The sequence below is a fragment of the Caulobacter sp. GW821-FHT10C03 genome (assembly GCF_059415485.1).
The window spans coordinates 310824-367444 of record NZ_JBWKNI010000002.1 but is presented as its reverse complement, the minus strand read 5'-3'; the positions used below and the strand labels follow the sequence as shown (position 1 = coordinate 367444).

At 69.9% G+C, this 56621-nt stretch carries 50 protein-coding genes and 1 tRNA gene (2 of these 51 cut by a window edge); 22 read left to right on the top strand and 29 right to left on the bottom strand.

What is annotated here, in order from left to right:
* From AC07NG_RS03765 to AC07NG_RS03755, 3 genes are all read right to left on the bottom strand, one after another.
* Positions 1-814, bottom strand: partial view of an ATP phosphoribosyltransferase regulatory subunit gene (locus AC07NG_RS03765; RefSeq protein WP_494592340.1) — the 5' portion only. Its footprint begins 359 nt before the window's first position; the window shows 814 of its 1173 coding nt (coding positions 1-814); its start codon is at positions 812-814; its stop codon lies beyond the left edge, outside the window.
* Positions 780-2267 carry a histidine--tRNA ligase gene (gene hisS, locus AC07NG_RS03760; protein WP_494592279.1) on the bottom strand — a complete coding sequence of 496 codons (1488 nt, stop codon included), beginning with the start codon at positions 2265-2267 and terminating at the stop codon, positions 780-782. The genes AC07NG_RS03765 and hisS overlap by 35 nt, the downstream gene beginning before the upstream one ends.
* A gap of 86 nt (positions 2268-2353) precedes the next feature.
* On the bottom strand, positions 2354-2491 hold the full coding sequence (locus AC07NG_RS03755; protein ID WP_494592277.1) for a hypothetical protein: 138 nt from the start codon (positions 2489-2491) through the stop codon (positions 2354-2356).
* A gap of 151 nt (positions 2492-2642) precedes the next feature.
* On the opposite strand from AC07NG_RS03755, the gene AC07NG_RS03750 reads away from it, so the two are divergent.
* Positions 2643-5678, top strand: coding sequence for a DUF4982 domain-containing protein (locus AC07NG_RS03750; protein WP_494592276.1), 3036 nt, complete (start codon positions 2643-2645; stop codon positions 5676-5678).
* A gap of 3 nt (positions 5679-5681) precedes the next feature.
* On the opposite strand, the gene AC07NG_RS03745 is transcribed toward AC07NG_RS03750, so the two are convergent.
* Together AC07NG_RS03745 and AC07NG_RS03740 are read right to left on the bottom strand one after the other, a co-directional pair.
* Positions 5682-6221 carry a hypothetical protein gene (locus tag AC07NG_RS03745; RefSeq protein WP_494592274.1) on the bottom strand — a complete coding sequence of 180 codons (540 nt, stop codon included), beginning with the start codon at positions 6219-6221 and terminating at the stop codon, positions 5682-5684.
* A 7-nt stretch (positions 6222-6228) separates the two neighbouring features.
* Positions 6229-6546, bottom strand: a complete 318-nt coding sequence (locus tag AC07NG_RS03740) for a hypothetical protein (protein WP_494592272.1) — start codon at positions 6544-6546, stop codon at positions 6229-6231.
* 183 nt (positions 6547-6729) lie between these two features.
* Between AC07NG_RS03740 and AC07NG_RS03735 the strand changes: the two genes are divergently transcribed.
* Entirely contained in the window at positions 6730-8805 is a 2076-nt protein-coding gene (locus tag AC07NG_RS03735) for a TonB-dependent receptor plug domain-containing protein (RefSeq protein ID WP_494592270.1), read from the top strand.
* Positions 8806-8873: 68 nt separating this feature from the next.
* Positions 8874-10988 carry a discoidin domain-containing protein gene (locus tag AC07NG_RS03730; RefSeq protein ID WP_494592268.1) on the top strand — a complete coding sequence of 705 codons (2115 nt, stop codon included), beginning with the start codon at positions 8874-8876 and terminating at the stop codon, positions 10986-10988.
* Positions 10989-10992: 4 nt separating this feature from the next.
* On the opposite strand, the gene pgi is transcribed toward AC07NG_RS03730, so the two are convergent.
* Positions 10993-12612 carry a glucose-6-phosphate isomerase gene (gene pgi / locus AC07NG_RS03725; RefSeq protein WP_494592266.1) on the bottom strand — a complete coding sequence of 540 codons (1620 nt, stop codon included), beginning with the start codon at positions 12610-12612 and terminating at the stop codon, positions 10993-10995.
* Positions 12613-12715: 103 nt separating this feature from the next.
* Between pgi and AC07NG_RS03720 the strand changes: the two genes are divergently transcribed.
* Positions 12716-13207: a hypothetical protein gene (locus AC07NG_RS03720; RefSeq protein WP_494592264.1), complete on the top strand. Its 492-nt coding sequence runs from the start codon at positions 12716-12718 to the stop codon at positions 13205-13207.
* Positions 13208-13333: 126 nt separating this feature from the next.
* On the opposite strand, the gene AC07NG_RS03715 is transcribed toward AC07NG_RS03720, so the two are convergent.
* Positions 13334-13936 carry a thioredoxin family protein gene (locus tag AC07NG_RS03715; protein WP_494592262.1) on the bottom strand — a complete coding sequence of 201 codons (603 nt, stop codon included), beginning with the start codon at positions 13934-13936 and terminating at the stop codon, positions 13334-13336.
* A gap of 192 nt (positions 13937-14128) precedes the next feature.
* Between AC07NG_RS03715 and AC07NG_RS03710 the strand changes: the two genes are divergently transcribed.
* Positions 14129-14866, top strand: coding sequence for a DUF1353 domain-containing protein (locus AC07NG_RS03710; RefSeq protein ID WP_492854248.1), 738 nt, complete (start codon positions 14129-14131; stop codon positions 14864-14866).
* A gap of 6 nt (positions 14867-14872) precedes the next feature.
* On the opposite strand, the gene AC07NG_RS03705 is transcribed toward AC07NG_RS03710, so the two are convergent.
* On the bottom strand, positions 14873-15055 hold the full coding sequence (locus tag AC07NG_RS03705) for a hypothetical protein (RefSeq protein ID WP_494592260.1): 183 nt from the start codon (positions 15053-15055) through the stop codon (positions 14873-14875).
* Positions 15056-15144: 89 nt separating this feature from the next.
* On the opposite strand from AC07NG_RS03705, the gene AC07NG_RS03700 reads away from it, so the two are divergent.
* Positions 15145-15594, top strand: coding sequence for a hypothetical protein (locus tag AC07NG_RS03700; protein ID WP_494592258.1), 450 nt, complete (start codon positions 15145-15147; stop codon positions 15592-15594).
* Here AC07NG_RS03700 and AC07NG_RS03695 read toward each other — a convergent pair.
* A complete protein-coding gene (locus AC07NG_RS03695) occupies positions 15591-15962 on the bottom strand; it encodes an acetamidase/formamidase family protein (protein WP_494592256.1) in 372 nt (123 codons plus the stop codon). The two genes, AC07NG_RS03700 and AC07NG_RS03695, sit on opposite strands and share 4 nt — an antisense overlap.
* A gap of 413 nt (positions 15963-16375) precedes the next feature.
* On the opposite strand from AC07NG_RS03695, the gene AC07NG_RS03690 reads away from it, so the two are divergent.
* Positions 16376-16498, top strand: coding sequence for a hypothetical protein (locus tag AC07NG_RS03690; protein ID WP_494592254.1), 123 nt, complete (start codon positions 16376-16378; stop codon positions 16496-16498).
* Between the two features lie 484 nt (positions 16499-16982).
* On the opposite strand, the gene AC07NG_RS03685 is transcribed toward AC07NG_RS03690, so the two are convergent.
* Positions 16983-17618 (bottom strand): LysE family translocator, encoded by a 636-nt coding sequence (locus AC07NG_RS03685; RefSeq protein WP_494592252.1) that lies wholly within the window; start codon positions 17616-17618, stop codon positions 16983-16985.
* Between the two features lie 75 nt (positions 17619-17693).
* Complete coding sequence (locus AC07NG_RS03680) at positions 17694-19892, bottom strand: protein-disulfide reductase DsbD family protein (protein ID WP_494592250.1); 2199 nt, start codon at positions 19890-19892, stop codon at positions 17694-17696.
* Between the two features lie 110 nt (positions 19893-20002).
* Here AC07NG_RS03680 and AC07NG_RS03675 point away from each other — a divergent pair, with 110 nt between their 5' ends.
* The gene (locus AC07NG_RS03675) at positions 20003-20395 is read left to right on the top strand and encodes a hotdog family protein (RefSeq protein ID WP_110120470.1); all 393 of its coding nucleotides are present in this window, start codon (positions 20003-20005) and stop codon (positions 20393-20395) included.
* A 120-nt stretch (positions 20396-20515) separates the two neighbouring features.
* On the opposite strand, the gene ptsN is transcribed toward AC07NG_RS03675, so the two are convergent.
* From ptsN to AC07NG_RS03630, 9 genes are all read right to left on the bottom strand, one after another.
* The gene (gene ptsN, locus AC07NG_RS03670) at positions 20516-20983 is read right to left on the bottom strand and encodes a PTS IIA-like nitrogen regulatory protein PtsN (RefSeq protein ID WP_487289020.1); all 468 of its coding nucleotides are present in this window, start codon (positions 20981-20983) and stop codon (positions 20516-20518) included.
* A gap of 85 nt (positions 20984-21068) precedes the next feature.
* Positions 21069-21704, bottom strand: coding sequence for a ribosome hibernation-promoting factor, HPF/YfiA family (gene hpf / locus AC07NG_RS03665; RefSeq protein WP_110120468.1), 636 nt, complete (start codon positions 21702-21704; stop codon positions 21069-21071).
* Positions 21705-21756: 52 nt separating this feature from the next.
* Positions 21757-22368, bottom strand: a complete 612-nt coding sequence (locus AC07NG_RS03660) for an exopolysaccharide biosynthesis protein (RefSeq protein WP_492854242.1) — start codon at positions 22366-22368, stop codon at positions 21757-21759.
* 120 nt (positions 22369-22488) lie between these two features.
* Positions 22489-23988, bottom strand: a complete 1500-nt coding sequence (gene rpoN, locus AC07NG_RS03655) for an RNA polymerase factor sigma-54 (RefSeq protein ID WP_492854241.1) — start codon at positions 23986-23988, stop codon at positions 22489-22491.
* A gap of 194 nt (positions 23989-24182) precedes the next feature.
* Positions 24183-24944, bottom strand: coding sequence for an LPS export ABC transporter ATP-binding protein (gene lptB / locus AC07NG_RS03650; RefSeq protein WP_487288957.1), 762 nt, complete (start codon positions 24942-24944; stop codon positions 24183-24185).
* A gap of 10 nt (positions 24945-24954) precedes the next feature.
* The gene (locus AC07NG_RS03645) at positions 24955-25497 is read right to left on the bottom strand and encodes an LptA/OstA family protein (protein ID WP_492854240.1); all 543 of its coding nucleotides are present in this window, start codon (positions 25495-25497) and stop codon (positions 24955-24957) included.
* A 42-nt stretch (positions 25498-25539) separates the two neighbouring features.
* On the bottom strand, positions 25540-26166 hold the full coding sequence (lptC, locus tag AC07NG_RS03640; RefSeq protein ID WP_492854239.1) for an LPS export ABC transporter periplasmic protein LptC: 627 nt from the start codon (positions 26164-26166) through the stop codon (positions 25540-25542).
* Between the two features lie 14 nt (positions 26167-26180).
* Positions 26181-26798: a ribonuclease D gene (locus AC07NG_RS03635; protein WP_110120462.1), complete on the bottom strand. Its 618-nt coding sequence runs from the start codon at positions 26796-26798 to the stop codon at positions 26181-26183.
* A 157-nt stretch (positions 26799-26955) separates the two neighbouring features.
* Positions 26956-27042, bottom strand: a tRNA-Leu gene (locus tag AC07NG_RS03630).
* A gap of 142 nt (positions 27043-27184) precedes the next feature.
* Here AC07NG_RS03630 and AC07NG_RS03625 point away from each other — a divergent pair.
* Both AC07NG_RS03625 and AC07NG_RS03620 read left to right on the top strand, forming a co-directional pair.
* Entirely contained in the window at positions 27185-28156 is a 972-nt protein-coding gene (locus AC07NG_RS03625) for a complex I NDUFA9 subunit family protein (protein WP_492854237.1), read from the top strand.
* Between the two features lie 52 nt (positions 28157-28208).
* Positions 28209-28463 carry a hypothetical protein gene (locus AC07NG_RS03620; protein ID WP_492854236.1) on the top strand — a complete coding sequence of 85 codons (255 nt, stop codon included), beginning with the start codon at positions 28209-28211 and terminating at the stop codon, positions 28461-28463.
* 79 nt (positions 28464-28542) lie between these two features.
* On the opposite strand, the gene AC07NG_RS03615 is transcribed toward AC07NG_RS03620, so the two are convergent.
* Positions 28543-29352 carry an undecaprenyl-diphosphate phosphatase gene (locus tag AC07NG_RS03615; RefSeq protein WP_487288953.1) on the bottom strand — a complete coding sequence of 270 codons (810 nt, stop codon included), beginning with the start codon at positions 29350-29352 and terminating at the stop codon, positions 28543-28545.
* Between the two features lie 244 nt (positions 29353-29596).
* Between AC07NG_RS03615 and AC07NG_RS03610 the strand changes: the two genes are divergently transcribed.
* Positions 29597-31042 (top strand): NAD(P)-dependent oxidoreductase, encoded by a 1446-nt coding sequence (locus AC07NG_RS03610; RefSeq protein WP_494592244.1) that lies wholly within the window; start codon positions 29597-29599, stop codon positions 31040-31042.
* Positions 31043-31060: 18 nt separating this feature from the next.
* On the top strand, positions 31061-35584 hold the full coding sequence (gene gltB, locus AC07NG_RS03605) for a glutamate synthase large subunit (protein WP_494592242.1): 4524 nt from the start codon (positions 31061-31063) through the stop codon (positions 35582-35584).
* A gap of 261 nt (positions 35585-35845) precedes the next feature.
* On the opposite strand, the gene AC07NG_RS03600 is transcribed toward gltB, so the two are convergent.
* Positions 35846-36985 (bottom strand): citrate synthase family protein, encoded by a 1140-nt coding sequence (locus tag AC07NG_RS03600; RefSeq protein WP_494592240.1) that lies wholly within the window; start codon positions 36983-36985, stop codon positions 35846-35848.
* 77 nt (positions 36986-37062) lie between these two features.
* On the opposite strand from AC07NG_RS03600, the gene AC07NG_RS03595 reads away from it, so the two are divergent.
* The 6 genes from AC07NG_RS03595 to queG all read left to right on the top strand — a co-directional run bounded on the left by AC07NG_RS03595 (position 37063) and on the right by queG (position 45639).
* The gene (locus AC07NG_RS03595; protein WP_494592238.1) at positions 37063-38157 is read left to right on the top strand and encodes a citrate synthase/methylcitrate synthase; all 1095 of its coding nucleotides are present in this window, start codon (positions 37063-37065) and stop codon (positions 38155-38157) included.
* Between the two features lie 139 nt (positions 38158-38296).
* Entirely contained in the window at positions 38297-41185 is a 2889-nt protein-coding gene (locus tag AC07NG_RS03590; protein WP_494592337.1) for a TonB-dependent receptor domain-containing protein, read from the top strand.
* 48 nt (positions 41186-41233) lie between these two features.
* Positions 41234-42157 (top strand): cation diffusion facilitator family transporter, encoded by a 924-nt coding sequence (locus AC07NG_RS03585; protein ID WP_492854230.1) that lies wholly within the window; start codon positions 41234-41236, stop codon positions 42155-42157.
* Between the two features lie 52 nt (positions 42158-42209).
* Positions 42210-43661, top strand: coding sequence for a D-glycero-beta-D-manno-heptose-7-phosphate kinase (rfaE1, locus tag AC07NG_RS03580; RefSeq protein WP_494592236.1), 1452 nt, complete (start codon positions 42210-42212; stop codon positions 43659-43661).
* 246 nt (positions 43662-43907) lie between these two features.
* Entirely contained in the window at positions 43908-44594 is a 687-nt protein-coding gene (gene fzlA, locus AC07NG_RS03575) for an FtsZ-binding protein FzlA (protein ID WP_110120455.1), read from the top strand.
* Positions 44575-45639 carry a tRNA epoxyqueuosine(34) reductase QueG gene (gene queG, locus AC07NG_RS03570; protein ID WP_494592234.1) on the top strand — a complete coding sequence of 355 codons (1065 nt, stop codon included), beginning with the start codon at positions 44575-44577 and terminating at the stop codon, positions 45637-45639. Before fzlA ends, queG begins: the two co-directional genes overlap by 20 nt.
* Here the strand turns inward: queG and rfbC are convergent.
* Entirely contained in the window at positions 45627-46193 is a 567-nt protein-coding gene (gene rfbC, locus AC07NG_RS03565; RefSeq protein WP_494592232.1) for a dTDP-4-dehydrorhamnose 3,5-epimerase, read from the bottom strand. The two genes, queG and rfbC, sit on opposite strands and share 13 nt — an antisense overlap.
* 34 nt (positions 46194-46227) lie before the next feature.
* On the opposite strand from rfbC, the gene AC07NG_RS03560 reads away from it, so the two are divergent.
* Positions 46228-47265 carry a glycosyltransferase family 2 protein gene (locus AC07NG_RS03560; protein WP_494592230.1) on the top strand — a complete coding sequence of 346 codons (1038 nt, stop codon included), beginning with the start codon at positions 46228-46230 and terminating at the stop codon, positions 47263-47265.
* On the opposite strand, the gene argE is transcribed toward AC07NG_RS03560, so the two are convergent.
* Positions 47228-48406 carry an acetylornithine deacetylase gene (argE, locus tag AC07NG_RS03555; protein WP_492854224.1) on the bottom strand — a complete coding sequence of 393 codons (1179 nt, stop codon included), beginning with the start codon at positions 48404-48406 and terminating at the stop codon, positions 47228-47230. The two genes, AC07NG_RS03560 and argE, sit on opposite strands and share 38 nt — an antisense overlap.
* 156 nt (positions 48407-48562) lie before the next feature.
* On the opposite strand from argE, the gene purU reads away from it, so the two are divergent.
* Together purU and AC07NG_RS03545 are read left to right on the top strand one after the other, a co-directional pair.
* Positions 48563-49405 (top strand): formyltetrahydrofolate deformylase, encoded by an 843-nt coding sequence (purU, locus tag AC07NG_RS03550; RefSeq protein WP_492854223.1) that lies wholly within the window; start codon positions 48563-48565, stop codon positions 49403-49405.
* Between the two features lie 13 nt (positions 49406-49418).
* Positions 49419-50417 carry a glycosyltransferase family 9 protein gene (locus AC07NG_RS03545; protein WP_494592227.1) on the top strand — a complete coding sequence of 333 codons (999 nt, stop codon included), beginning with the start codon at positions 49419-49421 and terminating at the stop codon, positions 50415-50417.
* On the opposite strand, the gene AC07NG_RS03540 is transcribed toward AC07NG_RS03545, so the two are convergent.
* Entirely contained in the window at positions 50406-51497 is a 1092-nt protein-coding gene (locus tag AC07NG_RS03540; RefSeq protein ID WP_494592225.1) for a glycosyltransferase family 4 protein, read from the bottom strand. The two genes, AC07NG_RS03545 and AC07NG_RS03540, sit on opposite strands and share 12 nt — an antisense overlap.
* Positions 51498-51570: 73 nt before the next feature.
* Positions 51571-52092 (bottom strand): FKBP-type peptidyl-prolyl cis-trans isomerase, encoded by a 522-nt coding sequence (locus AC07NG_RS03535; RefSeq protein WP_110120564.1) that lies wholly within the window; start codon positions 52090-52092, stop codon positions 51571-51573.
* A gap of 169 nt (positions 52093-52261) precedes the next feature.
* On the opposite strand from AC07NG_RS03535, the gene galU reads away from it, so the two are divergent.
* Positions 52262-53131 carry a UTP--glucose-1-phosphate uridylyltransferase GalU gene (gene galU, locus AC07NG_RS03530; protein ID WP_494592223.1) on the top strand — a complete coding sequence of 290 codons (870 nt, stop codon included), beginning with the start codon at positions 52262-52264 and terminating at the stop codon, positions 53129-53131.
* An 80-nt stretch (positions 53132-53211) separates the two neighbouring features.
* Here galU and AC07NG_RS03525 read toward each other — a convergent pair whose 3' ends face one another.
* From AC07NG_RS03525 to AC07NG_RS03515, 3 genes are all read right to left on the bottom strand, one after another.
* Positions 53212-54414 carry a threonine ammonia-lyase gene (locus AC07NG_RS03525; RefSeq protein ID WP_492854218.1) on the bottom strand — a complete coding sequence of 401 codons (1203 nt, stop codon included), beginning with the start codon at positions 54412-54414 and terminating at the stop codon, positions 53212-53214.
* A gap of 78 nt (positions 54415-54492) precedes the next feature.
* Positions 54493-55761, bottom strand: coding sequence for a glycosyltransferase (locus tag AC07NG_RS03520; RefSeq protein ID WP_494592221.1), 1269 nt, complete (start codon positions 55759-55761; stop codon positions 54493-54495).
* Positions 55762-55779: 18 nt separating this feature from the next.
* A protein-coding gene (locus AC07NG_RS03515) for a GDP-L-fucose synthase family protein (RefSeq protein ID WP_494592219.1) crosses the window boundary here: on the bottom strand, positions 55780-56621 show its 3' portion. The gene runs 109 nt beyond the window's last position; 842 of the gene's 951 nt are visible here — the last part of the coding sequence; the start codon falls outside the window, past its right edge; the stop codon is at positions 55780-55782.

Here is a 56621-nt window from a genome sequence, read left to right as displayed (position 1 = left end):
CGCGGACCTTGTCGGCTTCCGCCGGCGACAGGCGGCCGGCCTTCACCACCTCGGCCTTCTCGACCAGGCGATGGGCGATCTCGGCGGGGCGACGGCCGCCGACCGGCTCGATGCCGGCCAGGGACCACAGCTCCTGCAGAACGGCGGCGGCCTCGGCTTCGGGCAGACCGGCCAGCAGGGCCGCGATGCGGCTGCGTTCGCTGCTCCCCCCGGGGGCGGCCTCGCCCTCGAGTTCGGCCTTCAGCTGGCGCGGACGCGAGAAGGTGCGCTTCAGCCGCGCGCCCAGCGGCGGGGTCAAATCGAGGCTGTCGACGAAAGCGGCGAAGAGGCCGACGTCGCCCAGCAGCAGGGTCAGGTCGTCGCGACCGCCGGCCGAGGCGCCGGCCCAGGCCAGGGCGGCAATCTCGGCGTCGGCGGCCACGGGATCGGCGGCCTCGAAGGCCTCGACGCCGATCTGGAGGAACTCCTCGGCCCGGTCGCTGCCGCGCGGGGCGACGCGGAAGGCCTTGCCTTCATAGAGGTAGCGGCCGGCCTCGACGCCCGAAGCCAGGTGCTGGCGGGCGACGGCGACGGTGAAGTCCGGACGCAGGCAGGCCTCGTCGCCGCCGTCGCCGGAGACGACGAACAGCCGCGAGCGCATGGCCTCGCCGGCCAAGTCCAGCAGCAGGCCCAGGGGCTGCAACACCGGGGCGTCGGTCGGGACGGCCCCGGCCGACAGGAACGGAGCGCGGATGGCGTCGAGCGCCTCCGCCGGGATGGAACGCTCTAGCCTCAACGGATCAGCCCCCGATGATCTTCTTGACGGCGGCGACAAGGTCGCCACGCGGAATGGTCTGCTGGCCGGGCCGCTCGGCCTTCCAGGCGGCGTTGTCGGCGACGCCCGAGGCCAGCTCGCGGCCCAGGTCCAGGTCCTTGATCGTCACCGTGCCGGCGGCGATCTCGTCGCCGCCCAGCATGATGGCGGCCGGCGACAGGCGACGGTCGGCGTACTTCATCTGCGGACGCATGCCCGAGGTGCCGAGATAGACCTCGGCCGGGATCCCCGCCGCGCGCAGCTGGCCGGCGACGGCGAAATATTCGCCCATGTGCGCCTGGTCGAAATTGATGATCACGACCGGACCGCGCGCCGCGCTGGCCGGCTCGCGACCGGCCGCTCGCAGGGCCGCCGCCAGGCGCGAGACGCCGAACGAAAAGCCCGTGGCCGGCACCGGCTGGCCGGTGAAGCGGGCCACCAGATCGTCGTAGCGGCCACCGCCGCCGATCGAGCCGAACGAAATCTTGTTACCCTTCTCGTCGGTGGTGCTGAGCAGCAGCTCGGCCTCGAACACCGCGCCGGTGTAGTATTCCAGGCCGCGCACGATCGACGGGTCGATGATCGCCTGGTCGTCGGCGACGCCCAGGCTGGTCAGGGCCGCGTCGATCTTGGCCAGCTCTTCCAGGCCCTCGTCGCCCTCGGCCGAACCGGCGACGACCTTGGCGATGTTGTTGAGCGTCGCGCTGCGACCACCCACCCCCGCCTGGACGAAATCCAGCACCGAGTCGATCGCCTTGCCGGCCAGGCCCGCGCCCTTGGTGAAGTCGCCGCTGTCGTCCAGGCGGCCTTCGCCCAGCAGCAGGCGCACGCCCTCGACGCCCAGGCGGTCCAGCTTGTCGACCGCGCGCAGCACGGCCAGCTTCTGGCCTTCGCTAGTCGCGCCGGCGCCGGTCAGCAGGCCGTTGAGGAGCTTGCGGTTGTTGATCTTCAGCACCGCCGCGCCGCGCGGCAGGCCGGCGGCCTCCAGGCCCTCGACGGCCATGGCGATGATCTCGGCGTCGGCTTCCGGGCGGGCCGAACCGACGGTGTCGGCGTCGCACTGGATGAACTGGCGGAAGCGGCCGGGGCCGGGCTTTTCATTGCGCCACACCGGACCGAAGGCGTAGCGGCGGAACGGCTTGGGCAGGGTTTCCCAGTTCTGGGCGGCGAAGCGGGCCAGCGGCGCGGTCAGGTCGTAGCGCAGCGCCATCCACTGGTCGTCGTCGTCCTGCAGGGCGAAGACGCCTTCGTTCGGGCGGTCGCTGTCGGGCAGGAACTTGCCAAGCGCGTCGGCATATTCGAAGGCCCCGGTGTCGAGCGCCTCGAAGCCGTAGCGCTCATAGACGGCCGAAACGGCCTCGAGGATCGACTTCTCGGCGCGCAGGTCGCGGGCGCGCTTGTCGGTGAAGCCGCGGGGAGCGCGGGCCTCGGGGCGGAAGTCTTGGGTCTTGGCGTCGTCGGCGGCGTCGGTCATCGTCGGTCCTTAGAAATCTCTAGGCTTCGACGGATGGCGCTTAGCAAGCCCCATCCGCTAGGCGGGGCTCTGGCTGGGTGCGCTGGTTAGAGCGTGCGGACCCGGCCGATCCCGCGAGGCGAGGTCGGATGGTGGTGGTGGCCGTGGTGGTGCGGCGTGCGGGTCATCGCGGCGGCGTATAGCGCAGGCTCGCGGCGGTGACCAGCCGGCATCGACTCGGTCACCGCATCTCACAATACGGGATGTCATCCACAATTGTGAGATCGACTTGACACATGGATGGCGGTCAAGCCACATCTGCGCCCAACGATAAATTGGCCTGACCAATAACGAGTAGCTTGGGAGAGGTTGATGCGGCGCCCCCAGAACCGTTCGATGCCCCGTTCGCTGGCCCATCTGGGCCTGGCCGGCCTGCTCAGCCTGACAGCCACGCAAGCCCTCGCCCAACGCCTGGACACCCCGTTCAACGACGGCTGGCGGATGACGACCGGCGACGTCCAGGGCGCCGCGGCGGTCGAGTTCGACGACGCCGCCTGGAAGCCGGTCACCCTGCCCCGCGCCTTCAACGAGGACGAGGCCTTCGCCCGCGACATCCACGACCACTCGACCGGGATCACCTGGTACCGCAAGCGCTTCGTGCTGCCGGCCGACAAGGGCCCGGCGGTCGGCGGTCGGGCGATCCTCGACTTCGAGGGCGTGCGCCAGGCCGGCGACGTTTACGTCAACGGCGTGCTGGCCGGCGGCCACGAGAACGGGGTCACCGCCTTTGGCGTGGATGCGACCAAGTTGCTGAAGCCCGCCCCGTTCGTGAACGTCATCGCCGTGCGGGTCGACAACGACTGGAAGTACAAGGAGCGCGCCACCGGCAGCGGCTTCCAGTGGAACAACAACAACTTCAATGTGAACTACGGCGGCATCCACCGGGCGGTGCGGCTGCACCTGACCGGCGACCTGCACCAGACCCTGCCGCTCTATTCCAGCCTGGGCACCACCGGCGTCTACGTCTGGGCCGACGGCTTCGACATCAAGGGCCGCGCCGCCACCGTCCATGCCGAGAGCCAGGTGAGGAACGACGGCGCGGGGCCGCGCACCTTCAGCTACCGGGTCACCCTGAAGGACGTCGACGGCAAGCCGGCCGGCCAGTTCACCGCCCCGGCCGTGACGATCGCGCCGGGCGAGACCAAGACCGTCTCGGCCAGCAAGCGGCTTTCGGACCTGCACTTCTGGAGCTGGGGCTACGGCTATCTCTATGCGGTGACCACCGAACTGGTGGAGGACGGCAAGGTGGTGGACAGCGCCCTGACCCGCACCGGCTTCCGCAAGACGGAGTTCCGCAACGGGACCGTCTTCCTCAATGACCGCGCAATCCAGGTGCACGGCTACGCCCAGCGCACCAGCAACGAGTGGCCAGCGCTGGGGACCGATATCCCGCCGTGGATCAGCGACCTCTCCAACGGCCTGATGGTCGAGAGCGGCGGCAATCTGGTGCGCTGGATGCACATCGCCCCCGCCCGCCAGGACGTGGAGTCGTCGGACCGCGTCGGCCTGCTGCAGGCCATGCCGGCGGGCGACGCCGAGAGCGACGTCAGCGGCCGCCGCTGGGAGCAGCGGGTCGAGGCCATGCGCGACGCCATCATCGCCTTCCGCAACAACCCATCGATCGTCTTCTACGAGGGCGGCAACGAGAACATCAGCGAAGACCACATGGCTCAGCTGAAGGCCGTGCGCGACCAGTTCGACCCGCACGGCGGCCGCGCCATCGGCTCGCGCGAGATGCTCGACAGCAAGGTCGCCGAGTACGGCGGCGAGATGCTCTACATCAACAAGAGCGCCAGAAAGCCGGTGTGGGCGATGGAGTATTCCCGCGACGAGTCGGCGCGGAAGTTCCAGGACGCCTTCACCGCGCCGTTCCACGCCGACAGCCCCGACTACAACCGCAACCAGGACAGCATGGTCGCCGAGACCGTGCGCCGCTGGTTCGACTACTGGCGCGAGCGGCCCGGCGGCGGCGAGCGGGTCAGCTCGGGCGGGGTCAACATCATCTTCTCCGACAGCAACACCCACTTCCGCGGCGACAACAACTACCGCCGCAGCGGCGAGGTGGACGCCATGCGCATCCCCAAGGAGGGCTTCTACGCCCACCAGGTGATGTGGGACGGCTGGGTCGACGTCGAAAAGCCCCGCGCCCGCATCGTCGGCCACTGGAACTATGCGGCGGGCGTGGTGAAGGACGTCACCGTGGTGTCCAGCGCCGACAGCGTCGAGCTCGTGCTGAACGGCAAGTCGCTGGGCCGGGGCGCGAAGTCGGACGGCTTCCTCTTCACCTTCAAGGGCGTGGCCTATGCGCCGGGAACGCTTGTCGCGATCGCCCGCGACGCCAAGGGCAAGGAGACCGCGCGCGACGAGCGGGTCACGACGGGTCCGGCGGTGGCCCTGCGCCTGACGCCGCGCACCGGTCCCGGCGGCTGGAAGGCCGACGCCGCCGACGTGGCGCTGGTCGATGTCGAGGCGGTGGACAGCGAAGGCCGCCGCGTGCCGACGGCGCTCAACATGGTTGCCTTCGATGTGGCCGGTCCGGCCGAGTGGCGGGGCGGCATCGCCCAGGGCGACTCCAAGAGCGCGGCCAAGCCGACCGACACGCCGGTCTCGGCCTCGGGCGAGCCGGTGACCAAGGGCCCGGCGGGCGTGGACGCCGTCACTCAATATGCCGGCGCCAACCGCAAGGACGACAACTACATCCTGTCGAAGGCCCTGCCGGTCGAGGGCGGCGTCAACCGCGTGGCCCTGCGCTCGACCCTGGCGGCCGGCAAGGTGACGGTGACCGCCACGGCCGAAGGCCTCAAGCCGGCGACCATCACGCTGGACGCCGTCGCCGCGTCGAACGAGGCGCCGCTGCTCCCCGTCAGCCTGGCGCGCGGCCCGACGCCCGCAACGCCCGCGTTCAAGGTCCGCCGCGACACGCTCAAGCCGGCGAAGATCCTGGCCGGTTCGAACGCGGAGACCGCCGGCGCGACCACCGACGATGACGAGACCACCCACTGGGCCAGCGACGGCCAGCTGGCCAACGCCTGGATCGAATACGACCTCGGCAAGCCCCAGGTCGCCGACGAGGTGGTGCTGAAGCTGATCGGCTGGCGCCTGCGCTCCTATCCGCTGCGCATCACCATGGATGGCCAGGTCGTCTATGAGGGCGAAGCGCCCAAGAGCCTGGGCTACGTCACCCTGCCCCTGAAGCCGGTGAAGGGTTCGCGCCTGCGCATCGCCCTGACCGGCGCCACGGCCGACCGCGACGGCTTTGGCAAGATCGTCGAGATCACCGGCGCCAAGGCCGGCTTCGACACCGGCGCCGAGAAGGTCAAGGCTGGCGGGGCGCTGGGGATCATCGAGGCGGAGATCTACAAGACGCGGTAAGGCTCAGGCCGCCCCCGGTTCATGCGGCAGGACATGGAGGCCGTGGCGCCTGACGGCGGCCAACACCTCGTCCCGGGCGACGATCGTCTCGGGCAACAACACGTCGGTGCGGTCATGACCGCCGATCACCCGCACAGGGGCGGCGGCGAAGACCACGTCCATATGACGAAAGCCGGAGCGTTCACGTAGGCTGTCGCGCACGATGCGCGTCAAGCGGCCACTCGACGCCGGCAAGAAACGACGGCCCCGCCGCCAGCCGTCGGCCACATAGGCGCCTTCCCGGGCAAGCTCCGCATAGAACGCCTCGAAGCGCCGCTCGCCCTCCAGATAGGCCGCCACGTGGCCTCTCTTCACCGCGTCGCCGTAGAACATGAACGCCTCGGCGGCGCATTCCTCCTCCGACAGGCTGTGGTCGAAGATCGAAACGAAAAGCGGTAGGTCGCCCCATTCGCGATAGGGGTTTGGCTCCCTCAACGGCTCGCCCGGCAGGGAGTCGTCCCAGTGGATGCGCCGGGACAGCAGCGATTTCAGATCGGGCGTCATCGATGGGTCAATCGAAATAGTCTTCGAACCGCTCGATGCCGATGACGTGGATCTCGCGCCCCTCCTCGCCGAGGGTCTCGGAATAATCCACCAGATCGACGCCCGCACAGACGAGCACCGCCCCTTCGGCGTCGCAAACCTTCAGCGCGGCGGGGTCGTTCATGAGTTCTCGCCGTTCGGTCGCGCGGGCATGTCGGTCGGCGACATAGTCGGGACCAGGCTCGAACACCGCGAACGCCACCCCCATGGATGGATCCGACGGGATCAGGACGGCGTCGCCGATCCGTGCGTCTCCCGCCAATATCTGTACCCGAAGACTGCTCATGGACCTCTCAAAGCGCATGAACACCAGCAAGACAAGGCAGCTCGGGGTTTGAGAGCAAGATGGGAGATCCCGATCCTGAACTTCCCGTAATGATTTCCTATATTTAATCCACATTTCAGCCGTTTAATTTGAGATCGGCGCTCTCACGCGGCAAGACCTTCCCCGGGATTGAGGGGAAGTGAGATGTCCAAGTCCGTGTTGTTCGCCGGGGCCGCCCTGGCGCTGTTCGTCGTTGCCGGCGCCGCCCAGGCCGCAGATGCGCCGCAGGCCGCCCACGTCCCGGTTCCGACCGGCCCGACCAGCCAGGCGCCGATGGACGACGCCGCCCAGAAGGGCGTGCTGGTGTTCACGCCGGACTTCTTCTCGACCCTGCGCCCCAACACCGCGCTCGACATGGTCGACCGCCTGCCCGGCTTCGTGGTCAACGACGGGGCCGGCACCCGGGGCTTCGAGGGTTCGGTCGGCAACATCCTGATCAACAACAACCGCCCGGCCTCGAAGAACGACACCGGCTCGAACGTGCTGTCGCGCACCCCGGCCAACCAGGTCGAGCGCATCGAGCTGATCCGCGGCGGCGCGCCCGGCATCGACATGCAGGGCTACGGCGTCGTCGCCAACGTGATCCTGAAGAAGGGCGTCAGCCGCCAGTCGGTGCTGACCTACAACGCCGCCATCTTCGACGGCGGCAAGGACCTCTACGGCGGCTCCTACCAGTTCACCGCCCGCAACGGCGAGAAGAGCTGGGGCGTGACCCTGTCGGACGGCATCAGCTCCAGCGATTCCAACGGCGCCGGCCGCCTGACCCGCAAGAGCGCCTCGGGCGCCCTGCTGCGCGACGAGAGCTATCTCAACGACGGCTACGGCGGCAGCACCGGCATCCGTGGCAACTTCTCGGGCCCGGTCGCCGGCGGCAAGCTGGAGGCCACGGCCAAGTACGGGATCAGCAACTGGGACGAATGGCAGGAGACCGCCTCGGCCACCGCCTTCCGCCGCAGCGCCTACGAGGAAGACAATAAGTCCGGCGAACTGGGCCTGACCTACACCCGCCCCCTGGCCCCGCGCTGGGCGCTGGAGACCCGGGCGATCCACGAATTCAGCAGCTATGACGAGGTGGCCACCTACGGCCAGACCGTCGGCGGCGTGGCCGGCGACCAGGAGCGCTTCACGGCCGAGGGCAAGACCCAGGAATCGATCCTGCGCGCCCTGGTCCGCCACGAGCGTTCCAGCAGCCTGACGATCGAGGCAGGCGGCGAGGTCGCCTACAACATGCTCGACGTCGACCAGGCCTATTCGGTGGGCGGAACGCCGATCGTCCTGCCCTCGGCCTCGGTCAAGGTCGAGGAACTGCGCGGCGAGCTCTTCACCAAGGGCACCTGGCGGGTCAGCCCCAAGCTGACCCTGGAGGGCGGCCTGCGGCTGGAGACCTCGACCATCAGCCAGTCGGGCGACGCTGACCAGGAAGAGAGCTTCTTCTACGCCAAGCCCCGCTTCCAGGCGACCTGGACGCCCAAGGCCGGCCATCAGGTGCGCTTCCGCTTCGAGCGCGAACTGGGCCAGCTGGATTTCGGCGACTTCGCCGCCTCGGCCGAGTTCGGCGACGGCAATGTCTATGCCGGCAACGTCAACCTGGTGCCCGAGCAGCGCTGGATCTCGGAACTGACCTACGAGCGCCGGTTCTGGGGCCAGGGCGTGGTCGCCCTGACCCTGCGCCACGACGAGATCGTCGGCGTCATCGACCGCCTGCCGCTGCCCGGCGGCCTGTCGGCGACCGGCAACATCGGCGACGGCACGCTGGACAAGCTGGCGCTCAACATCGTGGTCCCGACCGACAAGCTGGGGATCAAGGGCGGCCGCTTCACCTTCAAGAACGACTGGAACCAGACCAAGGTCACCGACCCGACCACCGGCAAGGAACGGCCGATCTCGCAGGTGCGCCCGACCCAGGCCAATATCGGCTTCGAGCAGGACATCGTCGCCTGGAAGACCCAGTGGGGGATCAACTGGCTGCCGCTGCTGGGCCAGGGCACCTACGGCCCCGACCAGACCAGCAAGTGGCGCGGCACGAACTATTACGAGGCCTTCGCCGAGTACAAGCCGACCCCGACCCTGGCCATCCGCGCCCAGCTGAACATCTGGGACGACTTCGTCGTCACCCGCACGGTCTACGCCAGCCGCAGCCCGCGCACGGTGGACTATGTCGAGGTGCGCGACATCGATCCGCGGACCTTCGTGCAGCTGCGGGTGCGCAAGACCTTCTAAGAGCAGCCGCGCCGTTGACGGCGGCGCGGGGCCGGGCCAAAGGCCGATCCTCCCGACGGAGGTCGTCCATGCGTCGCCCGGTTCTCGCCCTGCTGTTCGCCTGCGCGGGCCTCGCCGCCTCGCAGGTCCATGCGGCGGCCCCGGCGGCCGACACGGTGACCATCGACCTGACGGCCGGGCGGCCGGCCAACCGCATCGATCTGGCCGCCGCCCTCGGCGCGGGGCTGGACGGCATGGGCCGCGGCGAGGTCGCGCCGCTCTACACCGCCCACAATGTCGCGCGCATGCGCCAGGGCGGCCTGAAGCCGATCACCTATCGCCTGCGCACCGAACTGGGCATCGAGGCTTGGCACTGGAACCCGCGAGGGGCCTGGAGCGATCCGACCCGCCGCCAAGGCTACTGGACCTCCAGCGACCAGCCCGGCCCGCCGATCCGCCTGAGCCACGGCTACGCCCTGCCCCGGCGCGGCGACAGCGTCGACAACGCCAACAACAGCGGCTTCTCGCGGCTCGACGACGGCGATCCGGAGAGCTTCTGGAAGTCGAACCCCTATCTGGACCCGCGCTACACCGGCGCGCCGGCCTTGCCCGAATGGGCCAAGTTCGACCTCGGCGCCGCCGGCCCCGTCTCGGCCGCGCGCATCCTCTGGGGAACGCCCTACGCCGTCGCCTATCGGGTGCAGCACTGGGTGGGGGTCGACGAATACGACCCCGCCGGCTGCTGGGTCGATTTTCCGGGCGGCGCGGTCGTCGAAGGCCATGACGGCGAGGCGTTGCTGCGGTTTGCAAAGCCGGTCGAGGCCCGATTTATCCGTATACTGATGACTAAGCCGTCAGGGACCGCACCGGCGGGCTCGACCGACGTCCGCGACGGCCTGGGCTACGCCATCCGCGAGGTCGGATTCGGGACGATCGACCCGGCCGGCCGCTTCGTCGACCGCGTCCGCCACGCCCGCTCCGGACGTGGACAGACCTACGCCCAGGTGTCGTCGACCGATCCCTGGCACCGGGCCATCGACCAGGATCGCGACCTGGAGCAGCCGGGGATCGACCTCGTCTACGCCAGCGGCCTGACGAACGGCCGGCCGATGATGGTTCCGGTCGGCGTGCTCTACGACACGCCCGAGAACGGCGCGGCGCTGATCCGCTACCTGCGTCATCGCGGCCATCCGGTCACCCAGGTCGAGCTGGGCGAGGAACCCGACGGCCAGTATATCGACGCCGAGAGCTACGGCGCGCTGTACCTGGCCTTCGCCAAGGCCCTGGGCGCGATCGATCCGGCCCTGGTCTTCGGCGGCCCCAGCCTGCAGAGCGGGATCGCCGACACCTGGCTGGACGAGGACCCCGACCATTCCTGGACCCGGCGGCTGATGCGCTACCTGCGCCAGCGCGGCGAGATCGGGCGGCTGGGCTTCTTCTCCTACGAGCGCTACCCGTTCGACGACCTGTGCGGCGACATCGAGGACAAGCTGCGCGAGCAGACCACGCTGAACGCGGCCCTGTTCCAGCGCTTCGCCGACGACGAGATCCCCCGCGACATCCCCTGGGTGATCAGCGAGTACGGCTTCTCGGCCTATTCGGGGCGGGCGATGGCGCAGATGCCCAGCGCCCTGCTGAACGCCGACATCGTCGGCCAATTCCTGACCCTGGGCGGGGATGCGGCCTACCTGTTCGGCTACGGCCCCAACGTGCCGATCAACCAGCACCTGGCCTGCGCCGGCTACGGCAACATGATGCTGTGGCAGGCCGATCCGAAGGGCCAGGCGCGCTGGCCGATGCCGGCCTATTGGGCCGCGCGGATGATGACGCGCGACTGGGCCGCGCCCGGCGGCGGGGCGCACGAGGTGTGGCCGGCGACCGGCGCGGCGCTCGACGCCAAGGGCCGGCCGCTGGTCACCGCCTACGCCCTGCGCCGGCCGGACGGCCGCTGGGCGGTGATGCTGGTCAATCGCGACAAGACCCATGCCCGGCGGATCGCGCTGGACCTGCTGACCGACCAGGGCCGGCGGCCGGTCGCGGGACCGCTGGACGTCGTGCAGTTCGGCCCCGCGCAATACGCCTGGCGCGACGCGGGGGCCAGGAGCCGGCCCGCGCGCTCGCTGCCGCCCCGGCGGTTCACGGCGGCGGCCGGCGCGCTGACGCTGCCGGCCTATTCGCTGACCGTGGTCGGCTGGGACCCGTAAGGCCCTACTTCTTCAGCCGGTCGATCAGGGCGCTGGTCGAGGCGTCGTGGCTGCCCACGGCGCCGGCTTCCAGTTCCGGCAGGATGCGGCCGGCCATCACCTTGCCCAGCTCCACGCCCCACTGGTCGAAGCTGTTGATCCCCCAGATCACGCCCTCGACGAAGGTCTTGTGCTCATAGAGGGCGATCAGGGCGCCGAAGGTCTGCGGCGTCAGGCGGTCGAGCAGCACCAGGGTCGACGGACGGTTGCCGGCGAAGGTGCGCTGGGGGGCCAGGGTCGCGATCTCGGCTTCCGAAACGCCCTTGGCCTGCAGCTCGGCGACCACGTCTTGCGTCGTGCGGCCGACCATGAAGGCTTCGGCCTGGGCCAGCAGGTTCGACAGCAGCTTCTCGTGCATGCCGGCCGGACCTTCATCCGACTTGGCCAGGCCGATCAGCTCCATCGGCGTGATGTCGGTGCCCTGGTGCATGCACTGGAAATAGGCGTGCTGGACGTTGGTGCCCTCGTCGCCGAACACCACGGTGGCCGTGCCGCGCGCGGCCGGCTGGCCGTTCGGGCCGACCGACTTGCCGTTGCTCTCCATCTCCAGCTGCTGGAGGAAGGAGGCCAGACGGCGCAGACGGTGCGAGTACGGAACGACCGAGCGGGCGCGGCGGTCCAGGCCGTTGCGGTTGAAGATCTGGGCCAGGGCCACCAGCACCGGGGCGTTCTTTTCCAGCGGCGCCGAAGCGAAGTGGGCGTCCATCTCGGCCGCGCCGTCGAGGAAGCCCTGGAACACGTCCCAGCCGGCGGCGACGGCCACCGACAGGCTGACCGCCGACCACAGCGAATAGCGGCCGCCGACCCAGTCCCAGAAGCCGAACACCCGCTCGTCCGCCACCCCGAAAGCCGAGGTCTTGTCGAGCGCGGTCGACACGGCGGCCAGGTGGGCGTTGGCGCCCTGCTCGCCCACGGCCGCGACCAGCCAGGCGCGGGCGGCGGCGGCGTTGGACATGGTCTCCTGGGTGGTGAAGGTCTTGGAGACCACCACGACCAGGGTCTCTTCCGGATCGAGGTCGGCCGTGGTCAGCAGGAACTCGGCGCCGTCCACATTGGCCACGAAGCGCAGGTCGATCTCCGGCTTTACCGGACGCAGGGCGTCCCACAGCAGGCGGGGACCAAGATCGCTGCCGCCGATGCCGATGTGCAGGATGGCCTTGAACGGCTTGCCGGTGGCGCCCTTGATCGCGCCCGAACGGACGGCCTCGGCGAAGGCCTTCATCCGGCTGCGGACGGCCTCGACATCGGCCATCACCGAGAGCCCTTGCGCCTTGATGTCGGCGTCGGCCTTGGCGCGCAGGGCGACGTGCAGCACGGCGCGGCCTTCGGAGCTGTTGATCGCCTCGCCGCCCAGCATGCGGGCGCGGGCGCCTTCGACGTCGGCGGCGTGGGCCAGGTCGAGCGCGGCTTCCAGGCCGGCTTCGTCCCAGGCCTGCTTGGAGAGGTCGAGATGCAGGCCGGCGACGTCGAGGGTCAGGGTCTCGAGGCGTTGGGGCTCGGCGTCGAAGAACTCGACGATGCGCTTCTCCCCGGCGGCCTTGGCGGCGGTTTCCAGGCGGGTCCAGGCAGCGTCGAGGTCGGCCACGGGCAACTCCATATGTGGTAAAACGGTGTTTACGGGAGCGGGCTTACCAAAGGTCAGTCTCGGCGTCATGAAGACCAATGACGTTTTTCGCCTGGAGCGCATGATGTCCTGCGACGCGATCGCCTTTTCCGCCATGTTGTGGCTGGCTTCGACCGGTTCGGCGGCGCCCGTCGACCAGGCTCCGGCCGTGGTTCAGCCGGGCCAGGCCCCGGCTTCGGTGGCGGGCGAGCCGCTGTTCGCCGACATCGTCAAAAGGGCCGGCGCACTGAAGGGCCAGACCGAGGCCTATCGTCAGGGCCTGCCGAAGGACGCGGCGGCGAGCGCCGTTCCGCTGTCCGGCTTCACCGCCTTCAAGGCCGAGATCGAGGCGCTGTCGGCGCTGGACATGAAGGGTCACGTCACCCTGAAGGAGCGCGGCGCGGTCGACGACCTCAAATGCATCCTGCGCGGCATCAGCCAGGACCTGCCCGAGAAGCTCTCGGCCATGTCGGCCGCCAAGACCGTCAAGGAGCAGGACCTCGCCCTGCGCGACATGGTCTATCTGCTGAACGACAACGTCGAGGTCATCACCGCCCCGCCGCAGCCGGCGGCTTGAGGCGGCGCCACCTTCTCTTCCGTAAAACCCCCGCGAAAGCGGGGGCCCAGGCTTTTTCTGAAACGTGGGGCGCTCGACGATAAAACACCTGGGTCCCCGCTTTCGCGGGGATTTTACGGGTGGGGATCAAGCGTCCTTGTACTTCACCGCGCAGCCATACGGCTGGCTCGCCGGCACCGCCACCTTGCGGCCAGCCTTGAGGTCGGCGAGGGCCGCGGCGACGTAGTTCTTGGCGCCGGCGATGTCCTCGACCTTGTTGCTGGGCTTGTCGTCGATGGCGCCCTGGTAGACGACCTGCCCGGCCGGATCGATGACGAACATGTGCGGGGTGGTCTTGGCCTTGTAGGCGGTGGCGACCACGCCCTCGGAGTCGAGCAGCAGGGTGGTGGGCTTGGCGCCCTTGGCGCTCATCCAGGTCCTGGCCTGGGCGCCGTCGGCGAAATAGCCCTGCTTGCCGGGGGCCGAGGAGGCGACGCTGAGCCAGACCACGCCGTCGGCCGTGGCGGCCTGCTGCAGGCCCTGCATGTTCCCGGAGTAGTGCTTCTTCACATAGGGGCAGCCCTCGTTGACCCATTCAAGCACGACGGTCTTGCCCTTGAACTCGGCCAGCGAGCGGGTCTTGCCGTCGATGTCCCTGGCGGTGAAGCCCGGGGCCGGGGCAGCGAGCGCGAAGCTGGGCGCGAGCACGACCAGCGGGGCGCTGGCGACGATCAGGCGACGGGTGATCATGGGGAACCTCCGAGGGGGCGGACAGTCGGCGTTGCGAGACATTCTCACGGATCGCCCTGCGGTGGAACAGCCCACCGGACGCGCAATCTTTTGTCGCGAACAGCCAAGCTTGCCCATGAGCGCTTGATCCGCCGCATTTCGGCCGCCAGAAGACGGCATCGCTCGCCCCGTTTCTCCCCGAACGCCACGATCATGACGCTCCGCTCCAAGCTTTCCCTCGTCGCCGCTCTGACCGCCGGCCTCGCCCTGGCCGCCTGCACGACGACCAAGGAGACCACCGTCTTCGTGCCGGTGGTGGCGCCGACGCCGCCAAGCTCGCTGACGCCGCAGCCGATCATGCTGTTCAACCAGGCCAAGGAGGGGCGCAAGCTCTTCACCCTGGAGGCCGAGTTCCCCTATTGCGACGTCGAGACCGGCAAGGTGATCGTCGTGCCGCGCTGGTACGTCACCGACTTCGCCAGCGTGCCCTGGTACGGCCAGGGCTTCATCGACCCGCAAGGGCCGACGGCGCGCGCCGCCATCGTCCACGACTGGCTCTATGCGGTGGGCGAACCGGGCAAGCGGGCCGAGGCCGACGCCATCTTCCTGCGCGCCATGCTGAAGTACGGGGTCAAGCCGTTCCAGGCCAACCTCGCCTACCAGGCCGTCAAGACCGGCGGCGAGCGGGGCTACGCCCTGCCCGGCGACTGGATGTTCATCGACCCGCGCCGCCAGGACGTGCGCCAGCCGCCGCCCTTCGCCCGGCCGAAGACCGGCGCGGTGCGGATCATGCCGCGCTGCCAGGGCTTCGAGGCGCTGATCCAGACCGGCTGGCGGGCCTATCCCCTGCCCCGGCCGGTGATCGCCGCGCCGCCGCCGGTGACGACCACGCGCACGCCGATCGACGACGTGAGGGCGCGCCTGCCCTGGGGCGGCGACAAGAAGAAGTAGAGGCCGCTAGCGGCGAGGCCGGAACCGGACCACCGCGGCGAGGCCCAGCAGCAGCACGGCCATGATCAGCAACGCCGGGTTCGGCGCCCGCCCGGTCGTCAGCGGCCAGGCCGAAGCCAGGGCGAAGGCGCCGCCGATCGCCGCGAGCGCTCCGGCGCGTCCCCGAAGGTTGCGGATGAGATCGTCCATGGGTTGAAGCTCCCACAGGACGCGCGAGCGGACAAGGCCGCGCTCTTTCCACCATTGCCGAGCTTGGGCGTCGGTCGTACGGCTAGGCCATGCTCGACTTCCTGTGGACCCTGAAGGGCTCGATCCCGCTGGACCCGACGACCGCCTACGGGGGCGTTCTCGACCGCGTGGCGGCCCTGCTCGAGCAGCAGAACAAGCCGCCGCAGCGTCCCGAGGCCAATGTCGTGACGTTCAAGACGCCGTTCTCGTCCTTTCGGCGCAGCTGGAAGGCCCTGCAGATCTACAACGAAGGCCGGTTCTGGACCGAGCACGGCCTGGACGGGCGGGTGCTGCGCTATCAGCTGAACTGCCTGCACCTGCTGCTGGTCTGCGTGCTGTTCGCCGTGTTCTTGGCGTTCATCTCCTTCAAGGCGGGACCGGACGGAGACGACGTCACACTGCACGGCGCCTACGTGCTCGCCGCTGTCTATGCCGTGAACATGCTGGTGGGCTGGCTGCGCGCCACGCGGGTGATCCGCGAGGCCGTGCGCGGTCGCTAGGGCTTCCTGGCCAGTCCGCGCAGGCGGGCCTTGTCGAGGCGCAACGCCAGGCCGGCGTTGCGGCCAGCCAGGGTCGCCACCCGGTATTCGGCGGCGCCGCCGAGGATCAGCGAGGCCTCGGAGGGGGTCAGGCCATAGTCCTGCTCCAGCCACTGGATCATCGCCCCGGTCGCCGCGCGCGCCGCCTCGTCCAGCGACGAAGCCTGACCCAGCACGGTGATGCGTTCGGCGGTCTCGATGCGCGGCGCGGCCAGCGGCCGGGCGGGCAGCAGCTCGACGCTGAACTCGACGTCCAGCGAGGTCTCCAGCGCCCACTGGGTAGTTTCGCCGTCGCCCTGCAGGGCGTGGCCGTCGCCGAGGAACAGCATGGCCCCGGGCTGGATAGACCGTGGCCCCCTCGCCGATCTCGTTGAAGTCCATGTTGCCGCCCCAGCGGCCGCTGTCGCCCGCCGACTGCGGGGGAAAGCCGAAATCCGGCGCCACACCCAGCCCGCCCAGCATCGGCCGGACGGGGACGGCGTAGTCCTTCAGCCGCTCGGGCGGATCCTCCAGTCGCGCCAGCCCGGCCGCGCGGTCCAGCCGCCAGCGGACCTGCTTGCCCAGCCCCGCCGATCGCGCGGCCAGGCCCAGCGACATGGCCCGGCCGGCCACGCCGTCCAGGCTGTCGGCGTAGTCGCGATTGAGCGTCAGCTTGCGGATGTGGATCGCCAGCACATCGCCGGCCTTGGCCCCGGCGACGAAGAACGGCCCGGTCTGGGGATTGCCGTAGAGCGCCGCGACCTTGCCCTGCTCGTCGACGCCGCCGGAATCGATCGTGCGGGTCGCCACGACGTCGCCGGGCCGGATCACCAGGGCCGGCGGCAGGTCGGCGGTGAAGGTGTTGGAGAAGCTGGCGGGCGAATAGGTCACCCGCCCCGGCGGTCCCTCCGGGATATCCAGCCGCAAGGCCGTGAAGGCGTGGCGGGCGCGGGCCTTGTTGCTGGTGTCGGGATAGTCGGCCCAGCCGGTCAGGACGCCGTCCCGCTGCGTGGCCTCATAGCGGTGCGGAACGCCGTGGCTGTCGATGGCGACGAAGCTGAGCTTGTCGCCCCGGCGGCTGCCGGTCAGGGTCCAGTCGTCGACCGCGCCCGACAGCGCCCCGTCCTTGGCGTTCTTGGGGTCCTTGGCGTCCAGCGTCAGCACCGAATGCTCGGAATTGCCCCACCGGTCGACCGACATCAGCCAGGTCTGAGGCGCGGCCGCCGCCGGCCCCGCCAGCGCCAGGATCGCCCCGAAAACAACCCCCAAAGCCGCCCAAGCCCGCATCTCGCCCTCCGCCCCTGGGGTGCGGGCCGCACGGTAGCGACGCGACGGGAGGTGACAAATGAAGCTTCTGACAGGTTGCGCGGTCAGCCCGCCGCCCTGGCCGCCGCCAGCCGCAGGCCCAGCCCGACGAACAGCGCGCCCATGGCCCGCCGCAGCCACAGCGCCACCCTGGCGTTGCGACGCAGGCTCGTCGTCAGGCGCGCCGCGGCGGCGATCAGCGCCAGATTGATGATGATCGCAGTCATGTTGGCCGTGATGCCCAGCAGGATCAGCTGCGCGGTCGCATGACCGGCGGAAGGCTCGACGAACTGCGGCAGCAGGGCGACGTAGAACACCGCCACCTTCGGATTGAGCACGTCGCTCCAGAAGCCCTGCCAGAAGATCGCGCCCAAACCGGCCCCGCGCATCTCGCCGTCGGCCAGTTCGCTGGCCGCCGTCCGGCTGAGCAGGGCGCGGACGCCCAGATAGACGAGATAGGCCGCGCCCGCCCATTTGACGATCTCGAAGGCGGTCGCCGAGGCCAGCAGCAGCGCCGAAAGGCCCGCCACGGCCGCCGCCAGATGCACATAGGCGCCGGCGTTGATCCCCAGCGCGGCCATGGCGCCGGCCCGCCGGCCCTGGGCCAGGGTGCGGGTCAGCATGTAGGCCATGTCCGGCCCAGGCACGAGCACCAGGACGACGCTGGCCGTCACGAACAGCAGATAGGCGTGCAGGCTCATGCGGCGATGATTGCGCGCGCCCCCGACAACGCAATCTCAAATCGCAGCGTTCGCCCAAAAAGCGAGCCCGGTTGCTCAGCCCTTGGCCGCCTTCTCCACCGCCTCGATCACCAGGCCCTCGGTCAGCAGCTGGGGCAGGATGGCGGGCGCGCCGCCGCCCTTGGGATAGACGAGATAGAGCGGCACGCCGGCGCGGCCCTGCTCGGCCAGGGCCTTGGCGATCGTGGCGTCGCGCTTGGTCCAGTCGGCCTTCAGCAGGACGGCGTTCTGGGCCTTGAAGGCGTCGGCCAGGCGCGCGCCCGACAGGGCGGTCCGCTCGTTGACCTTGCAGGTAACGCACCAGTCGGCGGTGAAGTCGACCATCACCACCTTGCCCTCGGCCTGCAGGGCGGCGACGCGCTCGGGGCTCCAGGGCTCGGACGTGAGGCCCGGGCCGGCGGCCGCCGCGACTTGCGGACCCGAGGCGGCGGCCGGAGCCTGGACCTGCAGCGCGCCGACGGTCAGGGCGATCCCGCCGGCCAGGCCCGCCAGGGCGAAGCCGAAGGCGACCAGCGGGGTCTTGCCGGCGAAGCGGCGGGTCTCGCCCAGGCCGTAGGCCCAGGCGGCGAAGGCGACCAGCACGGCGGCGGCCAGCAGCAGGGCCAGGGCGATCCCGCCGGCCTGCTGACTGAACACCCAGACCAGCCAGGCGGCCGCGCCGTACATCGGGAAGGCCAGGGCGTGCTTGAGCACGTCCATCCACGGACCGGGCCGGGGCAGCTTGCGCAGCAGGCCCGGAACGAAGGCCAGGATCACGAAGGGCGCGGCGAAACCGAGCGCCAGGGCCAGGAACACCAGCAGGGCGAAGGCCGGCGGCTGGGTCAGGGCGAAACCGAGGGCTCCAGCCATGAACGGCGCGGTGCAGGGGGCGGCGACGATCACCGCCAGGGCGCCGGTCAGGAAGGCTCCGGCCAGGCCCGAACCGCCCGAGACGCGGCCGGCCGCCCCTTGCGCGGCGGCGCCGACTTCAAAGACGCCCGACAGGTTCAGGGCCACCAGCAGCATCAGCAGCGACAGCACCGCCACCACGGCCGGCGATTGCAGCTGGAAGCCCCAGCCCACCGCCTCGCCGCCGGCCCGGACGGCGATCAGCAGTCCGGCCAGCGCCAGGAAGGTCGCCACCACGCCGCCCAGGAAGGCCAGGCCCTGCACGCGGGTCTTGCCGGCGTCGTGGGCGTGGGCGGCCAGGCTGGCGGCCTTCATCGACAGCACCGGGAAGACGCAGGGCATCAGGTTGAGGATCAGGCCGCCGAGAAAGGCGAACAGCAGGGCGACCGGCAGGCCGCCCGCGAGGCCGGAAGCGGCCGTATCGCCGCCGGCCTGCGAAGAACCGCCGGTCGAACCGGCGCCGGCCGCGGGCAGAGAGCCTAGCCCTACGGAGCCCGGAAGGGGCGCTCCCTCGACGGCGGTGATCTCGTAGGAGCCGCCCTTGGTGGCCACGACGCCGACCAGTTCCTTCACCGGCTCGGTGGCCTCGGGACCGAAGGCGAAGCCGGGGGCCAGGGTCAGGGTCAGGCCATCGGGCCCGCGCTCGATGGCCTGGGGCGCGGCGTGGTCAATGACCTGGCCGGAGTAAGGAAAGAAGTAGGCGTCGGCGAAGTCGCCGCCCTTCAGGGCCGCGCCGGTGACCGACAGCTTCACGGCCTGGCCGTCGCGGGTCCACACGGCCTTGAGGCCGGCCGGCTTGGGGGCCTTGGCCAGCACGGTCGCGACCACCTCGCCCCACTTGGGATCCGGCTTGGCCGGGCCGGCGACCACCGGCAGCGTCAGGGTGACCACCGCGTCCTCGGGAACGCAGATCTCCTCGCAGACCAGGAAGGCGGCGGCGGCCTTGAGGGTCACGGTCTGCCCCGGCTTGGCCGAGGCCGGCACGGTGATCGGCACCGGCAGCAGCACCTCGCCGTTGTAGGCATAGTCCTGCAGCGGCCCGACGCGCACCCGCTCCGGGGTCGGCCAGACGATGTCGCCGGCGGTCCAGCCGGCCGGCAGGGTCCAGACGATCTTGGTGGCGTCGCCGGCGTCGCCCGGATTGCGCCAGTAGGTGTGCCAGTGGGTCTGGATCTTCTGGCGCAGGGCCACGAAGACCGTCGAGCCCGGTACGGCCGCGGCTTCCTGGGAAACCAGCTCGACCTCCAGGTGGCCGGTCTTGACCACCTCGGCGCGGGCGGGTCCCACGGCGGCGGCGAAGAGGGCCAGGGGGGCCAGGACGGCGGCGAACAGACGGCGCGACAGCATCGGCGACCTTGCAAAGAAAACTCGCGAAGACACATGGCCCGTGCGCGCGCTCTCGACAACCGTCAAGCCGTCGTGGTCAGGTCGGGGAACGCTTCGAACCAGGGGAATTCATGCCCGCTTCCTTCGACGACATCGAGATCGGCCAGGTCGTGACCCTGGGAACCACGGTGGTGGACGAGCGGGCCCTGGCGACCTTCATCGCCGCCTTCCAGCCGGGCTGGGACCTGTCGCTGGGCGCGCCCGACGCCATGGTCTTCGCCATCTGGAGCCGGCTCGACAGCGAGGCCACCGCCGACTGGCCGCAGACCAAGCGGGTGGGCGTCGACGCCCTGCGCTGGCTGCGCAACCCGCCGGCGGGCGAACTCCTGCGCGGCCGCATGACGGTGATGGGCAAGGACCCGGTCGGCGAGGGCAAGGGCATCGTCATCGCCCAGCAGGACCTGCTCGACGAGGCCGGCCGTCTGGTGTTCTCGTGCCTGACGCGGAGCATTTTCGCGCGTTGAGAGGAAAACCCCCTCAGTCGCTTCGCGACAGCTCCCCCAGAGGGGGAGCATCTTGATGGCGCGGCGTCGGTCGCGATCCTCCCCCTCTGGGGGAGGTGGCCCGGAGGGCCGGAGGGGGTCTTAAGCCGCCGTCGGGGTCGCGATCTCGCGGGCCAGCAGCACGTGCACGGCGTCGGCCGAGCGGGCCTGGCGCAGCTGTTCGCGCAGGTCGGGCTGGCGCAGCATGCGCGAGACACGGGCCAGGGCGCGCAGGTGCTGAGTGTTGGCCTCGGGCGGGGCGAACAGGGCCAGGAACAGGTCGACCGGCTTGTCGTCCAGCGCGTCGAAGGCGACGGGGGTTTCCAGGCGGACGAAGACGGCGCGGACACGGTCCAGGCCCGGCACGCGGGCATGCGGCAGGGCCACGCCCTGGCCGACGCCGGTGGAGCCGGCGGCCTCGCGCTCGACCAGACCGTCCAGCGCAAGGTCGGAATCGACGCCCAGCACGCGGCCAGCGACGTCGGCGATGACGCCGAGCACCTGGCGCTTGTCCTTGGCGCTGACACGCAGGGTCACAGCCCCCTGGTCAAGAAGATCGCCGATCATCATGGACTTCAACTAGCTCGCTCTATGCCGGCCGCCGAAACACGGCCGCCGCGGTCCCGGAAACGCGCCGGGACCGCTTAGGCTCCAGCTAGCTCAGGGTCGAGCCGTTTCCGTTCAGCGGCTTGGTGCGCTCGGGGTCGATCCAGCCGATATTTCCGTCCGGCCGGCGGTAGACCACCGACAATCCGCCATGGGCGGCGTTCCTAAACACGATTGCCTGGGACTCGGTCAAGTCCAGTTCCATGACAGCCATCGAAACGGTCATCGTCTTGAGGGCGGCCTGGGTTTCGGCGATGACCATGGCCGACGGGGCGCCGGCGGGGTGGGCTTCCTCAGTGGCCCAATCTTCCTGGTCGCCGCCCTCCTCGCCGTCGGGCGCGCGCAGCACGTAGAAGGCCGCGTTCTCGGCCTGCTTGGCGGTGGCGGCGATCGAGTGGCTCTTGAGCCGCTGCTTGTACCGCCTTATCCGCGTCTCGATCTTGGCCAGGGCCTGGTCGAACGCCATGTGGGCGTCGCCGCCGGAGCCGTGGCTCAGAAGCTGCTGACCCGAAGCCAGCTTGACCGAGCAATCGACGCGGAAGGCGTAACCCTCCTTGCTGATCACGACGTCGGCGTCACCGCCGCGGTCGAAATACTTACCGATGCTCAGGGTGATTTCGTCGGCGACTCGCGCTCGCAGAGCCTCACCAACGTCGACATGCTTGCCGGAGATTTGGACTTGCATGCCCTATCAACGCGCCCGTCCGGGGGCGGTGTCAAGCGGGAGCAAAACGGCCTCAGAAGAGTCCCGAAAAGACCCCGATCAGCTTCTTGACGGCGGCCGTCACGACACCTGCACTGACGAAAAGCAGGGCCGTGCTGCCCAGCGCCATCAGATAGCCGAGCAGGGCCAGCAGACCGTCGCGCTGCAGCAGGGCGAGCGCCAGGACGGCCACGGTCGCGCCCGGCGCCAGGTTGCCCAGCGGGATCGGCAGGATCAGCACCAGGGCCAGCAGGGTGCAGACCACGCCGATCAGCCGCTCGCCGCCGGCCGCGAACAGGAAGCCGAGCCTGGGCCGCGTCACCACCTCCAGCCGACGCAGGATGGGCGTGATCTTGCGGAACAGGCCCCTGAGGTCGTCGCGCTTCAGCGGCTTTTCGGCCAGCCCCTCGGGCAGCCACGGCGCATTGGCGCCCAGGGCGATCTGCGGCGCCAGCAGCAGGATCGGCAGCGACAGCAGGGTGGACGAGCCCGGCGGCAGGGGCAGGCAGTTCAGCAGGCCGAACACCAGCAGCGTCGCCCCGAAGGCCCGGCTGTCGAAGGCCTCCAACATCTGACCGACGGTCAATACGGGCCGGGGGTCGTCGCCGAACCCCTCGATCACGTCGGACAGTTTCTCCTGGCTCATGCGCGGTCCTGTTTCACCCTTTCCTATAACGCGGGAAGCGGCCGGACCGCTTGCTCGAAAGCGTCACAGGCGGGGAGAAACAGGGTGCGGCGTCGCGTCGCAGGGGGACGGAGGACCTGCTCAGCAGGCTTCCTTGATCAGCCGGCGGCGCTCGACCGACGAGGGGATGCGCATGGCCTCGCGGTACTTGGCCACGGTGCGGCGGGCGATGTCGACGCCGGCGGCCTTCAGGATCTCGACGATGCGGTCGTCGGAATGGACGTCGGCCTCGCGCCGTTCGGCCTCGACCAGGCCCTTGATCTTGTGGCGGACGCTGGCGGCCGAGTGGGCCTCGCCGCCTTCCGACGACTGGATGGCCGAGGTGAAGAAGAACTTCAGCTCGAACACCCCGCGCGGGGTGGCGACGTACTTGTTGGAGGTGACGCGGCTGACCGTGCTCTCGTGCATGCCGATGGCGTCGGCGACGGTCTTCAGGTTCAGCGGACGCAGGTGCTCGACGCCGTAGGCCAGGAAGCCGTCCTGCTGGCGCACGATCTCGCTGGCCACCTTGAGGATGGTCTTGGCCCGCTGGTCGAGGCTTTTGACCAGCCAGTTGGCGCTGGCGAAGCTGTCGGAGACGAAGGTCTTTTCCTGGTCGCTGCGCGCACCCTTGGAGACGCGGGCGTGGTAGCGCTGGTCGACCAGCACGCGCGGCAGGGTGTCGGTGTTCAGCTCGACGTGCCACATGCCGCCCAGGCCTTCGCGCACGTGCACGTCGGGCACCAGGGTCTGGGGCGGATCGCTGTGGAAGGCCGCGCCCGGGCGCGGCGTCAGGCCGCGGACCTCGGCGATCATCTCGCGCAGGTCCTCGTCGTCGACGCCGCAGATCTTGCGCAGCGAGACGAGGTCGCGGCGGGCCAGCAGGTCGAGATTGTCGAGCAGGGCGGCGATGGCCGGGTCGTAGCGGTTGGCGTCGCGCAGCTGCAGTTCCAGGCACTCGCGCACGTCGCGGGCGGCCACGCCGCAGGGCTCGAAGCCCTGGACGACCTTCAGTACGCGCTCGATGCGCTCCAGCTCGCAGCCCAGGCGCTCGGCGATCTCCCAGAGATCGGCGCGCAGGTAGCCGCCAGCGTCCACGGCGTCGATCAGGATGGCGGCGATGGCCTCGTCGGCGGGCGACAGGCCGGCCAGGACCAGCTGGCCGTTGAGGTGCTCGGAAAGGGTCTCGGGACGGTTCAGGGCGCCTTCGAAATTGTCGTCGCCCTCGAAGCTGCCGCCGCCGCCGGCGCGCGACCAGTCGATCTGGCCGCCGGCGTGCTCGGCGTCGGCGCTCTCGCCGTCGCCGGTGGCGCGCTCGCCGGGGGAGACGTCGTCGCCGGGCGTATCCATCTCGCGGTTGGCCGCGGAGTCCGACACGTTTTCCATGCCCAGGTTCTCGACGGCCCGTTCGGGCTCGCCGTCGCGCTCGACCTCGCGCTCGCTGTCGTCGCGTTGCAGCAGCGGATTACGCTCGAGTTCGGCCTCGACGAAGGCGTCGAGCTCGATGTTCGACAGTTGCAGAAGCTTGATGGCCTGCTGCAGCTGCGGCGTGATGACAAGGCCCTGGCCCTGCCGGATGTCGAGTCTTGGGCTGAGCGCCAACGCGCCCTCCTGGCAAATCGAACGAAACTTACGATCGCCATTGAAAGGGCAGTCTGGTTAACGGGGCGCGAACGCCAGCAAATATCGGGCCAGTGCGACCATCCGTCCTCGGAAAAAGAAAAAGGCCTTGCAGAACAAGGCCTTTCCCCAGGTCGATGCGGCGAGACGACGCCGCCTCAATCGTGTCCGAGGCCTTAAGCCCGGTCGGCGAAGCTGTCGCCCAGGTAAACCCGGCGCACTTCCGGATTGTCGACGATCTCCTTCGGCGAGCCCTCGAAGAGCACTTCGCCGGCGGCGATGATCGAGGCCCGATCCACCATGTCCAGCGTCTCGCGGACGTTGTGGTCGGTGATCAGGATGCCAATGCCGCGGTTCTTGAGGTAGTTCACGACCTCGCGGATGTCGGAGATGGCCAAGGGGTCGATGCCGGCGAAGGGCTCGTCGAGCAGCATGAACGACGGCTCGCTGGCCAGGGCCCGGGCGATTTCCACGCGGCGGCGCTCACCGCCCGACAGGGCGACGGCCGGCGACTTGCGAATATGGGTGATCCGCAGTTCTTCCAGGATGCTGGTCACCGTCTCGCGGGCCTTGCGCGCGTTCTTCTCGCGCATCTCGACCACGGCCATGACGTTCTGCTCGACCGTCATGCCGCGGAAGATCGAGGCTTCCTGCGGCAGGTAGCCGACGCCGAGGCGCGCGCGCTGGAACATCGGCTGGGCCGTGATGTCCTCGCCGTCGAGATAGATCGAGCCGTAGTCGGCGGCGATCAGGCCGGTGACCATGTAGAAGGTGGTGGTCTTGCCGGCGCCGTTGGGGCCCAGCAGGCCGACGACCTCGCCGCGCTTGAGGCGCAGGGAGACGTTCTTGACCACGGCCCGGTCGCCGAAGGTCTTGCCGACGCCGTCGACATAGAGACCGTCCTCGGTCGGGCCGCCCCCAAGGGTTTGAAACTGCATTTATACGGCCTCAGGGCTTGGCGGCGGGCTTCTTGGAATCGTCGGACGTGCTGGGATAGACCACGGCGCGCACGCGGTTCTTCTTGCCGGCGCCCTTGGCGCTGGACTCCATGCGCACGTCGTTGGTCTTGGTGTTGACCACCATGCGGTCGCCGCGCGCCACGTCCTGGCCCTGCACGGCCACCACGTTGCCGGTCACCACGATGGTGTCGGACGAATAGTCGTAGGTCGCCCGGTCGCCACGCACCACCTGCTTGGGGGTGACGTAGAAGACCTCGCCCTCGGCCTCGACGCGGTCGACGTTGCCGCAACCGTTGCCGCCACCACCGCCGCCGGGCTTCTTCTGATTGTAGAGGGTCATCTTGGCGGCGCGCAGGCGCGAGGTCTCCTGCAGCACCTCGACGGCGCCGCGGAAGATGGTCTTGCACTGGCTGGAGATGGTCTCCTGCTCGTCGGCCGAGATGTCGACCGGCGCGCTGGAATTGTTCTGCGCCATGGCCGGGCCGGCCATCAGGCCGCCCAGGAGGCTCGCGGCGACGCCAGCGACCGCCATTGCTCGTTTCATCGACCTCGCCCTCATCTGTCGCACCGTCCTCTAGTTCCCGCCGTCGACGCGATCGAGGCGCGTGCGGACTCCACCGCGGAAAACGATGCGGTCGCCCTTGTCATATACGGAATAAGCGTTGGATTTCACCTGTCCTGTAGGACCTTCGCCCTGCAGCACGGATTCTCCGGTGATCACCCCGGTCTTGGTGTCGACGAAAGCCTCGTCCGACGCGAAGCGATAGCCGCCCCCGTCGTCCATGCGCACGTCGCCGCGCAGCACGAGCTTGAGGTTGTCCTCGCGATAGACGCCGCTCTTGGACGTCACCCGGCTGGGCTTGGGCTCGTCGATGCCCAGGGTCAGGGTCGGGTCGTCCAGCAGCACGCGCTTGAGGTCGGCGTCGTCGCGGACCGCCGAGCGGGCCGTGATCAGGAAGGCGCGACCGTCGCTCGACTGGCCGTAGAAGCGCGGATTGAGCATGCGGATCTGGGCCTGCGGCCTTTCCGGCGCGCGTTCGGCCGCCGTCACCGTCAGCCAGACCACCTGGCCCACGGCCGAGCCGATCAGGGCCAGGATGGCGATGGGCAGGGCGCCGCGCGCGGCCCGGACCAGGCGCGAGCGCCGGCGCCAGCGCCGCAGATCGCGCTTGAAGCCGCTCCTCATCGCCACGTCCGACACCGTCCGGGTCTCCCTTAAGCGTGCGCGAAGATGTCGACGTCTTCCCAACCGGCCAGGTCGAGCGCGGCGCGGTGGGGCAGATAGTCGAAGGCGGCCTGGGCCAGGGCCATGCGGCCCTCGCGCACCAGCATGGTGTTCAAACGCTCGCGCAGGCCATGCAGGTGCAGGACGTCCGAAGCGGCGTAGGCCACCTGCTCGGGGCTCAGCGAGGCCGCGCCCCAGTCCGAGCTCTGCTGGGCCTTGGACAGCTCCACGCCCATCAGTTCGCGCGTCACGTCCTTGAGGCCGTGGCGGTCGGTATAGGTGCGGGCGAGCTTGGAGGCGATCTTGGTGCAGTACACGGGCGCCGTCATGACGCCCAGATGCAGCAGGAACATGGCGATGTCGAAGCGGCCGAAGTGGAAGAGCTTCAGCACGGCCGGGTCGGTCAGCAGCTTCTTCAGATTGGGCGCGTGATAGGTCGAGCGGTCCAGGCGCACCACGTGGGCGTCGCCGTCGCCGGACGATAGCTGCACCACGCACAACGGATCGCGCCCGAGGCGCAGGCCCATGGTTTCCGAATCGATGGCGATCGCGGTCGCCCCGGCGAACACGCCGTCGGGCAGGTCGCCTTCATGAACAAAGCTGGCCAAGTGTCTTTCGTCTCCACGCGTCGGCGTCGTCGCGAACGGCGCCGCTCCGACGCCTTATAGTGGGACGTCGGCGATGCACGCCAGATGAACCGAATATCTATTGCATGGAAAGCTTGGAACCACCCCGCTCCTCGCATCTGCGAGGGTTGGTAAGGGGTGGTGCCCAGGAGAGGACTCGAACCTCCACGACCTTTCGGTCACTGGCACCTGAAGCCAGCGCGTCTACCAATTCCGCCACCTGGGCCCGCGGCGCAACCCGTTGGGCCGCTGCGAGGGCCGGACGTTTATGCAAAGGTTCTGACGGCGTCAATCGCATTTCTCACTTTTCTTGCGAACATCCCCAGGCTCGTCTAATCCCCCCTTCATCGCAGCGACGAGGAATGAAGATGCAGGGTCTGGTCACGGTGTTCGGCGGCTCGGGCTTCGTAGGAAGCCAGGTGGTGCGCGCCCTCGCCAAGGCGGGCTATCGCGTACGCGTAGCCGTGCGTCAGCCCAATCTGGCCTATCGCATGCGCATGCTGGGCGATGTCGGTCAGATCGAGGTCTTCCAGGCCAATGTGCGCAACGAGGCCTCGGTGGCCCGCGCGCTGGACGGCGCCGAGGCGGCCGTGAACCTGGTGGGCGTGCTTTGGGAAAGCGGCCGCCAGCAGTTCCAATCGCTGCACGCCATGGGCGCCAAGATCGTGGCCGAGCAGGCCGCGGCCGCCGGCGTCAAGCGCCTGGTGCAGGTCTCGGCCATCGGCGCCGACGCCGAGTCGGGCAGCAAGTACGCCCGCACCAAGGCCGAGGGCGAAGCCGCCGTCCGCGCCGCCTTCCCGACCGCCACGATCGTGCGGCCGTCGGTGGTGTTCGGCCCCGAGGACAAGTTCTTCAACAAGTTCGGCCAGCTGGCCGCTCTGGCGCCCGCCCTGCCGCTGGTCGGCGGCGGCCACACCAAGTTCCAGCCGGTGTTCGTCGGCGACGTCGCCGCCGCGATCGCCAAGATCATCGCCACGCCGGGCGCGGCGGGCCAGACCTTCGAGCTGGGCGGCCCCACCGTCTACAGCTTCAAGGAACTGCTGGAGTTCGTGCTGACCGAGACCGGCCGCGCCCGCGTGCTGGCGCCCCTGCCCTGGCCGCTGGCCGGCGTGGTGGGCAAGCTGGGCGACATCCAGGCCTCGCTGCTGCCGCTGGCCCCGCCGCTGACCACCGACCAGGTGGCCCTGCTGAAGGCCGGCGACAATGTCGTCACGCCGGGCGCCAAGGGCCTGGCCGACCTGGGCGTGGTTCCCACCGCCGTCGAGGCCGTGGTGCCGTCCTACCTCTATCGCTACCGCAAGGGCGGCCAGTACGCCCCGACCCCGGCCGGCGCGTTCTGATCTGATGGCGACGCGGCGGACACGGATCATCCTGTCCGTCGCGGCCGCCATTGTGACGCTGCCTGCTTTCTGGGTCGCCCGCTATAGCTGGGCGAGCCAAGTCGAGGTCGAAACGCTGCGAGCCTCCGGCTATGGCGAGTTCACGACGCGGGGCGTCTTCACGTCACCTTGCCGCGCCAGCGAAGCCGCCAGCGCCTTCCTGGCCCAAGGCCCCGGCCACCCCGAGACCAAGGGCTATCTCTGCACCCCGCTGATCGGCCCCACGCGGATTCTCCCCGCACCATCGGCCCCGATCGACTGGGACTGACCGCCGGGTCGAATGCCGAAACAGAAAACCCCGCGCCGGTCGCCCGACGCGGGGTTTTCTCTGACCCAAGCCCTTCGGGTCAGCGCGGGAAGTAGATGAACGCCAGGCCGGCGATACCGGCGGCGATGCGCCACCAGGCGAACGGGGCGAAGCCGCGCTTGCCGATGAAGTCGATCATGTACTTCACCACCACCAGGCCCGACAGGAACGAGACCACGAAGCCGATGGCGATGATCCCCGCCTGGCTGGCGTCGATATCCTTGTAGCTCTTGATCAGGTCCAGGCCGAAGGCGCCGACCATGATCGGAATGGCCATGAAGAACGAGAACTCGGCGGCCGCCTTGCGCTCGACCCCCAGCAGCATCGAGCCGACGATGGTCGAGCCCGAGCGCGACACGCCCGGCAGCAGCGACAGGCACTGGAACAGGCCGATGAAGAAGGCGGTCTTCAAAGACAGCTTCATGCCGTCGTGCTCGCGGGCCGGCGGGGCCTTCTTGTCGACGATCAGCAGCAGGATCCCGCCGATGATCAGCGAGACGCAGATCACCTGCGGCAGGAACGGGTTCTCGAAGAAGTGCTTGATGACGCCGTGCAGGGCCAGGCCCGCGGCGAAGGCCGGGATGCAGCCGATGATGACGCTGAGCGCGAACCGCCGCGCCTCCGGCTTGGTCGGCAGGCCGACGACCACGCCCCACAGGCGCTGGAAGTAGAGCGCCACCACCGCCAGCACGGCGCCCAGCTGGATCAGCACGACGAAGGTGTCCCACGGGGTGGCGGGCAGCATCATCGCCTTGGCCGCCAGCAGCAGATGCCCGGTCGACGAGACGGGAATGAACTCCGTCAGGCCCTCGATCAGGCCCAGCACGATCGCGATCAGCCAATCCGGCATGTCATTCCCTTGTGAAACAAGCTCTTGCGAGCGGAAATGGGCGTGCGCCCGACACGGTAAAAAAAGGGTTTATCCATAAAGTGGACTATTTGAGGGCATAGATGCGAGTCGATCGCAATACCCATGGCGGCATCACGGATATATTTGTCCCAAGATTTGACCACCGCATTCTTATTGCCCGGGAGAGTCCGTATGAGGCCCTCGCAAGCAAATTTTTCCCCGGCATCGGGGGCGAGGGAAGCGCATGGCCGAGCGCATGTTGAAATTCACGACCGTCTCGCGTCGCACGCCTGAAAAGCGGGCGGCCGAAGAGCGTAACGGCGACTTTCACGAGATCTACGCCGACTTCATCGACGCCAAAGCGACCGAGCAGGCCTCGCGTTGCTCGCAATGCGGCGTGCCCTACTGCCAAACCCACTGCCCGCTGCACAACAACATCCCCGACTGGTTGCGGATGACCGCCGAAGGCCGGCTGGAAGAAGCCTACGCCCTGTCGCAGGCCACTAATTCCATGCCCGAGGTCTGCGGTCGGATCTGCCCGCAGGACCGCCTCTGCGAAGGCAACTGCGTCATAGAGCAGTCGGGTCACGGCACCGTGACGATCGGCTCGGTCGAACGCTACCTGACCGACAAGGCCTGGGAGAACGGCTGGGTGAAGCCGCTGGTCGCCAAGGCCGACCGCGGCCAGTCGGTCGGCATCGTCGGCGCCGGCCCCGCGGGCCTGGCCGCCGCCGAGAAGCTGCGCGAGGACGGCTACGCCGTCACCGTCTACGACCGTCACGACCGCGCCGGCGGCCTGCTGATCTACGGCATCCCCGGTTTCAAGCTGGAGAAGGACGTCGTCGAGCGCCGCACCCAGCGCCTGGCCGACGGCGGCGTGGTGTTCAAGCTCGGCTTCGAAGTCGGCAAGGACGCCAGCCTGGAAGACCTGCGCGCCGAGCATGACGCGGTGCTGATCGCTGTCGGCGTCTATGCCGCGCGCGACCTGACCGTGCCCGGCGGCGGCGACAAGGGCGTGGTGCCCGCGCTCGACTACCTGATCGCCTCCAACAAGAAGACCCTGGGCGACGACGTCCCGGCCTATGACAGCGGCGAGCTGAACGCCGAGGGCAAGGACGTGGTCGTGGTCGGCGGCGGCGACACCGCCATGGACTGCGTGCGCACGGCCATCCGCCAGGGCGCGACCTCGGTCACCTGCCTCTATCGCCGCGACAAGGCCAACATGCCCGGCTCCCTCCGGGAAGTGTCGAACGCGGAAGAAGAAGGCGTCACCTTCGAGTGGCTGGCCGCCCCGCGCGCCCTGTCGGGCGACGCCAACGCGGTGACCGGCGTGCGCGCCATCCGCATGCGCCTGGGCGCGCCTGACGCCTCGGGCCGTCGCAGCCCCGAGGAGATCCCCGGCGGCGACTTCGACCGTCCGGCCCAGCTGGTGGTCAAGGCCCTGGGCTTCGAGCCGGAGAACCTGCCGGAACTGTGGGGCGCTCCCGACCTGAAGACCACCCGCTGGGGCACGGTCAAGGCGGACGTGCGCCACCAGATGACCAATCTCGACGGCGTGTTCGCCGCCGGCGACATCGTCCGCGGCGCCTCGCTGGTGGTGTGGGCGATCAAGGACGGCCGCGACGCCGCAGCCGCCATGCACCGCTACCTGAAGGCCAAGGCGGCCGCGACCCTGATCGCGGCTGAGTAAGAGGAAAGAGATCAGACCATGAGCCAGATCGACCTCTATCTGAAGAACCGCCAGGCCCTCATCGACGGCCACGCCTACGACCCGACCACCGAGCGCGACGCCTGCGGCGTCGGCCTGGTCTGCGCCATCGACGGCAAGCCGCGCCGCGAGGTCGTCGAACTGGCGATCAAGGCCCTCAAGGCCCTGTGGCACCGCGGGGCGGTGGACGCCGACGGCAAGACCGGCGACGGCGCCGGCGTGCTGGTCAGCGTTCCGCAGGACTTCTTCATCGACCAGGTGCGCCGCACCGGCCACGCCCTGCGTCCCGGCCCGATCGGCGTGGGCCAGGTGTTCCTGCCGCGCACCGATCTGGGCGCCCAAGAAGCCTGCCGCACGATCGTCGAGGCCGAAGCCCTGCGCTTTGGCTTCTACATCTATGGCTGGCGCCAGGTGCCGGTCGACACCTCGGTGATCGGCGAGAAGGCCAACGCCACCCGTCCGGAAATCGAGCAGATCATGCTGGCCCCGCCGGCCGGCCTTGAGGGCGAGGCCCTGGAACGCGCCCTGTTCCTGTGCCGCAAGCGCATCGAAAAGCGCGTGCACGCCCAGAACATCACCGACTTCTACATCTGCTCGTTCTCGGCCCGCTCGCTGATCTACAAGGGCATGTTCCTGGCCGAGTCGATCGACGAGTTCTATCCGGACCTGAAGGACGAGCGCTTCGCCGCCGCCGTGGCGATCTTCCACCAGCGCTACTCGACCAACACCTTCCCGCAGTGGCGCCTGGCCCAGCCCTTCCGGATGCTCGCCCACAACGGCGAGATCAACACGATCAAGGGCAACATCAACTGGATGAAGTCCCACGAGATCAAGATGGCGGCCGACGCCTTCGGTGAGTTCGGGGACGACGTGAAGCCGGTGATCCAGCCGGGCGGTTCGGACTCGGCCAGCCTGGACAACACCTTCGAGGTGCTGGTCCGCGCCGGCCGCGACGCGCCGATGGCCAAGGCCCTGCTGGTGCCGGAAGCCAGCAACCCGAACCAGAGCGAAGAGCACAAGGCGCTCTATTCCTACTGCAACGCCGTGATGGAGCCGTGGGACGGTCCGGCCGCCCTGTGCGCCACCGACGGCCGCTGGGTCGTGGCCGGCAAGGACCGCTCGGGCCTGCGCCCGCTGCGCGTGGCGTACACCGACGATGGTTTGGTGATCATGGGCTCGGAAGCCGGCATGTGCGGCGTCGAGGAAAGCCGCATCACCCGCAAGCTGGCCATCGCGCCGGGCCGGATGATCGCCATCGACCTGGCCGAGGGCAAGCTCTACGGCGAGGACGAGATCGTCGACGAACTGGCCGGCCGCCACCCCTACACCGAGTGGCTGGGCAACATGGTCGATCTCGAAAAGGAGATCGCGCCCGGTCCGGAGCCGCGCAAGTTCGGCCGCGAGGAGCTGACCCGTCGCCAGGCCGCCGCCGGCTTCAGCCTGGAAGACCTGGAGATGATCCTCGCCCCCATGGTCGAGGACGGCAAGGAAGCCGTCGGCTCGATGGGCGACGACACCCCGCTGGCCGTGCTGTCGGAGAAGTACCGTCCGCTGTCGCACTATTTCCGCCAGAACTTCAGCCAGGTGACCAACCCGCCGATCGACCCCCTGCGGGAGACCGGCGTCATGAGCCTGAAGACCCGCTTCAAGAACCTCGGCAACATCCTGGCCCAGGACGCGGCTCAGGCCGACGTCTACGTGCTGGAAAGCCCGGTGCTGACCACCGGCATGTACATCCGCATCCACGAGCTGCTGGGTGAGAAGAACGTCGCGGTCATCGACTGCACCATGCCGCTGCCGGCGCAAGAGGCCCGCGCGGGCGACGCCCTGCGCGCCAACCTCGACCGCATCCGCGCCGAGGCCGAGGACGCCGTCCTGCGCGGCTGCGGCGCCATCGTCCTGACCGACGAGGCCAGCGATGCGACCCGCGTCGGCCTGCCGATGATCCTGGCCACCGGCGGCGTGCACGCGCACCTGGTCGGCAAGGGCCTGCGGTCGTACGTCTCGCTGGTCGTCCGCTCGGCCGAGTGCCTCGACACGCACTATTTCGCGGTGCTGGTCGGCGTCGGCGCCACGGCGGTCAACGCCTATCTGGCGCAGGAAAGCTTCCAGGACCGCCTGGAGCGCGGCCTGATCGGCGACAAGTCGCTGCGCGACGTCTGCATCAACTTCAAGACGTCCATCGAGGGCGGCCTGCTGAAGATCATCTCCAAGATGGGCATCAGCGTCATCTCGTCGTACCGCGGCGGCTACAACTTCGAAGCCGTCGGCCTGTCGCGCGCCCTGGCCGCCGAGTTCTTCCCCGGCATGCCCTCGCGCATCTCGGGCATCGGCCTGGCCGGTATCGAGACCAAAACCGTCGAGCTGCACCGCAAGGCCTGGGAGAGCGCGGCCGTCACCCTGCCGGTCGGCGGCCTCTACAAGTCGCGCCGCTCGGGAGAGGCCCACGCCTTCGAAGCCCGCCTGATGCACACCCTGCAGACGGCGTGCGACACCGGCGACTACGAGCTCTATCGCCGCTGGTCCTCGGGCCTGCGCACCCAGAAGCCGATCCAGCTGCGCGACCTGCTGGACTGGCGCTCGGACCGCAACCCGATCTCGACCGACGACGTCGAAAGCGTCAACGAGATCCGCAAGCGCTTCGTCACCCCGGGCATGAGCCTGGGCGCCCTGAGCCCCGAGGCCCACGGCGCGCTGAACATCGCCATGAACCGCATCGGGGCCAAGTCGGTCTCGGGCGAGGGCGGCGAGGACAGCGCCCGCTACAAGCCCCTGCCCAACGGCGACAACCCCAACAGCGCCATCAAGCAGGTCGCCTCGGGCCGGTTCGGCGTCACCGCCGAATATCTGAACCAGTGCGTCGAGCTGGAGATCAAGGTCGCCCAAGGCGCCAAGCCGGGTGAAGGCGGGCAGCTGCCCGGCTTCAAGGTCACCGAGATGATCGCCCGTCTGCGTCACTCCACCCCCGGCGTGATGCTGATCAGCCCGCCGCCGCACCACGACATCTATTCGATCGAGGACCTGGCCCAGCTCATCTACGACCTGAAGCAGATCAACCCGATCGCCCGGGTCACGGTGAAGCTGGTCGCGGCCACCGGCATCGGCGCCATCGCCGCCGGTGTCGCCAAGGCGAAAGCGGACGTGATCCTGGTCGCCGGCGGCGTCGGCGGCACGGGCGCCTCGCCCCAGACCTCGGTGAAGTACGCCGGCGGTCCGTGGGAGATGGGCCTGTCGGAAGCCAACCAGGTGCTGACGCTGAACAACCTGCGCCACTCCGTCGTCCTGCGGGCCGACGGCGGCATGCGCACGGGCCGCGACATCGTCATCGCCGCCATGATGGGCGCCGAGGAGTTCGGCATCGGCACCGCCTCGCTGGTGGCGATGGGCTGCATCATGGTGCGCCAGTGCCACTCCAACACCTGCCCGGTCGGCGTGTGCACCCAGGACGAAAAGCTGCGCGCCAAGTTCACCGGCACGCCGGACAAGGTCGTCAACCTCTTCACCTTCGTGGCCGAGGAAGTGCGCGAAATCCTGGCCGGCCTGGGCTTCCGATCCTTGCAGGAAATCGTCGGCCGCACCGACCTGCTGGCGCAGGTTTCGCGCGGCGGCGAGCACCTCGACGACCTCGACCTGAACCCGCTGCTGGTTCGCGCCGACCCCGGCGCCAACAAGCCGTACAACACGGTCGTCGGCCGCAACGCGGTGCCGGACACGCTGGACGCCCAGATCGTCCGCGACGCCGCTCCCCTGCTGGAGCGGGGCGAGAAGATGCAGCTGACCTACACGGTCCGCAGCACGGCGCGCACCATCGGCACCCGCACCTCGAGCCACATCGTCCGCAAGTTCGGCATGAAGGGGCTGCCCGCCGGCCACCTGACCGTCCAGCTCAAGGGCTCGGCCGGCCAGAGCCTGGGCGCCTTCGCGGTGCAGGGCCTGCGCATCGAGCTGACCGGCGAGGCCAACGACTATGTCGGCAAGGGCCTGTCGGGCGCCACGATCGTCATCAAGCCGCCGCGCGGCCTGGCGGCGCCGGAGACCAACACCCTGCTCGGCAACACCGTGCTGTTCGGCGCCACCGCGGGCCGGCTGTTCGCGGCGGGCCAGGCCGGCGAGCGCTTCGCCGTCCGCAACTCGGGCGCCACCACGGTGGTCGAGGGCTGCGGGACCAACGGCTGCGAATACATGACCGGCGGCCAGGTGGTGATCTTGGGTCCGACGGGCGGCAACTTCGGGGCCGGCATGACCGGCGGCATGGCCTTCGTGTTCGACCAGCACGACCGCTTCCAGGCCAACATCAACCCCGAAAGCATCATCGTCCAGCGCCTGGCCTCGCCCTATTGGGAAGGCGTGCTGCGCTCGCTGATCGCCGAGCACGCCCGCGAGACGGACTCGGCCTTCGCCGAGAGCCTGCTGCGCGACTGGGACCGCGTCCGCGACCTCTTCTGGCAGGTCTGCCCGAAGGAAATGATCAACCGCCTGCCGCAACCGCTGGCGGCCGAGGAAGCGGCGCCCGTGCGGGCCTAAAGCCGGCTCGCCCAAGAGATCCGTCGCCTTCTTCCGGGGCGACGGCGGGCGGCGCGCCTCCCAGCCCGCCGCACGACGAGGGGAACGCTCCGGCCCGAGCGTTCCCCTTTGTCGTTTGTGGGTGTGCTGGAAGAGGCGCGGGCTTCGCCCTTTCCGTAAAACCCCCGCGAAAGCGGGGGCCCAGGCGTTTTATCGTCGAGCACCGCGCGTTTCAGAAAAAGCCTGGGTCCCCGCTTTCGCGGGGATTTTACGGGGATAGGATCACCCCTCTACGCCCACATACCGCGCCCGAGGCCGGATCAGCCGCCCCGTCTTCGACTGCTCCAGCGCATGGGCCAGCCAGCCCGCCGTGCGGCCGACCGCGAACAGGGCGAAGGGGGCGTCGTCGGGGAGTTTCAGGGTCCGGGCCAGGGCGACCAAAGCAAAGTCGATATTGGCCGCCTGGCCGGTCGCCCCGACCACCGCCGCGTGCAGAGCGGCCATGTCGGGCGACGGATCGAAGGCCGCCAGCAGCGCCGCCGCGCGTGGGTCGCCGTCGGGATAGAGCGGATGGCCAAAGCCCGGCAGCGGCGCGCCCTGGTCGAGGCGGACGGCGACGGCGGCCTCGGCGCCTTCCCGCTTGGCCTCGTTGGCAAGGGCCTCGACGCGGGCGGCCATGCCGCCGTGCAACGGCCCCGACAGGGCCGACAACCCCGCCAAGGCCGAAGCCGCCAGCGACGCGCCGGTCGAGGCCGCCACCCGGGCGGCGAAGGTCGAGGCGTTGAGTTCGTGGTCGGCCAGCAGCACCAGCGCCCGACGCACCAGGTCGCCGCCGGCCGCGTCCAGCCCCCAGGCGGCGGCCAAGCGCTGATGGATCAGGCCATCGCCCGCGCCGCCCGCCACGGCGTCGGCGACGAGGTCGAGCAGGCCCGCCGCCTCCTGGGCCAGCATCAGCGGCGCGCGGCCCCGGGCCGGGCGATCCTCGCCGGCCCGTGCGGCCAGGTCGGCGAACAGCCGGGCGCGGATGGTCGGGGCCTGGCTGGGCGCATGGGTGGAGACGGCCGCCTCGGCCGCGTCGTCGCGCAGCAGCCGGCCGACGGTCTCGAAGCTTTCGGTCCGCGCCAGCTCGGCGGCGTCGCGGCCGCGATACCACAGCCGCCCCGCCCGTACGGTGGTGATGGCCGAGGCCAGCACCGGCTCGCCCCAGGCGATGGCCTCGGCGGCGACGTCGGCGGCCTTGCGGCCCCGGGCCTTTCGCTTGGCCAGGCTCGCCACGTCAGAGGCGCGATAGAGGCTGCGGCGCGGATCCTCGGGATGGGCGTGGGCCTCGATCCGGCCCCGGCTGACATAGGCGTACAGCGTCTGGGCCCGCACGCCGAGCCGCGCCATCGCCTGGTCCGCATCGAGCCAATCGTCCGCCATGGATATTGATTATATTGATCAAGATTGACGATCAAGCCGCTCGGACGATGATCGGGCCTCGAAAGGAGACCTCAGTCATGGTCCAAGTTTCCGCCGGCCTCGAAGGCGTGATCGCCGCCGCCACCGTGCTTTCCGATGTCGACGGCCAGGCCGGCCGCCTGACGATCCGCGGCTGGGCCGTCGAGGACCTGGCCGGCCGCGCCCGCTTCGAGGACGCCGCCCACCTGTTGTTCGACGGCTTCTTCGACGACCTGCCGACCGACCTGGCCCCGGCCCTGGGCGCGGCGCGCGTGCGGGCCTTCGCCGAGGTCGCCGCGCTGGACGAGGCCCTGGCCGCCCGCGATCCCTACGACGCCATGCGCGCCCTGCTGGCCCGCCTGCCCGACGGCGAGACCCTGCACGACGCCCTGGCCCTGGCCGCCGCCCCCGCCGTGTTCACCGCCGCCGTCCTGCGTCGCCAGGGCGGCGAGGCGCCCGTCGCGCCCGACCCGTCCCTGCCCCATGCGGCGGACTTTCTGCGGATGATCCGGGGAACGCCCGCCACCGAGGGCGAAGCCCGGGCGCTGGACGCCTATCTGGTCACGGTCTGCGACCACGGCCTCAACGCCTCGACCTTCGCCGCCCGGGTGGCGGCCTCGACGCGGGCGGGCCTGGGCTCGGCGGTGCTGGCCGGGCTCTCGACCCTCAAGGGTCCGCTGCACGGCGGCGCGCCCGGGCCGGTGATCGATATGCTCGACGCCATCGGCACCGCAGACAACGCCACCCCCTGGCTGGAGACCGCGCTCGACGCCGGCGAGCGGCTGATGGGCTTCGGCCACCGGGTCTATCGCGTCCGCGATCCCCGCGCCGACGCCCTGAAGGCGGCGCTGGCCCGGCTGTCGCGCACCGCCGGCGCCCTGCCCGGCCGCCTCGCCCTGGCCGAGGCGGTGGAACGGGCGGCGCTCGACATCCTGCGCCGGCGCAAGCCCGACCGGCCGCTGGAGACCAATGTCGAGTTCTACACCGCCCTGCTGCTCGAAGCGCTGGGCTTCCCGCCCAAGGCCTTCACCTGCGTGTTCGCCGCCGGACGCACCGTGGGCTGGCTGGCCCACGCCCGCGAGCAGCAGGCCGGCGGCAAACTGATCCGTCCCCAGTCGATCTATGTCGGCCCTCGGCCCAAGGCGGCGGCATGAGGGCGCAGCCAAACCGCGCACGATTGTTGCGAAAGACACACAAAGCCGCGAAACGACGTATCGCCGTTCGACGAACTTGACACATTTTTGACCGCCGATTCACCTTCTGCGCGAGCGAATCCACGACTCAACCTTGACCGTGGGGATATCGCTGCTGGAAGGGCACGGCATGAACCGCATCGGCCAAGGACTTCTTTCGCTATTCCTGACTTCCGTCGCCGCCGCGCCCGTCGCGGCGGCCGCCCAGACCCCGGACGACAACAGCGTCGAGGCGGTGGTCGTCACCGGCTCGCGCATCCGGGTCAGCCCGCTCGACAAGAGCCAGGCCGTCTTCCAGATCGGCCAGGACGACATCGCCAAGACCGGCCTGACCTCGATCGTCGACGTGCTGCAGCGCGTGCCGGCCGCCGGCGGCGGCCTCAATTCCAAGTTCAACAACTCCGGCAACTTCGGCAATCCGCCCGACGGCGGCGGGGTGGGCGCGGGCTCGGCCGAGCTCGACCTACGCTATCTCGGCTCGCGCCGGGTGCTGGTGCTGGTCGACGGCCAGCGCTGGGTCGGCGGGGCCGCGGCCTCGGGCGTGCCCGGCGTGGTGGACCTCAACACCATCCCCAACGCCATGATCCGCAACGTCGAGATCCTGCAGGAAGGCGCCTCGCCGATCTACGGTTCGGACGCCATCGCCGGGGTGGTCAACATCCTGACCCGCGAGCGCCAGCAGGGCCTGGAGCTGTCGGCCCAGGTCGGCGGCTACGGCGAGGGCGACGGCTTCGCCCAGGACTACAACATCTCGTGGGGGGCCACCGAGGACAAGACCAGCATCGTCGTCGGCGGCGGCTACTTCAAGCAGAAGAGCGTCATGTCGGCCGACCGCGACATCTCGCTGTTCCCCAGCCCCTTCTCGACCTCGTGCCTGGACGGCGGCTGTTCGTCGGGCACGCCGCTGGGCCGGTTCATCGTCAGCGACCCCAACACCGGCAATGACCTGGACCTGACCCTGAAGGCCGCCCTCGCCGCCGGCGTGCGCCCCACCTACAACCCGCTGGATCCCACCGGCGCGTCGAGCAGCTTCAAGAACTTCACCACCGCCGACCGCTTCAACTTCCAGCCCTACAACTACATCGTCACACCGTCGGAACGGGTCAGCCTGTTCGGGACCGTGACCCACGACTTCACCGACAGCGTCAAGCTGAAGGTCCGCGCCAGCTACGTGCAGCGCAAGTCGGCCAACCAGGCGGCCCCCCTGCCGCTGTTCGTCGGCCCCGACGCCGGCAACGGCAACCTGCTCGACACGGTCTCGGTCGACGCCACCAACCCCTACAATCCGTTCGGCTTCACCCTGACCAGCGGCACCTACGCCTTCGTCGGCCGCCGCCTGATCGAGGCCGGGCCGCGCCACTACGCCCAGACGGTCGACACCTGGAACGTCAACGCCAGCCTGTCGGGCGACCTGAAGCTGGGCGAGAAGACCTGGTACTGGGACGTCAACGCCACCGCCTCGCGCAACCACGCCGAACAGAGCTTCACCGGCAACGTCAACGCCGCCCGCGTGCAGCAGGCCCTGGGTCCGTTGTCGGGCTGCACCGGCTCGTGCGTGCCGCTCAACATCTTCGGCGGGGTCGGTTCGATCACCTCGGAGATGCTGGGCTTCATCGGCTTCACCCAGCAGGACGTCTCGCAGCAGGAACTGCACGACTTCACCGCCAACCTGACCGGCGACCTCTTCGCCCTGCCGGCCGGGCCGCTGGCCTTCGCCGCCGGCTACGAGCATCGCGAGACCAAGGGCTACTTCCAGCCCGACGCCGTGGTCGCCGCCGGCCTGTCGGCCGACATCCCGGCCCAGCCCGCCAAGGGCGAGATCAAGGTCGACGAGGCCTATCTCGAACTGCGCGCGCCGCTGCTGGCCGACCTGCCGCTGGTGCATCGCCTGGAGGTCTCGGCCGCCGGGCGCTGGTTCGACTATTCCACCTCGGGCCGGGACTCGATCTACAAGGCCGGCGTCAACTGGCGGCCGGCCGAGGACCTGCTGGTCCGCGCCTCCTGGGGCCAGGGCTTCCGGGCCCCGTCGATCGGCGAGCTGTTCGGCGCGGCCTCGCGCTTCGACCAGGAGATCACCGATCCCTGCTCGGACATGCTGGGCCTGTCGGGCGGAACCCCGGCCAGCGCCACCGTCCGCGCCAACTGCATCGCCGCCGGCGTGCCGGCCAGCGGCAGCTACGTGCAGCTCAATCCGCAGCTGTCGGTGATCACCAGCGGCAACAACGCCCTCAAGCCCGAGACCAGCGAGAGCAAGAACGTCAGCATCGTCTGGGAGCCCAAGGCGCTGAAGGACGCCAGCTGGGCCAGCAACGGCTCGATCGAGCTGGCCTATTCCGACATCGAGCTGGACTCGGCGATCCAGGCGCTCTCGGGCGAAAGCCTGCTGGCCCGCTGCGCCGAGCTGGCCGACAGCCTGGCCTGCTCGACCATCACCCGCACGGCTTCTGGCCAGGTGGCGGCGATCACCAATCCGCTGATCAACATCGGCGGCATCCAGACCCGGGCCATCGACCTGAACGTCCTGTGGTCCTCGCCGACCTACGACTTCGGGCGCCTGTCGCTGCGCTCCTATTCGACCTTCCTGCTCGAATATACCGAGATCGTGCCCACCGCGACGGGCTTCACCGAGATCCCGCGCGAAGGCACCGAGCGCGGCAGCCCCGACCAGGCCTTCCCCAAGACCAAGACCACCTTCACCGTCGACTGGGACCACAAGGCCTGGGGCGCCAGCGCCTCGGCCCGCTACCTGTCGTCGGTCAAGGAGACGGCGGCGGCCGACAACAAGCTGGCCTCGCGCACCTATATCGACGCCCAGCTGCGCTGGAAGCCCGCGTTCCTGGGCGAGACCACCGCGGTCGCCTTCGGGGTCAACAACCTGTTCGACAAGGACCCGCCGGGCTGCATCAGCTGCGGCCTCAACAACTACGACCCCAACGCCTATGACGCGCCGGGGCGCTACTTCTACTTCCGCCTGACCTACCGCCAATAGGGACAGGCGGGGACTGACCTTGGGCGCGGTCGTGTTACAGCTTGGGCCATGACCGCGCCCGCCTCTCCCGCCGAGCTCGCCGCCCTTACTCGAAGAGTGACCGCCCTGTCGGTGGGGACGGCCGCCATACTGATCGTCATCAAGGGCGGCGCCTGGCTGGCCAGCGGCTCGCTGGCCATGCTGGCCTCGCTGGCCGACTCCGGCCTCGACCTGGTGGCCTCGCTGATCACCTTCTACGCCGTGCGCTACGCCGCCGTCCCGCCGGACGCCGAGCACCGCTTCGGCCACGGCAAGGCCGAGGCCTTTTCCAGCCTGATCCAGGGGGGTCTGGTCTTCGCCTCGGCCGCCCTGATCGGGCGCGAGGCGATCGGCGGCCTGCTGCACCCCAGGCCCGTCGAGCACAGCGTCTGGGGCGTCGGGGTGATGATCGTCTCGATCGGCCTGACCCTGGCCCTGATCCGCGCCCAGGCCGCGGTGATGGCCAAGACCCGCTCGGTGGCCGTGGCCGGCGACCACGCCCACTACGCCGCCGACCTGGCGTCCAACGCCGTGACGCTGGCGGGCCTGGCCGCCGTCGCCCTGCTGGGCTGGACCTGGGTGGACGCCGCCGCCGGCCTGGCGGTCGCCGCCTGGCTGCTGTGGGGCGCGGTCGGGGTGTTCCGCCAGGCCGCCGACCAGCTGATGGACCACGAACTGCCGGTCGAGGAACGCGAGGCGATCCTGGCCCTGCTGGTCGACGACCCCCGCGTCGGCGGCGTGCACCAGCTGCGCACCCGCGCCGCCGGCCCGAACATCCACGTCCAGGGCCACATGGACCTCGCCGCCGGCCAGACCTTGGCGGAGGCCCATGCGGTGATGACCGCCGCCGAAGACCGGGTGAGGGCCGCCTTCCCCAGCGCCGACGTGCTGCTGCATCCGGATCCGCGAGGTTTCGCCGAAAAGCACGCGCCGGACGGCCAGGACTTGCCCTGACCGCCTGATGCGCCCAATTAGCGGCCTTCTCCCTACCGACGAGCCCGCTTCCATGGACGACACCCTGGCCCGCCTGCCCGACGCCTTCGCCGGCAAGACCGTGCTGGTGCTGGGCGACGTCATGCTAGACCGGTTCGTCTACGGGTCGGTCGACCGCATCTCGCCCGAGGCCCCGGTGGCGGTGATCGCCATCGAGCGCGAGACGACCATGCTGGGCGGGGCCGGCAACGTGGCCCGCAATGTCGCCGCGCTGGGCGGCAAGGCCGTGCTGGCTGGTCTGGTCGGCGACGACGACGCCGGCAAGGCCGTCGCGGCGCTGGTCGAGCGCGAGCCGGGCCTGGAAAGCGCCCTGACCGTCGATCCCGGCCGCCGCACCACCGAAAAAACCCGCTATGTCGCCGCCTCGCACCAGATGCTGCGCGCCGACCGCGAGGACCGCCATCCGGCCGACCAGACCCTGGCGCTGGCGGCCTTCGAAGCCGTCCTGCCGAGAGCCGACGTCGTGGTGCTGTCGGACTACGCCAAGGGCGTGCTGACGCCGCAGGTCCTGCAGGCCGCCATCGCCGCCGCCCGCGCGGCCGGCAAGCCGGTGATCGTCGATCCCAAGAGCCGCGACCTTTCCCGCTACGACGGCGCCACGGTGATCAAGCCCAACCGCCGCGAGGCCGCCGAGGCCACGGGCGTGACCGGCGCCGACGACGAGGCGGCCGAGGCCGCCGGCGAGGCGATCCTGGCCGCAGCCCCCAACCTCACCGCCGCCCTGGTCACCCGCGGCGCGGCCGGCATGACCCTGTCGGCCCGCGGCGCCGCGCCCGTGCACCTGCCGGCCAGCGCCCTGGAAGTGTTCGACGTCTCGGGCGCCGGCGACACCGTGGCCGCGACCCTGGCCTTGTCGCTGGCCGCCGGGGCCGACCTGACCGCCGCCGCCCACCTGGCTAACGCCGCCGCCGGCCTGGTGGTCGCCAAGCTGGGCACCGACGTCGTCACCGCAGCCGAGCTGAAGGCCGTGCTGTCCGGCGCCCACGGCGATCCCGGCCAGGAAAAGATCGCCGCCCGCGCCCGGATGATGGAGATCGTCGCCGGCTGGCGCGCGCGCGGCCTGAAGGTGGGCTTCACCAACGGCTGTTTCGACTTGCTGCACCCCGGCCATGTCTCGCTGCTGGCCCAGGCGAAGGCCGCCTGCGACCGCCTGGTGCTGGGCCTCAACACCGACGCCTCGGTCCAGCGCCTGAAGGGCCCGACCCGGCCGGTGCAGAAGGAAGACGCCCGCGCCGCCGTCCTGGCCTCGCTGTCGGCCGTCGACCTCGTCACCCTGTTCGACGAGGACACCCCGCTGGAGCTGATCAAGGCCATCAAGCCCGACGTCCTGGTCAAGGGCGCCGACTACACGGTCGAGACCGTGGTGGGCTCGGACGTGGTGCTGGCCAATGGCGGCCGGGTGGTGCTGGCGGATCTGAAGGCGGGACAGAGCACGACGGCGCTGATCGCGCGGGCGAACAGCTGATTTCCTTCTCCCCTTGCGGGAGAAGGTGTCGGCGATAGCCGACGGATGAGGGGTCGAAAGGCCCGTCCGAAAGATCTGAGAGACCCCTCACCCGACCTGCTTCGCAGGCCACCCTCTCCCGCAGGGGGAGAGGTACGCGGGTTTCGCCCGAAAAACGCTCATTCCTCCGAATAGCCCTGCTCCGGCAATATCTTGTTAAGCAAAACGGCGCATCGATCAGACGATGCAGCCTGAACGCATGTGGGCATGAGCGTCGAACGCACCCTTCACCATTTCCCCCTCGACCCGGCCTCCCGCCAGGTTCGCCTCGTGCTGGGCGAAAAGCGGCTGCCGTTCGCCGAGGTGCAGGTGCGCTACTGGGAGTCGCCGCCGGACTTCACCAAGCTGAACCCGTCGGGCCTGACGCCGGTGCTGGTCGAGACCCGCCACCAGCGCACCGCCGTGGTCTGCGAGAGCCGCGCGATCCTGGAGCACATCGAGGAGCAGGAGCCCGAGCCGGCGCTGCTGGGCCGCGAGGCCGGCGAGCGCGCCGAGGCCCGTCGCCTGATGCAGTGGTTCGACCGCAAGTTCGACAACGAGGTCAATGGCTTCCTGCTGCACGAGAAGATGGAGAAGCGTCTCCTGCGCATGGGCGCGCCCGACCTGTCGTCTCTGCGCCGCGGCCGCGACGCCCTGCGCGACCATCTGGGCTACATGGAAAGCCTGCTGCAGGCCCGCGACTGGCTGGCCGGCCGCCGCATGAGTCTCGGCGATTTCGCCGGCGCCGCGCACCTGTCGGTCATCGACTATTTCGGCGACGTGCCCTGGAAGGACTTCCCGGCGGTGCGCACCTGGTACATGAAGCTGAAATCGAGGCCGTGCTTCAGGCCGATCCTGGCCGACCGTTGGCCCGGCCTCGCGCCGGCCGCGCACTATGACGACCTCGACTTCTGACCTGACCCCCGAGACGATCAAGGACGAGATCCGCCGCGAAGCCCTCGCTCTGGGCTTCGACGCCTGCGGCTTCGCGTCCGCCGCCGACGCCTGGCCCAACGGCGACTGGCTGCGCCAGTTCGTGGCCGAGGGCCTGCACGGGGCCATGGGCTGGATGGAGGAGACGCTCGAGCGCCGCAGCCACCCCACCGCCATGTGGACCGATGCGTTGAGCGCCGTCGTGCTGGGCGTCAACTACGGCCCCGACATCGATCCGCTGACCCAGCTGGAGCACCCGGACCGCGCCGCCATCAGCGTCTACGCCCAGGGCGACGACTATCACGAGGTGGTCAAGAAGCGGCTCAAGCAGCTGGCCGGCTGGATGCACCGGCGCTGGGGCAATGAAGTGAAGGTGTTCGTCGACACCGCGCCGCTGATGGAAAAGCCCCTGGCCCAGCGCGCCGGCCTTGGCTGGCAGGGCAAGCACACCAACCTGGTGTCGCGCCAGTTCGGTTCGTGGCTGTTCCTGGGCAGCGTGCTGACGACGCTGGACCTGCCGCCGGACGAGGCCGAGATCGACCGCTGCGGCTCGTGCAGCGCCTGCCTGGACATCTGCCCGACGGGCGCCTTCCCCGCGCCGCACCGGCTGGATGCGCGGCGCTGCATCTCCTACCTGACCATCGAGCTGGCGGGTCCGATCCCGGACGAGTTCAGGCCGATGCTGGGCAACCGCATCTACGGCTGCGACGACTGCCTGGCCGCCTGCCCGTGGAACAAGTTCGCCAGCCTGTCGGCCGAGGCCAAGTTCCACGCCCGCGAGACGCTGAAGACCCCGCCGCTGGCGGAACTGGCCGTTCTGGACGACCCGAGCTTCCGGGCTCTCTTCTCCAAGAGCCCGATCAAGCGCATCGGCCGCGACCGCTTCGTACGCAACGTGCTCTACGCCATCGGCAACAGCGGCGACGCGGGCCTGACAGCCGTGGTCGAGCCCCTGCGGGCCGATCCCGACGAGACCGTGCGCGACGCCGCCGACTGGGCGGCCGCGCGGCTCGCTCAGGCCACGTAGACGAACGGCGTGTCGAGCTCGGCGAGGCGTGGCGCAGCAGCGTCGCGGGCGTTGACGCTCACCGCGTCAGCCGGAACGCGCCAGTCGATGGCCAGGGCCGGATCGTTCCAGGCCAGCACGCCCTCGGCCTGAGGCGCGTAGTAGCCGGTGACCTTGTAGAACACCTCGCACTCGTCGGTCAGGGTGCAGTAGCCGTGGGCGAAGCCCTCGGGCACCAGCAGTTGCCGACCGTCGTCGGCCGACAGCTCGACCGCCACCGAACGCCCGAAGGTCGGCGAGCCGGCGCGGATGTCGATGGCGACGTCGAGGATCGCGCCGCGCACGCAGCGGATCAGCTTGGCCTGGGCGTGCGGCGGGCGCTGGAAGTGCAGGCCGCGCACGACGCCGCGCACGCGCGAGCGCACGTGGTTGTCCTGCACGAAGGCGCCGCCCGAAAAGCCGGCCTCGTCCAGCGCCGACTGGCGGAAAGTCTCCGAGAACCAGCCGCGCTCGTCGCCATGGCGCGCGGGCGTGATAAGCAGCACCCCAGGGATCGCCGTCGGCGTGATCTTCATTCGTCGAACCTCAAACCCGAGTTACGCTCCACGCATGGCCACAGTCGCCGAAAATCGCAAGGACGCCGACCCGCTGGTCAGCGTGGTGGTGGTGGCCTACCAGAGCGGACCGACCCTGGCCCGGTGCCTGGAGGCGCTGCGCGCCCAGACCTTCACCGACTTCGAGATCCTGCTGGTCGACAACGCCTCCACGGACGGCGCGCCGCAGGCGGCGGCCGCCGCGGATCCGGCGATCCACCTGATCGAGCCGCACGCCAATCTCGGCTTCGCCGCCGGCAACAACCTGGCCGCCCGCGCCGCCCGCGGCCGCTGGCTGGCCCTGCTCAATCCCGACGCCTATGCGCAGCCCGACTGGCTGGAGCGCTGGATCGCCGCGACCAAGGCCTGGCCGAGCGTGCGCTCGTTCGCCAGCCTGCAGATCGCCGCCGACGCGCCCAGCCTGCTGGACGGGGCCGGCGACGTGATGTCGGTCTCGGGCTTTCCGTTCCGGGGCGGCTACGGTTCGCCCCGTCCGGCCGATATCCCGACCGGCGAGGTGTTCTCGGCCTGCGGCGCGGCCCACCTGATCGACCGCGACCTCTTCCTGCGGCTGGGCGGCTTCGACGAGAGCTTCTTCTGCTACTGCGAGGACGTCGACCTGGGCTACCGCCTGCGGCTGATCGGAGAGCCCACGGTGCTGACGCCCGAAGCGGTCGTGGCCCATGTCGGCTCGGCCTCGACCTCGGTGCGTTCCGACTTCGCCCTGTTCCACGGCACCCGCAACCGGGTCTGGCTGTTCGTCAAGAACACGCCCTGGCCGCTGCTGTGGCTGACCGCGCCGCTGCACGCCCTGGCCACCCTGGTGCTGATGGCCCGTCACGCCACGCGCGGAGAGGCCAAAGCGCCGCTGCGGGGCCTGGCCGCCGCCCTGAAGGGCCTGGGCCCGGCCTGGCGCGCCCGCCGCGCGATCCAGGGCGGCCGCAAGGCCTCGTGGCTGGCCATCGCGTCCGCCATGACCTGGAACCCGCTCGACCTCTTCGGCATGCGGGTGGTGATCAAGCCCGCGAAAGCTCGTCGATCATCCGCCGCATGAACTGGGCGCCGCGCTCCATCTGGGCGATCTCGACATATTCGTCGGGCTGGTGGGCCTGGTCGATCGAGCCGGGACCGCAGATGACGGTGGAGAAGCCCGCGCCCTGGAACTGCCCCGCCTCGGCGGCGTAGGGCGCGACGCGGGCCGGGCCGTTGTCGCCGGCCATGCGGCGGGCGAAGGTCTCGGCGACCCCGTCCTTTTCCGGCGCGAACGACGGCGTCAGCGAGCGCACCTCGACCTTGACCCCGCCTTCGGGCGCCTTGGCCTTGACCTCGGCGTCGAGCCGCGCGGCCAGGGCGAAGAAGTCGGCGAGGATGGCGTCGGGATCCAGGCCCGGCGGCGTGCGCAGGTCGAAGACGAACACGCACTGGCGCGCCAGGATGTTAACCGCCGTGCCGCCGTTGACCTGGCCGATGGTCAGGGTCGCGCCCTTGGGCAGGAACGGCGAGGCCGGATCGGCTTCGCGCTCCAGCCGCTCCGACAGCGCCACCAGATGGCTCATCAGCTTGACGGCGACCATGTTGGCCGAGACGCCCAGGTGGGTGAGGCTGGAATGGGCCTCCCGGCCGGTCACCGTCACCCAATAGCTGGCGATGCCCTTGTGGGCCTGGACGGCGACCATGTCGGTGGGCTCGCCCACCACCACCAGGGCCGGCCGGGGCACGTCGCGGGCGATGACTTCGATCATGTCGGGCGCGCCCAGGCAGCCGATCTCCTCGTCATAGGAGAAGGCCAGATGCACGGGCCGCTCCAGTTCGGCGGCGGCGAGGTCGGGCGCGGCCGCCAGGGCAAGGGCCAGGAACCCCTTCATGTCGCATGTCCCGCGGCCGTAGAGGCGGCCGTCGCGCTCGGTCAGCACCCAGGGGTCGCTGGACCAGGGCTGGCCGTCGACCGGCACCACGTCGGTGTGGCCCGACAGCACGACCCCGCCCTCGACAGCCGGGCCGATGCTGGCCATCAGGTTGCTCTTGGTGCCATCGGCGTTGGGGACCCGCCGCGAGGCCACGCCGAGGTCGGACAGATAGGCCTCGACCCATTCGATCAGGGCCAGGTTGGAGCCGCGCGAGGTGGTGTCGAAGGCGACCAGCTTGGCCAGGATGTCGACGGCGCGGACGGAAAGCGCTTCAGCGGAGGAAACCATGGCCAGAGCCTAGGCCGCGCCGCCCCGCTCCGCCAATCCCAAGTCGGCGATCAGGCAGGATCATGCGGCCTTGCGGAAAAACCTCGCGCGCCACGCAAGAAACGTCCCTGTCAGCGGCTTTCCTTCGCCCAGGCTAGGCTTTAGAGGAAGCGGACCATGATCCTGTCCCTCTCCTGCCCCGACCAGCCCGGCATCGTCGCCAAGGTCTCGACCTTCCTGTTCGAGCGCGGCTGCAACATCCTCGACGCCCAGCAGTTCGACGACCAGGAGACGGGCGACTTCTTCATGCGCGTCGTCTTCGATCCGGACGGCAGCGACCGCGACGCCCTGCGCGCCGAGTTCGAGGTCCTGGCCAAGGGCTTCTCGATGCGCTGGACCCTGCGCGACCCGGCCGAGCGCTACCGCGTCATGATCCTGGCCAGCAAGTTCGACCACTGCCTGGCGGACCTCGTCTATCGCTGGCGGATCGGCGAGCTGCCGATGGACGTCACCGCCATCGTCGCCAACCACGCGGCCGAGACCTACACCCACGTCGACCTGTCGGGCCTGCCCTTCCATCACCTGCCGGTGACCAAGGAGACCAAGTTCGAGCAGGAAGCCGCGCTCTGGAAGCTGATCCAAGAGACGCGCACCGACATCGTCGTGCTCGCCCGCTACATGCAGGTGCTGTCGGACGGCCTGGCCGCGAAGCTGGCCGGCCGCTGCATCAACATCCACCACTCGTTCCTGCCGGGCTTCAAGGGCGCCAAGCCCTACCACCAGGCCCACGCGCGCGGCGTGAAGGTGATCGGGGCGTCCGCCCACTACGTGACCGGCGACCTCGACGAGGGTCCGATCATCGAGCAGGACGTCGAGCGCATCAGCCACCGCGACACGCCCGAGGACCTGGTCCGCAAGGGCCGCGACATCGAGCGCCGCGTCCTGGCCCGCGCCCTGCGCTGGCGCCTGGAGGACCGGGTGCTGCTGAACGGTCGCAAGACCGTGGTCTTCACCGACTGACGGCGGGCCGCGCATGAACCTCGACCCCGCCGTTCCGCCCGAGGCCGGCCGCGGCCAGGTCCTGGTCTACATGCCCGACCGCGGCGTCGGCGACCTGACCTGGCACCTGCCGACCCTGCGCGCCATCGCCGCCACCACGCCGGAAAAGACCGTGCTGCTGGCCGCGCGACCGTCGAGCCGGGCCCGCGACCTCTTGGGCGCGGAGACCTGCGTCACCGCCATCGACTATCTCGACTACCGCTCGGGGACCTGGAAGAACCTCCAGGAGATCGCCGACTTCCGCCGCCTGTGCCGGGCCCGCCGGCCGCGCGCGGTGTGGATCCTGGAAAAGATCGACCGTCCCGCCATCGGCGCGGCCCTGGCGGGCGTGCCCGAGCGGCGGGGCTTCGGCCTGGGGCACGGCCAGCAGCACTGGCTGACCCACGGTCCCTACCTGCCCAAGGCCATGCGTCCGGCCCACCGGATCGACAAGCTGGCCGCCTTCGAGACGGCCCACGGCCTGGAGGTCGCCAGCCGCGAGCCGGCACTGGTCCCCACTCCGGCCGCGCTCGATGTCGTCGAGGCCCGCTTCGGCGCCCTGCCGCGTCCGTGGATCGTCTATGGCGTCGGCGCCAGCGAAGCCCGGCGGATGTGGCCGCTGGCCCGGTTCGCCGCCTTGAGCACGGCGCTTTCCGACCTCGGCGGAACCCGCTTCTGGCTGGGCGGCTTCGAGGACAAGGCCCGCGTCGACGCCCAGCTGGCGAACGGCTCGCCGGCCGGCGTCGCCGAGGTCAATGTCTGCGACCTGAAGTTCGATGTCGGCTCGGCCCTGATGTCGCGGGCCGACCTGTTCGTTGGCAACGATTCCGGACCGATGAACCTGTCGGCCTCGGTCGGCGCGCCGACCCTGGGCCTGTTCGGTCCAGGACCCGTGCTGGACTATTCGCGCTTCCTGCACGCCCAGGCGACCGAGGATCTGGCGACGCTGGAGGCCGAGACGGTCGCCACCCGCGCCCGCGTCCTACTGGCCTGAGGCTGGTTGACCGGCGGCGATCCGCGTCAGGGTCGCCTCCATCTGGTCGCAGGCGCGCTCCCAGGTGAACTGGGCCAGCACCTCGCGCACCGCGCCGTTCAGCCGCGCGCGCAGCTCGGCGTCGGCGACCAGGCGCAGCAGGTTGTCGGCCAGGGCGCGGGGATCGCGCGGCGCGCTCATCAGCGCCGTCTCGCCATCGACGGCGAACTCGCGGTGGCCCAGCACGTCGGTGATCGCCAGGGCCGCGCCGCACAGGGCCGCCTCGCACGGCGGCAGGCCCCAGCCTTCGTTGTGGCTGGCCGACAGGAACACGGCCGAGCGGTTGTAGAGCGCCCGCAGGTCCGCGTCGGTGGGCGAGGCGTGATAGGTCACGTAGGACGGCAGACCCTCGGGCGCGCCGGGGCCGTACATCTCGACGGTCAGGCGCGGCTCGGCGGCGTGGGCCAGGGCGAGCGCCTCCAGGGCGTCGGAAAAGCCCTTGTAGCTGGCCCGCTGGTGGATCATCGCCACCCGCCAGGGATCGCGCCCGGCCAGCGGCGTGTCGAGACCGAAGGTTTCGAAGGCCAGGCCGTTGGGCACCAGCGCCGCCTCGACGCCGCGCTCGGCCGCCTTGGCCCGGATCGACCGGGCGATGACGATCTTGGGCATCGGCGCGGACCAGGCGCGTTCGACGCCCTCGGCGTCGCGCTCGAAGCCGAAGTCCCAGTGCTGGGCGAAGAAGACCTTGGCGCCATGGCTGGCGGGCAGGCGATCGACGGCCTCGACGGCGCTCCACACCGTCGCCACCACGACGTCGCCGGGCGGCGTCCACTTCGGCGAAAGATCGAGGGTCCACAGCACGCGAACCTTGGGCGAGATGCTGGCCCAGGTCGGCCGCCAGCGGCCGTCGCGCTTCCACCGGCGCCAGCGCAGCCACAGGCGAATCTTCTTGCCCAGGCGCGCGGCCGGCTTCTGCGCCGCCGGCAGGACGACGGTCACGTCGTGCCCGCGCTCGGCCAGCCGATTGGCGTGCTCATAGACGACACGCGTTCCGCCCACCGGGCGAAGGCTCGCCCCAGGCTCCACGAATACGATTTTCACGCGCCCCCCTGGCGGCTGGTCGTCCCCGCCGGCCCGATGGTCGAGCGGGCGGGACGACGCCTTACTACGGGCCTCAGCCCTTCGGCGCCTGCAGCTTGCTGCGCAGGACGTCGATCAGCTCGATCTTGAAGACCAAGGTGCTGCCCGGCGGGATGTCCGGTCCGGCCTGCATGTCGCCATAGGCCAGGTCGGCGGGCACGTAGAGCATCCACTCGTCGCCCGGGCGCATCAGCTGCATGGCCTCGACCCAGCCCGGGATCAGGCCGCGCAGCTGGAACGAGGCCGGCACGCCGCGCTCGTAGGAGCTGTCGAACACCATGCCGTCCAGGCGCTTGCCTTCGTAGTGGACCTTGACCTCGTCGATCGGGCGCGGATGCAGGCCGTCGGCCGGACCCGAGCGCACCACCTTGTACTGCAGGCCACTGGGCAGGGTGACCACGCCCGGCTGCTTGGCGTTCTCGGCCAGGAAGCCCACGCCGGCGGTCTTGTTGGCCGAGATCGCGGCCTGCTTGGCGGCGAGGTCTTCCTTCGAGGGCCCACACCCGGCCAGGGACAGGCCGGCCAGGACGGCGATGACGAGGAACCGTGCGCGCATGTGAAGTCTTTCCGAGGGCGAAACCGCGCCCTGAGCTAGCAGGCTTGGCGCGAACATCAATCATTCCATGCTTGGAACGCTTTCCAGACACCGTTGTCACGCAACGGTGGTGGCGCGTGCGGCTCCGAGCCCTTAAGACGCATCCATCAAGACGTAAAACGAGGCGTTCATGAAACCTGTCCGCAAGGCCGTTCTTCCCGTCGCGGGTCTTGGCACCCGGGTCCTGCCCGGCACCAAGTCGACGCCGAAGGAACTGCTCAACGTCGTGGACCGGCCGATCCTGTCCTACATCGTCGAGGAAGGCCGCGCCGCCGGCATCGAGCACTTCGTGTTCATCACCGGCCGCGGCAAGGGCGCCATCGAGGACTATTTCGATCACCAGATCGAACTCGAGATGCAGCTCGAGGCCAAGGGCAAGCTCGACATCCTCAAGCAGCTGCGCGACGAGCTGCCCCGGCCGGGCGAGATGAGCTTCGTGCGCCAGATGGCCCCGCTGGGCCTGGGCCACGCGGTGTGGTGCGCCCGCGACATCATCGGCGACGAGCCGTTCGCCGTGCTGCTGCCCGACGTCATCGTCGACTCGCCGAAGTCGGCGCTCAGCCAGCTGATCGAGGTCTATGACCAGGTCGGCGGCGGCAACATCATCGGCGTCGAGGAAGTGCCCGAGAGCGAGACCCACAAGTACGGCGTCGTCGCCCCCAGCAAGGTCGAGGGCCGCCTGGCCACGATGAGCGGCATGGTCGAGAAGCCGGCCAAGGGCACGGCCCCGTCGAACTGGGCCATCGCCGGCCGCTACATCCTGCAGCCGGAGATCTTCGACCTGCTGGCCAGCCAGGAAAAGGGCGCCGGCAACGAGATCCAGCTGACGGACTCGATGGCCAAGCTGATGCAGGACCAGGCCTTCCACGCCTATGTCTACGAAGGCGACACCCACGACTGCGGCGACAAGATCGGCCTGCTGAAGGCCAATGTCGCCCTGGCCCTGAAGCGTCCGGACCTCGGCGAAGCGGCCCGCGCGGCGATCTCGGCGCTGCTGTAGGCATCGCTCACGCCAGAAACTGAAAAGGCCCCGCTCCTGCTGGAGCGGGGCCTTTTTGTTATGCGGCGGGCGCTGTCGCCTCACACCGTGCGGGGCGGGTAGCCGTGTTCGCGCAGGGCGTTCATGACTTCCTGGGTGTGCTGGGCGTCGCGGGTCTCGATGGTGATGTCGAACTCCGCGCCCTTGGCCGGCACGTCGAGCGCCAGGCGGTTGTGGTTCACCTCGATGATGTTGGCGCCCATGGTCCCGATCACGCTGGCCACGGTCGACAGCAGGCCCGGACGGTCGTCGCCGACGATGCGCAGGGACACCAGGCGCTGGGCGCGCACCAGTTCGCGGGTCAGCACCGAGGCCAGCAGGCGGGTGTCGATGTTGCCGCCGCACAGGATCAGGCCGCACTTCTTGCCGCGGAAGCGTTCCGGATAGGCCAGCAGCGCCGCCAGCGAGGCCGCGCCGGCCCCTTCGGCGATGGTCTTCTCGACGTTGCAGTAGAGCGAGACCGCCTGCTCCAGATAGGGCTCCTCCAGCAGCAGCACGTCCTCGATCAGGGGACGGGCGACGCTGTAGGTCAGTTCGCCGACCTGCTTGACCGCGACGCCCTCCGCAATCGTCTGGCCGCCGCAGTGGGCCTGGACGCCGCGCATCTTGGCGGTGAACGAGGGATACATCGCCGGCTCGCAGCCGATGATGCGGATGTCGGGATTGATCGCCTTGGCCGCCGTGGCGACGCCGCTGATCAGGCCGCCGCCGCCGATCGGCACCGGCAGGATCTCCAGGTCGGGCACGTCTTCCAGCATCTCCAGGGCGATGGTGCCCTGGCCGGCCATGATGTCGTAGTCGTCGAACGGGTGGACGAAGGTCAGGCCCTGCTCGTCGCGCAGCTTGCGCGCATGGGCGTTGGCGTCGTCATAGGTTTCGCCTTCGATGACCACGTTGGCGCCGAAGTCGCGGGTGTGCTGCACCTTCACGAACGGGGTGGTCTTGGGCATGACGATGGTCACCGGCACGCCGAGGCGGGCGCCGTGATAGGCTAGGCCCTGTGCGTGGTTGCCGGCGCTGGCGGCGATGACGCCCTTCTGCTTCTCGGCGTCCGACAGCAGCAGCAGCTTGTTGAGCGCGCCGCGCTCCTTGTAGGCGGCGGTGAACTGCAGGTTCTCGAACTTCACCCAGACCTCGGCCCCGGTAATCTTGGACAGGGTCCGAGAATAGCGACAGGGCGTGCGCTCGATGTGGCCGGCCAGACGGTCGGCGGCGGCGCGGATGGCGTCAATCGAAAGAACCATAGACAAGTCACCTCGTAAGCGGCGGGACCCTAGCGATGCGGCCTGGGTGGAGCAACCGACCTCGTCCCCCGAGGCGGGTCAGCGCGCGAGTTTCTCCCGCCACGGGGCCTTGGCGACGGCCTCGGCGAAGCCGGCGTCGTGGCGGGCGATGTCGGCCTGGGCCCGCGCGCCGAGCGCGGCGCGACGGGCGGGATCGCCGGCCAGCAGGCGCAGCGCCTCGGCCGTCGCCGCCGGATCGACCTCGGCCCAGACCTGCCCCGATGCATAGATCCCCTGCGGATCGACGACGGGCGTCAGATCGTAGGGCAGCAGGACGCTGTTGTCCGCCGTCATGAAGTCGATATTGCCCGACCAGCCGGTGGCCACGACGCAGCGCCCCAGCGCCATCGCCTCGGCCATGACCAGGCCGTAGCCCTCGGCGCGGTGGGTGGAGAGCACGATGTCGGCGCTGGCGATCAGCGCCAGGACGCCATCGCCGTCGAGACGCTCCTCAAGCAGGATCAGGTCGGCGCGGCCGGCGAAGCGCTCGCGCAGGGCGGCCAGGTCACGGGGCGAGCTCTCGCCGCCCAGCACCTTGCACACCAGCACCCGGTCGGCCCGCGCCTCCGGAAACGCCGCCAGGAAGGCCGCCACCGCCGCGTCGGGGTTCTTGCGGGCCCGCGACGAGCGCATGTCGAACATCACCAGCACGACGAGCGCCTGCTCCGGGATTCCGAAGCGGGCGCGATCGGGCTTCACCGCCGCCATCGACGGCAGGATATGCGGAACCACCCTGACCGCCGGCGCGTCCGGGCCGCGGCCGACGGCGTCGATCACCGCCTGGGCGACGAAGCGGCTGGGCGCCCAGATCTCGTTGAGGCCGCGCGCGGCCCTGGCCCAGCGGCGCGGCAGGCGCGGCAGTTCCCAGGCCCACACCCCGATCCGGTAGCGTCCGGCCAGGGCCTCCGGTGGAAAGGCCGCCAGCAGGCGCAGGAGTTCGGGCGCGTTGCAGTGGGCGATCCAGACCCCGCCGGGCGGCCCGGGCGGGGGGGCGACGGCGTCGATGCGCGAGGCCAGGATCGGCTCGATGTCGTGGGTCAGGACGCGCAGGCCCAGCTCGGCCAGGCCCCGGACCGTGGCCCGGCCGGCGACGCCGACGCCCAGGGTGCGGTTCATGAACCCGCTGACCACCAGGGGCCCGGGAACGACGTCCGCCAGCGGGGTGGGCGCCAGACGCGCGGCGCGCGGGCCGAACAGGCCCGCGCCGGCGGCGGCGATGGCGGCGCGGCCGGCGATAGCGCGCCATCGCTCGGGCAGGGGCAGGTCCCGCCAGGCCTTACGCAACAAGGCCGCGAGCGAGGCGGTCACGAGCCGGCGGCGCCGGCGTCAGACCCGGACCGAGCCAAGATTGGCTCCGTACCAGTCGTAGGTGCGCTTCAGGCCCTCGGCCAGGCTGACCCGCGCCTCCCAGCCCAGCGCGGTGATGCGCGAGACGTCGTAGCCGCGGACCAGCTGGCCCTTGGGCTTGGTCACGTCCCAGACGATCTCGCCTTCGTACCCGGACACCTCGGCCAAGGTCTCGACCAGGGTGCGGATCGGCACGGACTTGCCCGTGGCCGTGTTGAAGGCGCCCGAGCCGCGCTCGGCGACGCGGATGAAGGCCTCGGCGGCGTCGCCCGCGAACAGGAAGTCGCGGGTCGGCGTGCCGTCGCCCCAGATGGTGATGCTGGGCAGGTTCTCGCGCTTGGCGCGATGGAAGCGCGACACCAGCGAGGGCACCACGTGGCCGTAGACCTCGTCGAACCGGTCGCCCGGGCCATAGAGGTTGGTGCAGATCAGATAGCCGAAATCCAGCCCGTACTGGCCCTTGTAGGCCTCGAGCTGGGCCAGCATCGCGCGCTTGGCGTGGCCGTAGGGTCCTTCCGAACCGTGCGGCGCGCCCAGCCACAGATCGTCCTCGCGCATCGGGATCGGCGCGAGATCGGAGTAGATCGCCGTCGTGCCGGCGGCCACGACCTTGCGCGCGCCGACCCGACGCGAGACCTCGACGACGTTGAGGTTGATCTTGGCGTTCTCGTAGAAGGCCTGGCCGCCAAAGCTGATGTTGCCCTGCACGCCGGTGACCCGGCCGGCCAGGTGGAACACCACGGTCGGGGCGAAGTCGCGCCAGACCGCCTCGACCGCCGCTTCGTCCAGCAGGTCGCAGTCGGCGCGGGTCGGGGCGCGCA

Coding starts and splice junctions, on each gene's coding strand:
- AC07NG_RS03585 (WP_492854230.1), top strand. CDS start 41,234: ATGACCGCGCCCGCCTCTCCCGCCGAGCTCGCCGCCCTTACTCGAAGA.
- AC07NG_RS03745 (WP_494592274.1), bottom strand. CDS start 6,221: ATGACGCCCGATCTGAAATCGCTGCTGTCCCGGCGCATCCACTGGGAC.
- purU (WP_492854223.1), top strand. CDS start 48,563: ATGATCCTGTCCCTCTCCTGCCCCGACCAGCCCGGCATCGTCGCCAAG.
- queG (WP_494592234.1), top strand. CDS start 44,575: ATGACGACCTCGACTTCTGACCTGACCCCCGAGACGATCAAGGACGAG.
- argE (WP_492854224.1), bottom strand. CDS start 48,406: ATGGTTTCCTCCGCTGAAGCGCTTTCCGTCCGCGCCGTCGACATCCTG.
- AC07NG_RS03700 (WP_494592258.1), top strand. CDS start 15,145: ATGCTCGACTTCCTGTGGACCCTGAAGGGCTCGATCCCGCTGGACCCG.
- AC07NG_RS03615 (WP_487288953.1), bottom strand. CDS start 29,352: ATGCCGGATTGGCTGATCGCGATCGTGCTGGGCCTGATCGAGGGCCTG.
- AC07NG_RS03595 (WP_494592238.1), top strand. CDS start 37,063: ATGGTCCAAGTTTCCGCCGGCCTCGAAGGCGTGATCGCCGCCGCCACC.
- AC07NG_RS03740 (WP_494592272.1), bottom strand. CDS start 6,546: ATGAGCAGTCTTCGGGTACAGATATTGGCGGGAGACGCACGGATCGGC.
- ptsN (WP_487289020.1), bottom strand. CDS start 20,983: ATGATGATCGGCGATCTTCTTGACCAGGGGGCTGTGACCCTGCGTGTC.
- AC07NG_RS03735 (WP_494592270.1), top strand. CDS start 6,730: ATGTCCAAGTCCGTGTTGTTCGCCGGGGCCGCCCTGGCGCTGTTCGTC.
- AC07NG_RS03535 (WP_110120564.1), bottom strand. CDS start 52,092: ATGCGCGCACGGTTCCTCGTCATCGCCGTCCTGGCCGGCCTGTCCCTG.
- AC07NG_RS03685 (WP_494592252.1), bottom strand. CDS start 17,618: ATGAGCCTGCACGCCTATCTGCTGTTCGTGACGGCCAGCGTCGTCCTG.
- lptB (WP_487288957.1), bottom strand. CDS start 24,944: ATGCAGTTTCAAACCCTTGGGGGCGGCCCGACCGAGGACGGTCTCTAT.
- rfbC (WP_494592232.1), bottom strand. CDS start 46,193: ATGAAGATCACGCCGACGGCGATCCCTGGGGTGCTGCTTATCACGCCC.
- AC07NG_RS03545 (WP_494592227.1), top strand. CDS start 49,419: ATGAACCTCGACCCCGCCGTTCCGCCCGAGGCCGGCCGCGGCCAGGTC.
- fzlA (WP_110120455.1), top strand. CDS start 43,908: ATGAGCGTCGAACGCACCCTTCACCATTTCCCCCTCGACCCGGCCTCC.
- AC07NG_RS03525 (WP_492854218.1), bottom strand. CDS start 54,414: ATGGTTCTTTCGATTGACGCCATCCGCGCCGCCGCCGACCGTCTGGCC.
- AC07NG_RS03720 (WP_494592264.1), top strand. CDS start 12,716: ATGTCCTGCGACGCGATCGCCTTTTCCGCCATGTTGTGGCTGGCTTCG.
- AC07NG_RS03715 (WP_494592262.1), bottom strand. CDS start 13,936: ATGATCACCCGTCGCCTGATCGTCGCCAGCGCCCCGCTGGTCGTGCTC.
- gltB (WP_494592242.1), top strand. CDS start 31,061: ATGAGCCAGATCGACCTCTATCTGAAGAACCGCCAGGCCCTCATCGAC.
- hisS (WP_494592279.1), bottom strand. CDS start 2,267: ATGACCGACGCCGCCGACGACGCCAAGACCCAAGACTTCCGCCCCGAG.
- AC07NG_RS03675 (WP_110120470.1), top strand. CDS start 20,003: ATGCCCGCTTCCTTCGACGACATCGAGATCGGCCAGGTCGTGACCCTG.
- AC07NG_RS03730 (WP_494592268.1), top strand. CDS start 8,874: ATGCGTCGCCCGGTTCTCGCCCTGCTGTTCGCCTGCGCGGGCCTCGCC.
- AC07NG_RS03560 (WP_494592230.1), top strand. CDS start 46,228: ATGGCCACAGTCGCCGAAAATCGCAAGGACGCCGACCCGCTGGTCAGC.
- AC07NG_RS03680 (WP_494592250.1), bottom strand. CDS start 19,892: ATGCTGTCGCGCCGTCTGTTCGCCGCCGTCCTGGCCCCCCTGGCCCTC.
- AC07NG_RS03750 (WP_494592276.1), top strand. CDS start 2,643: ATGCCCCGTTCGCTGGCCCATCTGGGCCTGGCCGGCCTGCTCAGCCTG.
- AC07NG_RS03705 (WP_494592260.1), bottom strand. CDS start 15,055: ATGGACGATCTCATCCGCAACCTTCGGGGACGCGCCGGAGCGCTCGCG.
- AC07NG_RS03695 (WP_494592256.1), bottom strand. CDS start 15,962: ATGCTGTTCCTCGGCGACGGCCACGCCCTGCAGGGCGACGGCGAAACT.
- hpf (WP_110120468.1), bottom strand. CDS start 21,704: ATGCAAGTCCAAATCTCCGGCAAGCATGTCGACGTTGGTGAGGCTCTG.
- AC07NG_RS03710 (WP_492854248.1), top strand. CDS start 14,129: ATGACGCTCCGCTCCAAGCTTTCCCTCGTCGCCGCTCTGACCGCCGGC.
- AC07NG_RS03625 (WP_492854237.1), top strand. CDS start 27,185: ATGCAGGGTCTGGTCACGGTGTTCGGCGGCTCGGGCTTCGTAGGAAGC.
- AC07NG_RS03645 (WP_492854240.1), bottom strand. CDS start 25,497: ATGGCGGTCGCTGGCGTCGCCGCGAGCCTCCTGGGCGGCCTGATGGCC.
- AC07NG_RS03600 (WP_494592240.1), bottom strand. CDS start 36,985: ATGGCGGACGATTGGCTCGATGCGGACCAGGCGATGGCGCGGCTCGGC.
- AC07NG_RS03660 (WP_492854242.1), bottom strand. CDS start 22,368: ATGAGCCAGGAGAAACTGTCCGACGTGATCGAGGGGTTCGGCGACGAC.
- AC07NG_RS03610 (WP_494592244.1), top strand. CDS start 29,597: ATGGCCGAGCGCATGTTGAAATTCACGACCGTCTCGCGTCGCACGCCT.
- galU (WP_494592223.1), top strand. CDS start 52,262: ATGAAACCTGTCCGCAAGGCCGTTCTTCCCGTCGCGGGTCTTGGCACC.
- rfaE1 (WP_494592236.1), top strand. CDS start 42,210: ATGGACGACACCCTGGCCCGCCTGCCCGACGCCTTCGCCGGCAAGACC.